This window comes from Bradyrhizobium sp. BR 1432, assembly GCF_051547705.1.
Taxonomy (GTDB): Bacteria; Pseudomonadota; Alphaproteobacteria; order Rhizobiales; family Xanthobacteraceae; genus Bradyrhizobium; species Bradyrhizobium zhanjiangense.
In genome coordinates, this window is record NZ_JBPUGF010000003.1 from 3,959,793 (window position 1) to 4,015,921 (window position 56,129).

At 64.2% G+C, this 56,129-nt stretch carries 49 protein-coding genes and 5 pseudogenes (2 of these 54 cut by a window edge); 25 read left to right on the forward strand and 29 right to left on the reverse strand.

The window, feature by feature from the left end:
- Positions 1-229, reverse strand: partial view of a CoA transferase subunit A gene (locus ACSKB8_RS19080; protein ID WP_438105669.1) — the start only. 479 nt of this gene lie to the left of the window's left edge; 229 of the gene's 708 nt are visible here — the first part of the coding sequence; it begins with the start codon at positions 227-229; its stop codon lies beyond the left edge, outside the window.
- Between the two features lie 272 nt (positions 230-501).
- Between ACSKB8_RS19080 and ACSKB8_RS19085 the strand changes: the two are divergent.
- Positions 502-2,393 (forward strand): annotated as a pseudogene (locus ACSKB8_RS19085) (AsmA family protein).
- Between the two features lie 94 nt (positions 2,394-2,487).
- Here the strand turns inward: ACSKB8_RS19085 and dctA are convergent.
- Positions 2,488-3,873, reverse strand: coding sequence for a C4-dicarboxylate transporter DctA (gene dctA, locus ACSKB8_RS19090; protein ID WP_438110584.1), 1,386 nt, complete (start codon positions 3,871-3,873; stop codon positions 2,488-2,490).
- 213 nt (positions 3,874-4,086) lie between these two features.
- Positions 4,087-5,154: pseudogene (locus tag ACSKB8_RS19095) on the reverse strand (PrpF domain-containing protein); the annotation flags it as partial.
- Between ACSKB8_RS19095 and ACSKB8_RS19100 the strand changes: the two are divergent.
- The 4 genes from ACSKB8_RS19100 to ACSKB8_RS19115 all read left to right on the forward strand — a co-directional run bounded on the left by ACSKB8_RS19100 (position 5,120) and on the right by ACSKB8_RS19115 (position 9,690).
- Positions 5,120-6,100, forward strand: coding sequence for a LysR substrate-binding domain-containing protein (locus ACSKB8_RS19100; RefSeq protein WP_438105670.1), 981 nt, complete (start codon positions 5,120-5,122; stop codon positions 6,098-6,100). The pseudogene ACSKB8_RS19095 and the gene ACSKB8_RS19100 sit on opposite strands and share 35 nt — an antisense overlap.
- 389 nt (positions 6,101-6,489) lie before the next feature.
- Positions 6,490-7,875 carry an ABC transporter substrate-binding protein gene (locus ACSKB8_RS19105; protein ID WP_438105671.1) on the forward strand — a complete coding sequence of 462 codons (1,386 nt, stop codon included), beginning with the start codon at positions 6,490-6,492 and terminating at the stop codon, positions 7,873-7,875.
- Positions 7,876-7,969: 94 nt separating this feature from the next.
- Positions 7,970-8,842, forward strand: coding sequence for a carbohydrate ABC transporter permease (locus tag ACSKB8_RS19110; protein WP_128946844.1), 873 nt, complete (start codon positions 7,970-7,972; stop codon positions 8,840-8,842).
- Positions 8,839-9,690 carry a carbohydrate ABC transporter permease gene (locus ACSKB8_RS19115; RefSeq protein WP_438105672.1) on the forward strand — a complete coding sequence of 284 codons (852 nt, stop codon included), beginning with the start codon at positions 8,839-8,841 and terminating at the stop codon, positions 9,688-9,690. Before ACSKB8_RS19110 ends, ACSKB8_RS19115 begins: the two co-directional genes overlap by 4 nt.
- A 104-nt stretch (positions 9,691-9,794) precedes the next feature.
- On the opposite strand, the gene ACSKB8_RS19120 is transcribed toward ACSKB8_RS19115, so the two are convergent.
- From ACSKB8_RS19120 to ACSKB8_RS19140, 5 genes are read right to left on the reverse strand one after another with little or no spacing between them, the layout of a single operon-like run.
- Positions 9,795-10,607 carry an ABC transporter permease subunit gene (locus ACSKB8_RS19120; protein WP_438105673.1) on the reverse strand — a complete coding sequence of 271 codons (813 nt, stop codon included), beginning with the start codon at positions 10,605-10,607 and terminating at the stop codon, positions 9,795-9,797.
- A gap of 4 nt (positions 10,608-10,611) precedes the next feature.
- On the reverse strand, positions 10,612-11,526 hold the full coding sequence (locus ACSKB8_RS19125; RefSeq protein ID WP_438105674.1) for an ABC transporter permease: 915 nt from the start codon (positions 11,524-11,526) through the stop codon (positions 10,612-10,614).
- Positions 11,523-12,692 carry an ABC transporter ATP-binding protein gene (locus ACSKB8_RS19130; protein WP_438105675.1) on the reverse strand — a complete coding sequence of 390 codons (1,170 nt, stop codon included), beginning with the start codon at positions 12,690-12,692 and terminating at the stop codon, positions 11,523-11,525. The genes ACSKB8_RS19125 and ACSKB8_RS19130 overlap by 4 nt, the downstream gene beginning before the upstream one ends.
- A 52-nt stretch (positions 12,693-12,744) precedes the next feature.
- Complete coding sequence (locus ACSKB8_RS19135; protein ID WP_438105676.1) at positions 12,745-14,223, reverse strand: glycerol-3-phosphate dehydrogenase; 1,479 nt, start codon at positions 14,221-14,223, stop codon at positions 12,745-12,747.
- Between the two features lie 36 nt (positions 14,224-14,259).
- Positions 14,260-16,947, reverse strand: coding sequence for a sensor domain-containing protein (locus tag ACSKB8_RS19140; protein WP_438105677.1), 2,688 nt, complete (start codon positions 16,945-16,947; stop codon positions 14,260-14,262).
- A gap of 202 nt (positions 16,948-17,149) precedes the next feature.
- On the opposite strand from ACSKB8_RS19140, the gene ACSKB8_RS19145 reads away from it, so the two are divergent.
- Positions 17,150-18,253, forward strand: coding sequence for an NAD(P)/FAD-dependent oxidoreductase (locus ACSKB8_RS19145; protein WP_438105678.1), 1,104 nt, complete (start codon positions 17,150-17,152; stop codon positions 18,251-18,253).
- A gap of 104 nt (positions 18,254-18,357) precedes the next feature.
- Here the strand turns inward: ACSKB8_RS19145 and ACSKB8_RS19150 are convergent, their stop codons facing one another.
- Complete coding sequence (locus tag ACSKB8_RS19150) at positions 18,358-18,537, reverse strand: YdcH family protein (protein ID WP_025034152.1); 180 nt, start codon at positions 18,535-18,537, stop codon at positions 18,358-18,360.
- Between the two features lie 327 nt (positions 18,538-18,864).
- On the opposite strand from ACSKB8_RS19150, the gene ACSKB8_RS19155 reads away from it, so the two are divergent.
- The 3 genes from ACSKB8_RS19155 to ACSKB8_RS19165 all read left to right on the forward strand — a co-directional run bounded on the left by ACSKB8_RS19155 (position 18,865) and on the right by ACSKB8_RS19165 (position 19,714).
- Complete coding sequence (locus tag ACSKB8_RS19155; RefSeq protein WP_091888239.1) at positions 18,865-19,071, forward strand: YdcH family protein; 207 nt, start codon at positions 18,865-18,867, stop codon at positions 19,069-19,071.
- 151 nt (positions 19,072-19,222) lie between these two features.
- On the forward strand, positions 19,223-19,441 hold the full coding sequence (locus ACSKB8_RS19160) for a hypothetical protein (RefSeq protein ID WP_370990272.1): 219 nt from the start codon (positions 19,223-19,225) through the stop codon (positions 19,439-19,441).
- Positions 19,442-19,462: 21 nt separating this feature from the next.
- Positions 19,463-19,714 (forward strand): hypothetical protein, encoded by a 252-nt coding sequence (locus ACSKB8_RS19165; RefSeq protein ID WP_091888235.1) that lies wholly within the window; start codon positions 19,463-19,465, stop codon positions 19,712-19,714.
- 2 nt (positions 19,715-19,716) lie between these two features.
- Here ACSKB8_RS19165 and ACSKB8_RS19170 read toward each other — a convergent pair whose 3' ends face one another.
- A complete protein-coding gene (locus ACSKB8_RS19170) occupies positions 19,717-20,427 on the reverse strand; it encodes a GGDEF domain-containing protein (RefSeq protein ID WP_438105679.1) in 711 nt (236 codons plus the stop codon).
- A gap of 141 nt (positions 20,428-20,568) precedes the next feature.
- Between ACSKB8_RS19170 and purE the strand changes: the two genes are divergently transcribed.
- Positions 20,569-21,057 (forward strand): 5-(carboxyamino)imidazole ribonucleotide mutase, encoded by a 489-nt coding sequence (purE, locus tag ACSKB8_RS19175; protein WP_091888231.1) that lies wholly within the window; start codon positions 20,569-20,571, stop codon positions 21,055-21,057.
- Positions 21,054-22,159, forward strand: a pseudogene (locus tag ACSKB8_RS19180) (5-(carboxyamino)imidazole ribonucleotide synthase). The gene purE and the pseudogene ACSKB8_RS19180 overlap by 4 nt, the downstream one beginning before the upstream one ends.
- A gap of 82 nt (positions 22,160-22,241) precedes the next feature.
- Here ACSKB8_RS19180 and aqpZ read toward each other — a convergent pair.
- Positions 22,242-22,964: an aquaporin Z gene (gene aqpZ, locus ACSKB8_RS19185; protein WP_438105680.1), complete on the reverse strand. Its 723-nt coding sequence runs from the start codon at positions 22,962-22,964 to the stop codon at positions 22,242-22,244.
- A gap of 261 nt (positions 22,965-23,225) precedes the next feature.
- On the opposite strand from aqpZ, the gene rpsU reads away from it, so the two are divergent.
- Together rpsU and ACSKB8_RS19195 are read left to right on the forward strand one after the other, a co-directional pair.
- Positions 23,226-23,522 (forward strand): 30S ribosomal protein S21, encoded by a 297-nt coding sequence (gene rpsU / locus ACSKB8_RS19190; RefSeq protein ID WP_008546194.1) that lies wholly within the window; start codon positions 23,226-23,228, stop codon positions 23,520-23,522.
- Positions 23,523-23,750: 228 nt separating this feature from the next.
- Positions 23,751-24,401, forward strand: coding sequence for a tetratricopeptide repeat protein (locus ACSKB8_RS19195; RefSeq protein WP_438105681.1), 651 nt, complete (start codon positions 23,751-23,753; stop codon positions 24,399-24,401).
- A gap of 21 nt (positions 24,402-24,422) precedes the next feature.
- Here ACSKB8_RS19195 and ACSKB8_RS19200 read toward each other — a convergent pair whose 3' ends face one another.
- The 12 genes and pseudogenes from ACSKB8_RS19200 to ACSKB8_RS19255 form a co-directional block, all read right to left on the reverse strand.
- Complete coding sequence (locus ACSKB8_RS19200; protein ID WP_438105682.1) at positions 24,423-25,367, reverse strand: hypothetical protein; 945 nt, start codon at positions 25,365-25,367, stop codon at positions 24,423-24,425.
- Between the two features lie 93 nt (positions 25,368-25,460).
- Positions 25,461-25,745, reverse strand: coding sequence for a cupin domain-containing protein (locus ACSKB8_RS19205; RefSeq protein ID WP_128936488.1), 285 nt, complete (start codon positions 25,743-25,745; stop codon positions 25,461-25,463).
- Between the two features lie 22 nt (positions 25,746-25,767).
- Entirely contained in the window at positions 25,768-26,865 is a 1,098-nt protein-coding gene (locus ACSKB8_RS19210; RefSeq protein ID WP_438105685.1) for a calcium:proton antiporter, read from the reverse strand.
- A 49-nt stretch (positions 26,866-26,914) separates the two neighbouring features.
- Entirely contained in the window at positions 26,915-28,393 is a 1,479-nt protein-coding gene (locus ACSKB8_RS19215; protein WP_438110586.1) for a sodium:proton antiporter, read from the reverse strand.
- Entirely contained in the window at positions 28,347-29,144 is a 798-nt protein-coding gene (locus tag ACSKB8_RS19220; RefSeq protein ID WP_438105686.1) for an alpha/beta hydrolase, read from the reverse strand. Before ACSKB8_RS19220 ends, ACSKB8_RS19215 begins: the two co-directional genes overlap by 47 nt.
- Positions 29,145-29,315: 171 nt before the next feature.
- Positions 29,316-30,713 carry an NAD(P)(+) transhydrogenase (Re/Si-specific) subunit beta gene (locus tag ACSKB8_RS19225; RefSeq protein WP_438105688.1) on the reverse strand — a complete coding sequence of 466 codons (1,398 nt, stop codon included), beginning with the start codon at positions 30,711-30,713 and terminating at the stop codon, positions 29,316-29,318.
- 39 nt (positions 30,714-30,752) lie between these two features.
- Positions 30,753-31,070: a proton-translocating transhydrogenase family protein gene (locus ACSKB8_RS19230; RefSeq protein WP_091888212.1), complete on the reverse strand. Its 318-nt coding sequence runs from the start codon at positions 31,068-31,070 to the stop codon at positions 30,753-30,755.
- A gap of 11 nt (positions 31,071-31,081) precedes the next feature.
- Positions 31,082-32,208, reverse strand: a pseudogene (locus ACSKB8_RS19235) (Re/Si-specific NAD(P)(+) transhydrogenase subunit alpha).
- A gap of 140 nt (positions 32,209-32,348) precedes the next feature.
- A complete protein-coding gene (locus ACSKB8_RS19240; RefSeq protein ID WP_008136857.1) occupies positions 32,349-32,501 on the reverse strand; it encodes an aa3-type cytochrome c oxidase subunit IV in 153 nt (50 codons plus the stop codon).
- Between the two features lie 96 nt (positions 32,502-32,597).
- Positions 32,598-32,984 (reverse strand): type II toxin-antitoxin system death-on-curing family toxin, encoded by a 387-nt coding sequence (locus tag ACSKB8_RS19245; RefSeq protein WP_438105691.1) that lies wholly within the window; start codon positions 32,982-32,984, stop codon positions 32,598-32,600.
- The gene (locus tag ACSKB8_RS19250) at positions 32,981-33,247 is read right to left on the reverse strand and encodes an AbrB/MazE/SpoVT family DNA-binding domain-containing protein (RefSeq protein WP_438105693.1); all 267 of its coding nucleotides are present in this window, start codon (positions 33,245-33,247) and stop codon (positions 32,981-32,983) included. The genes ACSKB8_RS19245 and ACSKB8_RS19250 overlap by 4 nt, the downstream gene beginning before the upstream one ends.
- Before the next feature lie 105 nt (positions 33,248-33,352).
- The gene (locus ACSKB8_RS19255) at positions 33,353-35,305 is read right to left on the reverse strand and encodes a M3 family oligoendopeptidase (RefSeq protein WP_438105695.1); all 1,953 of its coding nucleotides are present in this window, start codon (positions 35,303-35,305) and stop codon (positions 33,353-33,355) included.
- Between the two features lie 127 nt (positions 35,306-35,432).
- Here ACSKB8_RS19255 and ACSKB8_RS19260 point away from each other — a divergent pair, with 127 nt between their 5' ends.
- The 4 genes from ACSKB8_RS19260 to ACSKB8_RS19275 all read left to right on the forward strand — a co-directional run bounded on the left by ACSKB8_RS19260 (position 35,433) and on the right by ACSKB8_RS19275 (position 42,888).
- On the forward strand, positions 35,433-36,929 hold the full coding sequence (locus ACSKB8_RS19260) for a sigma-54-dependent transcriptional regulator (RefSeq protein WP_438105696.1): 1,497 nt from the start codon (positions 35,433-35,435) through the stop codon (positions 36,927-36,929).
- A gap of 347 nt (positions 36,930-37,276) precedes the next feature.
- A complete protein-coding gene (locus ACSKB8_RS19265; protein WP_438105698.1) occupies positions 37,277-39,460 on the forward strand; it encodes a L,D-transpeptidase family protein in 2,184 nt (727 codons plus the stop codon).
- 376 nt (positions 39,461-39,836) lie between these two features.
- A complete protein-coding gene (locus ACSKB8_RS19270; protein WP_438105699.1) occupies positions 39,837-41,189 on the forward strand; it encodes a DUF882 domain-containing protein in 1,353 nt (450 codons plus the stop codon).
- A gap of 742 nt (positions 41,190-41,931) precedes the next feature.
- Complete coding sequence (locus tag ACSKB8_RS19275) at positions 41,932-42,888, forward strand: hypothetical protein (RefSeq protein ID WP_438105701.1); 957 nt, start codon at positions 41,932-41,934, stop codon at positions 42,886-42,888.
- Between the two features lie 13 nt (positions 42,889-42,901).
- Here the strand turns inward: ACSKB8_RS19275 and ACSKB8_RS19280 are convergent, their stop codons facing one another.
- The 3 genes from ACSKB8_RS19280 to ACSKB8_RS19290 all read right to left on the reverse strand — a co-directional run bounded on the left by ACSKB8_RS19280 (position 42,902) and on the right by ACSKB8_RS19290 (position 44,839).
- Positions 42,902-43,480, reverse strand: a complete 579-nt coding sequence (locus ACSKB8_RS19280) for a MarR family winged helix-turn-helix transcriptional regulator (RefSeq protein WP_128936219.1) — start codon at positions 43,478-43,480, stop codon at positions 42,902-42,904.
- Between the two features lie 174 nt (positions 43,481-43,654).
- Positions 43,655-43,795, reverse strand: a complete 141-nt coding sequence (locus ACSKB8_RS19285; RefSeq protein WP_438105703.1) for a hypothetical protein — start codon at positions 43,793-43,795, stop codon at positions 43,655-43,657.
- Positions 43,796-43,993: 198 nt separating this feature from the next.
- Positions 43,994-44,839 carry an SDR family oxidoreductase gene (locus ACSKB8_RS19290; RefSeq protein ID WP_438105705.1) on the reverse strand — a complete coding sequence of 282 codons (846 nt, stop codon included), beginning with the start codon at positions 44,837-44,839 and terminating at the stop codon, positions 43,994-43,996.
- A 149-nt stretch (positions 44,840-44,988) separates the two neighbouring features.
- Here ACSKB8_RS19290 and ACSKB8_RS19295 point away from each other — a divergent pair, with 149 nt between their 5' ends.
- Positions 44,989-45,705 (forward strand): HAD family hydrolase, encoded by a 717-nt coding sequence (locus tag ACSKB8_RS19295; protein ID WP_438105706.1) that lies wholly within the window; start codon positions 44,989-44,991, stop codon positions 45,703-45,705.
- A 66-nt stretch (positions 45,706-45,771) separates the two neighbouring features.
- Here the strand turns inward: ACSKB8_RS19295 and ACSKB8_RS19300 are convergent, their stop codons facing one another.
- Complete coding sequence (locus tag ACSKB8_RS19300) at positions 45,772-46,179, reverse strand: nuclear transport factor 2 family protein (protein ID WP_128936216.1); 408 nt, start codon at positions 46,177-46,179, stop codon at positions 45,772-45,774.
- A gap of 85 nt (positions 46,180-46,264) precedes the next feature.
- A complete protein-coding gene (locus tag ACSKB8_RS19305) occupies positions 46,265-47,749 on the reverse strand; it encodes a mannitol dehydrogenase family protein (RefSeq protein ID WP_438105708.1) in 1,485 nt (494 codons plus the stop codon).
- A gap of 144 nt (positions 47,750-47,893) precedes the next feature.
- Between ACSKB8_RS19305 and ACSKB8_RS19310 the strand changes: the two genes are divergently transcribed.
- The 6 genes and pseudogenes from ACSKB8_RS19310 (at position 47,894) to uxuA (ending at position 54,107) form a co-directional block, all read left to right on the forward strand.
- On the forward strand, positions 47,894-48,706 hold the full coding sequence (locus ACSKB8_RS19310; protein WP_438105710.1) for a FadR/GntR family transcriptional regulator: 813 nt from the start codon (positions 47,894-47,896) through the stop codon (positions 48,704-48,706).
- 70 nt (positions 48,707-48,776) lie between these two features.
- Positions 48,777-49,753, forward strand: a pseudogene (locus ACSKB8_RS19315) (sialic acid TRAP transporter substrate-binding protein SiaP).
- A 114-nt stretch (positions 49,754-49,867) separates the two neighbouring features.
- Positions 49,868-50,446: a TRAP transporter small permease gene (locus tag ACSKB8_RS19320; RefSeq protein WP_438105712.1), complete on the forward strand. Its 579-nt coding sequence runs from the start codon at positions 49,868-49,870 to the stop codon at positions 50,444-50,446.
- 4 nt (positions 50,447-50,450) lie between these two features.
- The gene (locus ACSKB8_RS19325; protein WP_438105714.1) at positions 50,451-51,857 is read left to right on the forward strand and encodes a TRAP transporter large permease; all 1,407 of its coding nucleotides are present in this window, start codon (positions 50,451-50,453) and stop codon (positions 51,855-51,857) included.
- Positions 51,854-52,903, forward strand: a complete 1,050-nt coding sequence (locus ACSKB8_RS19330; protein WP_438105715.1) for an L-idonate 5-dehydrogenase — start codon at positions 51,854-51,856, stop codon at positions 52,901-52,903. The genes ACSKB8_RS19325 and ACSKB8_RS19330 overlap by 4 nt, the downstream gene beginning before the upstream one ends.
- A gap of 13 nt (positions 52,904-52,916) precedes the next feature.
- Positions 52,917-54,107, forward strand: a complete 1,191-nt coding sequence (uxuA, locus tag ACSKB8_RS19335; protein ID WP_438105717.1) for a mannonate dehydratase — start codon at positions 52,917-52,919, stop codon at positions 54,105-54,107.
- A 169-nt stretch (positions 54,108-54,276) separates the two neighbouring features.
- Here uxuA and ACSKB8_RS19340 read toward each other — a convergent pair whose 3' ends face one another.
- Positions 54,277-55,215, reverse strand: a complete 939-nt coding sequence (locus ACSKB8_RS19340; protein WP_438105718.1) for a LysR family transcriptional regulator — start codon at positions 55,213-55,215, stop codon at positions 54,277-54,279.
- A 213-nt stretch (positions 55,216-55,428) separates the two neighbouring features.
- Between ACSKB8_RS19340 and ACSKB8_RS19345 the strand changes: the two genes are divergently transcribed.
- On the forward strand, positions 55,429-56,129 hold the 5' portion of the coding sequence (locus tag ACSKB8_RS19345; protein ID WP_438105720.1) for an ABC transporter ATP-binding protein. It continues 379 nt past the right edge of the window; only the first 701 of its 1,080 coding nucleotides appear in the window; its start codon is at positions 55,429-55,431; the stop codon falls past the right edge of the window.

Sequence of the window (56,129 nt, forward strand, 5' to 3'; positions counted from 1 at the left end):
ACGAGATCATCTTCTTGATCTGCCGGGTTTCCAACAGGCGGCTGAGCCCGATGCCGTCGACGCCGGCATTGTTGGAGACCACCGTCAGGCCCTTGACGCCGGACTTCCGGATCGCGTCCGACAGCTCCTCGGCGATGCCGCAGAGGCCGAAGCCGCCCGACATGATCATCATGTTGTCTTTGAGAATGCCGTCGAGAGCCGACTTGGCGTCGGGATAGACCTTGTTCATGCAAATGACCTTCGACTGAACCTTCGGCTTGCGGGCGTCGCGCCTTATTGGCGGCGATTATTAGGCGAAATTCTCCGAGGCCGTCAATGATACGGGGTTCTCCGTTCCGCCCCCGGGTGGTAGAAGCTGCCCACGCCGTGGGCAGAATCGCCCGCGGCCTTGAAAGCGACAAGAAAACCCATCAAGTTGCGGGGGTTGGGCGTGGGCACGCAGGTTTCCCGACCCGCCCTTCTGGCTCCAACGACCAACCCGATCAGGACATGCCATTGACCATGGCCCAAGGAATGAAGCGCCTCGGGACGCCGATCGCGGCGCTGCTCGGCGTGGCGCTGATAGCCTTGATCGCGACCTCCTGGCTCATCAACCGTGACGCGCTGCGCAAGGCGGTGGAAGCGCAGATCCGCGACGTGACCGGGCTCGAGCTCAGTGTCGCAGGCAACATCGACATTTCGGTCCTGCCGGCGAGCTACATCTCCTTCCGCGACGTCGGTCTCAAGGGCGGCGGTGCCAACGATCCCGCGCTCCATGTCGACGTGCTCACCGCCAATTTGCGGCTGCTGCCGCTGCTGCTGCAACGATTCGAGATCGCCGACCTGGCGCTGCTGCGGCCGCGCATCCATGTCAGCCTGAAGCCGGACGGCGAGAGCAACTGGACACCCTTCATCCAGACCATTGCACGCACCATGAAGCCCGGCGCCGACAACCAGGTGTCGTTCTCCGAGATCAGGATCCAGGACGGCGTACTCAATTACGAGGACGCCGCCACGCACGCCACCGAGAAGCTCGAGGACATCGACCTGTCGCTGGCCTGGCCCTCGATCTCGCGCTCCTTTGCCGCGACCGGACAGTTCGACTGGCGCGGCGAGCGCGTCGACGGCTCGATCAGCTTTTCCGATTTCGTCGCCGCCCTCTCCGGCGAGCGGTCGGGGTTGAAGGCGCGGATCGCGAGCGCGCCGCTCAAGCTCGCCTTCGACGGCAGCGTCGCCAACCGCACCAGCCCGATGATGGAAGGCACCCTCACCATCGACAGCCCGTCCTTGCGCAACGCCCTGCGCTGGACCGGACAGCCGCAGCCGGGCAGCGGCGGCTTCGGCCGTTTCGCGCTGAAGGCGCGCGCCAACGTCGTGGGTGCCTCGATCGCGCTCACCAACGTCAATGTCGAGCTCGACGGCAATACCGCCGAGGGCGTCATGACCTACGCCAATAACGGCCGGCAGACGCTGCAGGCGACGCTCGCCGCCGACGCGCTCGACTTCACGCCTTATATCTCGACCTTCCGCCTGCTCGCGAGCGGAGCGCGCGACTGGAACAGACAGTTGTTCGATCTCAACGGATTATCGACCACCGACCTCGACATGCGCCTGTCGGCGGCAAAGCTGACGGTCGGCCCGTCGAAGCTCGGCCGCACCGCGATCGGCGCCAATTTGCGTAACGGCACGCTGGCGCTCTCGGTGGGCGAGGCCCAGATCTTTGGCGGCATCGCCAGAGGCTCGTTCGGCATCGCGCGCGCCGACAGCGTCGCCGACATCAAGGCGCAGTTCCAGTTCACCGATGTCGATCTGCAGGCCTGCGCCACCGAGCTGTTCGGCATCAGCAAGCTCTCGGGGCGCGGCAACATCAACGTCTCTCTCCTCGCCTCCGGCTCGAGTCCGTTCGGTCTCGTGCAGTCGCTCGACGGGACAGCTACCGTGACCGGGCATGACGGCGCGATCGCGGGCTTCAACGCCGAGCAACTGCTGAAGCGTCTGGAGCGGCGGCCGCTGTCCGGCGGCGGCAATTTCCGCAACGGCTCGACCCCTTATAACAATCTCACCATCGCGGTGAAATTCGCCGACGGGATCGCGACCGCCGAGGACATCCGCATCGAAGGGCCCGCGGCGAAGATCACGATGACCGGCACCGCCTCGGTGCCGACGCGCGAATACGACATGAAGGGCGTGGCGAGCCTCAACACGACGTCCGGCTTTCAATTGCCCTTCATGGTGCAGGGGCCCTGGGACGATCCCCTGATTTTCCCCGACCCCGAAAGCTTGATCCGCCAGTCGCCAGCGGCGTCGCCCTTCCTCGATCTCCTGAAGCAGCGCATCACCGGGGGCGGAAGCGCCCCGCGCAGGATGGATCGCCGACGGCGGAGAATGCGAAGGACAGCGCCAAATCCAACTAGAGTGATCAACGTCGCTCTCTTAGGGGTCGGCAGCCTGCGGGCCACGGGCTCGATTTGCCAAGCTGAATACTGCGACCGATTTGCAAACGCTGCGTCAAGCGGCCGATTGCGTCGTCGAGATCCAGCTCTTGTCCTCCCGCACCAGCGCTGCCTCCCCGATCTTCGTCCCGGCCGCGGCCGTGACAGTGCCGCTCTGCCCCAGTTCACGGGCCAGCACCTCGCGGTCACAGGCGTCCTCCCACAGCGAAACGGTGATGGACGCGACACAGTTGCTGATCATGCTGGTCAGCGCCCGCGCCTCCGACATGAAGCGGTCGATGCCGACAAGCAGCGCCACGCCGGTCACGGGCAAATCCGGCATCACGGAGAGGGTCGCGACAAGCGCGACGAAGCCGCTGCCGGTGACGCCGGCCGCCCCCTTGGACGTCAGCAGCATCAGTCCGAGCATCGCCGCGATCTGACCCCATGACAGGTGAATGTCACAGGCCTGCGCAATGAAGATGGAGGCCAAGGTGAGATAAATGGCGCTGCCGTCCAGATTGAAAGAGTAGCCCATCGGCAACACGAGCCCTGACACGCCTTTCCGGCATCCGAGCTGCTCCAGCTTGCGCAGCGCGCCAGGCAGTGCCGGCTCCGACGACGACGTGCCGAGCACGATCAGCAGTTCTTCCCTGAAGTAGCGGATGGTCTTCCATAGGCTGAAGCCGTTCAGCCGCGCCAGCGTACCAAGCACGACGACCACGAAGACGGAGCAGGCGATATAGAATGTCAGGATCAGCAGTCCGAGCGAACCAATCGAGCGGATGCCGTAGCGGCCTACTGTGAACGCCATGGCGCCAAAGGCGCCGAGCGGCGCGAGCTTCATGATGAAGCCGAAGGATACAAACAGCACGTGTGAGAACGAGGCGACTGCCTTTGTCACCACGACACCCCCATCGCCGGCGCGGCTTAAGCCAAAGGCGATCAGGACGGAGATCAGTAGCACCGGCAGCACTTCGCCATCGGCAAACGCTCCAAAGAACGAATGCGGGATGATGTGCAGCATGAAGTCCGCAAATCCGGTCGCACCTGCCTGCTTGGTGAATTTCGCAGCCACCGACGGGTCCAGCGTATTGACGGAAACATGCATGCCCGCGCCCGGCTGGATCAGCGACACGGCGATCAGCCCGGCCAGCAGCGCGAGCACGGTCAGCAGGTAGAACAGCGCCATGGATTTCACCAGCGTGCGGCCGACCTCGCGGGAATCGCTGATGCTGTTGATGCCGCTGACGATGGTGCAAAACACGATCGGCGCGATCATCATCTTGACCAGCTTGACGAAGCCGTCTCCGAAGGGCTTCAGCGCCGCACCAAATTCAGGCCAGAAATGGCCCGTGAGGACGCCCAGCAGGAGACCGATCAGCACCTGGACGTAGAGAATCCGGTAGAATGGCTTCCGCGCCTCGGTGTTCGGCTGTCCAACCAGCGCTTGCTTGTGCATTCTCGTTTCTCCCATGGCTCTGATTTTCTTGATGGCTGCGGAGGCGGCGGGCTTCAGGCCGCCAAGACCGAATGAGGCACGTGCGACCGGCGGGCGAAGACGTGGCCCTCGAAGATCCGCCGGGCAGTCCGCTGCACCCGGGCTGACCGGACCGGGCTCCAGCCGAACCACGAGCTGGCCGGAGGGATGGGCGAGCGTGATCGGCACCGGCAGCGCCAGCGGTCCCACCATGTCTGCGGCGATCGTTCCGGGCGTGAGGCACGCTGTCGCGATCGCGACAGCACCGGTCACGGCCAACGCGCCATGGCAGTCATGCGGCATGAAGTATCGGGTGTTCAACGTCGCCTCGCCCGCAGACGCAATCAGAACCGGCTTCGGGATCACCATTGTCGCGGAATTTGGAAAACCCATCAGGCGGCCGGCCTCGATGCGCAAGTTCTCGAGACGCGCGCGGAAGCCGCTGTCGGCAAAGTCCGAAGGCGTCTCACGGCCGGTCCATCCCAGATCCGACGCGCGGACCAGCATGACCGGCATCGCCGCGTCGATGCAGGTCAAATCGATTCCTTCGATGCGGTCGATCGGACGTCCCGTCGGCAGCAGGCGACCGGTGCGTGCGCCGGCCGCGTTGGGGAAAGACAGTTCGATGGGCGCGGCCGTTCCCGGTACGCCGTCGATCCGCGCCTCGCCCTCGTAAGTCACCCGCCCTCCGGGGGTGGCAACGGTCGCATCAATCAGCTTGCCGGTGTTGACATTGTGGATGCGGACATGGGTGCGATCTGCGGTCGCGGCGACCAGGCCGGCCTCGATTGCGAACGGTCCCACCGCCGCCAGCATGTTTCCGCAGTTCGGCGAGGTATCGACGATCCCTTCACGAACACGTACCTGGGCAAACAGGTAGTCAACGTCGGCGCCGGGCACCGTTGCCGGTCCGATGATCGCGACCTTGTTGATAACGGCATTGCCGCCGCCGATTCCATCGATTCCAAGATCGTGCCCACCTCCCATCACAGACAACAGGACCGCGTCGCGCGACCTGGGGTCGGCGGGAAGATCGCGGGCCAGGAAAAATGGTCCGCGCGAGGTGCCCCCGCGCATGACCACACAGGGAATGGCAATCTGATCGTTCATGGAGTTCTTCCGTTCGGCGACATCTTCGCCCGAACCGAAGCATCCTCCCTCTGAACTCTTTTGTGAAATGCAAATATCTGATGTATTATTTCGTTTACAGAAATAATGGAGTCCTGCCATGAACGCAGAACTGCTCGACCTCAGGGCGTTCATCACCGTCGCGGAGACGGGAAGCTTTGTCCGGACCGCCAAGGCGCTGAACCTGTCTCAACCAGCGCTCAGCCGACGTATTCAGAAGCTGGAAGAAAGCCTCGGCGCGCCGTTGCTCGAGCGGTCGACGCGCCACGTTAATCTCACCATGACCGGCCGTGACTTCCTGCCGAAGGTGCGCCGCCTCATCGACGAGTTCGAGACCTCGGTGCTCGCCATCCAGGATATCGGCGCGCGAAGTTCAGGCTTGGTCTCGGTGGCTGCGGTGCCGACAGCGGTGTTCTATTTCCTGCCGCGAGCGATCGGCCGATTTGCCGAAGCGTATCCGCGCATTCGCATCCGGATTCTGGACATCGGTGCCAATGAGGGATTGGAAGCTGTCGCGCGCGGCGAAGCCGACTTCGGCATCAATTTCATTGGTGCTTCGCATGCCGAAATTGAATTTGAGAAACTGGTTGAGGATCCTTTCGTCCTGGCCTGCCGTCATGACCATCCGTTGGCATCGCGCAAACAGGTCAGTTGGTCGGAGATCGTGCCGCACCGGGTCATCACCGTCGGTCGCAACAGCGGCAATCGCGCGTTGATCGACAATGCGCTGGCGCGACACGGCCTGCAGCTGAACTGGTCCTATGAAGTCGCGCATCTCTCTGGTTCGCTTGGCCTCGTCGAAGCGGGACTCGGAATCGCCGTGCTACCGAAGCTCGCGACGCCAGCCGCCGGCCATCCGATCATTCACACCCTTCGGTTGATCGAGCCGGAAGTGTCGCGGACGATCGGAATCGTGCGCAGGCGCGGGGCGACACTATCCCCTCATGCCAGCCAATTTCTCAAGATGCTGCTCGAGGCATGGCGCTCTCCTTTCCGGACAAGCGGGCAAGGCAAGCCGCGGTCCCGATCCGCCGAGGCAAGTTCAAATACAGCTTCGACGGGTCTGAAGCGGAAACGCTGATAGCTCGCCAGCAGAGCGGGGCAAGACCGTTCCCTGTCGAACCGGAGTTCCTCGGATCAATCCGCCCGTTTCACAGAGGCATTTTTGGCCCTGCAGCCAGAGCACCGCTGCCTTGCGAGCGGGTTGCGTTGCGTTCAGTCCTCATACTGCTTAAAATGCCTCTCGCTGGCGGCGAGCAGCCGCGCATTGTCAGGCCAAGCCAGAACGCACAAGGCGAATTGATTGCCGCGAATTGATGCGGCGATTGGATCGATGCACGCATTAAGCATCTCCGCGAGGCTCCATCCCCACGACATTGGTCTGACAAGATGGCGCTAGATCAGACTTCCGCCATGCGCTAGTGTTTTATACGACCGGTTAAAAACACCGGCCGTTTGAGGGAGAAAAACGTGAGATCCAAGGTTATTGGCGCAGTATCATTGGCGGTCGCTGCGGTTGGGCTGTTTGCGGCCACTGCACCCGCCTTTGCGCAGCAGAAGACGATTACGGTCTGGTGGGGCAAGGGCTTCTATCGCTCCGAAGACGATGCGTTGATCGACACGATCAAGAAGTTCGAAGCCAAGACCGGCATCAAGGTCGAATTGTCGCAGTACGCGATCCAGGACATGATTCCGAAGACGGTCGCCGCACTCGATGCCGGCACGGTGCCCGATGTCGCCTACTCCGACTCTTATGACGTGCAAGCGCAGGGCAAGTGGGCTTACGAGGGCAAGCTCGAGGACCTCACGGATGTCATGGAGCCGATCAAGGGCCGGTTCGTGCAGAACACGCTGGACGCGTCGATCCTCTACAACGACGTGACCAAGAAGAAGGCTTATTACGGCTTCCCGCTGAAGCAGCAGAGCATGCACGTCCAGATCTGGAACGACATGCTGGAGAAGGCCGGCTTCAAGCAGAGCGACATTCCGACCGATTGGACGGGCTACTGGACGTTCTGGTGCGACAAGGTGCAGCCGGCGATCCGCAAGGCGACCGGCCAGCGCATCTATGCCGTCGGCCAGCCGATGGGCGTGGAATCCACCGACGCCTTCCAGTCGTTCTACACCTTCATGGACGCCTACCACGTCAAGCTGGTTGACGACGACGGCAAGCTGCTGGTCGATGATCCCAAGGTCCGCGAGAACCTGATCAAGGCGATGAAGGACTACACCGACACCTACATCAAGGGTTGCACGCCGCCCTCCTCGACGACCTGGAAGGATCCTGACAACAACGTCGCCTTCCACAACAAGACCATCGTGATGACTCACAATTTCACGATCTCGATCGCGGCGAAATGGTTCGAGGACTCGCAGAACCAGGCCCTTACCCAGGAGCAGCGCGACGCCGGCAAGAAGGCCTATGAACAGGACATCATCACGGCGTCCTTCCCCAAGGCGCCCGATGGTTCGACCATCCGCTACCGCTCCGACGTCAAGACCGGGCTGGTCTTCACCGCGGCCAAGAACAAGGCCGAGGCGAAGCAGTTCATCAGCTTCCTGCTCCAGGAAGAGAACGTCCGTCCCTATATCGAGGGCGCACTCGGCCGCTGGTTCCCGGTGACGAAGGAAAGCCAGGAAAGCCCGTTCTGGCAGGCTGACAAGCACCGCAAGGCGGTCTACACGCAGTTCAAGGGCGGCACCGCCGCGTTCGACTTCACCAAGAACTGGAAGTTCACGATCCTCAACAACGAGAACGTGTGGGCGAAGGCGATGAACCGGGTGGTGAGCGAGAAGGTTCCGGTCGACAAGGCCGTCAACGAACTGATCGCCCGCATCAAGCAGGTCGCGGGTTAAGTCATCCGCCCCTCTCCCCGCGTTGCGGGGAAAGGTATAAGAACAACACCGGCCGCGTTTCGCGGCCGGCTTCTCTTTGAAGAGACCGAAAAGAATGGCGATCACGCTCTCTGGCGATCAGGCAATCCCCGGCCCGCCCCTGTCGTCGCGGCTGACCCCGGCGCAGGTCTGGGGCATCGTACTGCTCGCGCCCTATCTGCTCGTTTTCCTCGCCTTCGTCGTCTATCCCGTCGGCTACGGGCTGTGGCTGGCGCGCGCCCCGGCGAACTATGTCGCGCTCTACAACGACCCGATCTTCGCGCGCGCCGCCGTCAACACGCTGATCTTCCTGGTCATCGGCATCAACATCAAGATGCTGATCGCGCTGTTCCTGTCCGGCTTCTTCGCCCAGCAGCGCACCTGGATCAAATGGCTCTCGGTGATCTTCATCCTGCCCTGGGCCGTGCCGTCGATCCCGACCATCCTGTCGGTACGCTTCATGCTCAATCCCGAATGGGGCATGATCAACCACTTCATCTTCACCCTCACCGGCGACGACGGCCCGAACTGGCTGAACGATCCCACCGTGGCGCTGACCATGGCGATCGCCGTGCACATCTGGAAGTCGCTACCGTTCTGGACGCTGATCCTGATCACCGGCCGCCTCGCGATCTCCCACGATCTGTTCGAGGCCGCCGAGGTCGACGGCGCGAGCTGGTGGCAGAAATTCCGCTACATCACCTGGCCGTCGATGCAGACGCTCTACGTCACCTGCACGCTGCTCTCGATGATCTGGACGCTCGGCGACTTCAACAGCGTCTATCTGCTCACCGGCGGTGGCCCGGCCGACCTAACGCACGTGCTGTCGACGCTCGGCATCCGCTATCTCCGGCTCGACCAGCTCTCGCTGGCCATGGCGTCCATCGTCTGCGCGATGCCGTTCGTCCTGCCGCTCGTGTACTTCATGATGAAACGGTTGTCGCGATGAAGCTCCCCTCCTTGCGCGAAGTCGCGATCGAAGCGCGGCTGCTGCTGATCGGTATCCCCGTCTTCCTTTGGACGATGATCCCGATCTATCACATGTTCCTGTTCGCGATCTCCCCCAAGGAGGACGCGTTCTCGGGCAAGCTGTGGCCGGATCATCCAACGCTGCATAACTTCGAGATCGTGTTCAAGCAGCAGCATTATTTCCTGCGCGACTTCTACGTTCAGTTCTGGAATTCGACGCTGATCGCGGCGTCCGTCGGCGTGCTGACCCTGTTCATTGCGACCGCGGCGGCGTTCTCGATCTCGCGGCTGAAGGTGCCGGGCGGACGCATGGTGTTGAACCTCGCGCTCTTCACCTATTTCATCCCCGCGGCGTTCCTCGCCGTGCCGATGTATCGCACCATGGGCAATTACGGCCTGCTCAACAATCACTGGTCACTGATCCTGGCCATGGTGACGATCGCGAGCCCCTACGCGATCTGGGTGCTCAAGCAGGCCTCCGACAAACTGCCGGTCGAGCTGGACGAGGCCGCCGTCATGGACGGCGCGACGACGCTCCAGATCTTCCGCCTGGTCTATCTGCCGTTGATGATGCCGTCGCTGGTCGCGATCGGTACCTATGCGGTGCTGCTGGCCTGGAACGAATATCTCTACGCGTTCCTGCTGCTCTCGAACGACCGCGAGATCACCCTCCCCGTCGCGCTCGGCAACTTCCTCGCCGCCGACAACTCGCCGTGGGAGCTGTTGATGACGACCGGCTTCATCTACGCGCTGCCGCCGGCCGCGGTCTACTACGCCTTCCGCCGCTACATGGTAGGCGGGCTCACGGCAGGTGCGGTGAAGTCGTAACAGCCCTTCGTGTCATTGCGAGGAGCGTAGCGACGAAGCAATCCAGAGTGTTTCCGCGGGGGGCATTTCTGGATTGCTTCGCTTTGCTCGCAATGACGATCGGCTCACAGCGGCGCCGCGCTCTCGCCCTGCGAACTCGACAGCTTCGAGGCGAGCGAGGCGATGACGATCACCACCGCGATCAGGGCGATCACCAGCGTGCAGATCGCGTTGATCTCCGGCTTCACCCCCAACCGCACCTCCGAGTAGATCCGGATCGGCAAGGTCGCGGAGCCGGGGCCGGTGGTGAAGCTCGCGATCACGAGATCGTCCAGCGACAGCGTGAATGCCAGCATCCAGCCGGCGACGATTGCCGGCGCAATCAGCGGCAGCGTGACGGCCACGAAGGCGCGGACAGGATCGCAGCCGAGGTCCATCGCCGCCTCCTCCAGCGAACGATCGAGCGAGCCGAGACGGGACTGCACGACCACGGCGACGAAGCACATCGTCAGCGTTGTGTGGGCGATCGTCACCGTCCAGAAGCCGCGCTCGGCATTGAGCGCGACGAACAGCAGCAGCCACGACAATCCGGTGATCACCTCCGGCATCACCAGCGGCGCATCGAGCATGCCGGAGAACAGCGTCCGGCCGCGAAACCGCTCGCCGCGCGACAGCGCGACCGCTGCGAGCGTGCCGAGCAGCGTGGCAATGGTCGCGGACGAGACCGCAACCCGCAAACTCATCCAGGCAGCCTCGATCATGGCGCGGTCGTTGAAGAACTCGTGATACCAGCGCAGCGACCAGCCGCCCCATACCGTCACCAGGCGCGAGGCATTGAAGGAATAGATGACGAGGATGAGGATCGGCAGGTAAAGGAACGCCAGCCCCAGCGCGAGCGAGGCGATGTTGAAGCGGGAGAGACGGGAGAGCTTGCGCATCGTCTCAGCGCCCCTGTTCCAGCTGCCGCTTCTGAAGCCGCTCGTACAGCAGCAGCGGCACCAGCAGCACCACCAGCAGCACGATGGCCGCCGCGGACGCGACCGGCCAGTCCTTGTTGGTGAAGAATTCGAGCCAGAGGGTCTGGCCGATCATCAGCGCGTTGGAGCCCGCGAGAAGGTCCGGAATGACGAACTCGCCGACGATGGGAATGAAGCACAAGAGCACGCCGGCGCCGACGCCGGGCAGCGACAGCGGGAAGGTGACGAGCCAGAACACCTGCCAGGGCGGCGCGCCGAGATCGCCGGCCGCCTCCTCCAGCGCCGGCTCCATCTTGGCGAGCGTGGCGTAGAGCGGCAGGATCATGAACGGCAGATAGGAATAGACGATGCCGATATACATTGCGCTGTCGGTGGAGAGCCACACGACGGGCTGGCTGACCAGATGCAGTGCCAGCAGGATCTGGTTGAGCAAGCCGTCGTGCTGGAGGATGTTGATCCAGGCATAGATGCGGATCAGGAACGAGGTCCAGAACGGCACGATCACCAGCACCATCGCCACCGCCTGCCAGCGCTTCGGCAGCCGCGCCATGCCATAGGCGATGGGATAGCCGATCAGGAGCAGGAGCACGGTCGCCGTGACGGCGACGGTGAGACTGCGCACATAAGCGAATACATAGATGTCGTCGGAGATCAGCAGCCTGAAATTATCGATCGACAACGCAGCAAGCGCCGTCTTCAGCGCTTCCCATCCCGCCGCCAGGTCGAACACGGGCTCGTAGGGTGGCTGCGCAATCGCCGTCTGCGACAGGCTGATCTTCAGCACGAAGGCGAACGGCACCAGGAAGAACAGCACCATCCAGACGTAAGGCGCGATGGCAGCAAAACGCGCCGGCCGCGCGAAGATGCGGCGTCCGCTCATGACGGCAACACCACGCAGTCGTCGGGCGTGAACCAGGCGACAACGTTCTGGTTCACGCTGTAGGCGTCGACGTCGAGACGCGCGCTGTTGACGACTGAAGCTTGCACCATTCCGCCGTCGTCGAGCTTCACCTTATAGGTGGTGATGCCGCCGAGATAGCAGATGTCGGCGATCACACCGTCCAGACTGTTGATCGCCGTTTCACGACCGGCCTCAAACACCGGGCCGCGGCGCGAGAGCTTGACCTTCTCGGGTCGGATCGCGACCGACAATTTCGCCTCGCTCACCCGCTCGCGCGGCTCGGCCGCAACCGAAGTCCCGGCCTCGCGCGTGGCGATGACCAGGCGATGACCGTCGCGCAATTTGAACTCGCCCTCGAACAAATTGACGTCGCCGACGAATTCCGCGATCCAGCGCGAGCGCGGCGCCTCGTAAAGTTCGCGCGGGCTCGCGACCTGCGCCAGCTTGCCGGCATTCATCACGCCGATCCGGCTCGCCATCGTCATCGCCTCCTCCTGGTCGTGGGTGACGATGATGAAGGTCATGCCGAGCCGGCGCTGCAGCTCCATCAGTTCGGCTTGCGTGCTCTCGCGCAGCTTCTTGTCGAGAGCTGCGAGCGGCTCATCGAGCAGCAGGAGCTGCGGTCGGCGGGCCAGCGCGCGGGCCAGCGCCACGCGCTGGCGCTGGCCGCCGGAGAGCTGGTCGGGCTTGCGCTTCTCAAGTCCCTCGAGCTTCACCAGTGCGACCATCTCCGCCACACGCGAGGCGACGTCGGCGCGCGCCATGCCGGCACGCTTCAGGCCGAAGGCGATGTTGTCGCGCACCGACAGGTGCGGAAACAGCGCGTAGCTCTGGAACATCATGTTGATCGGACGCTCGTGCGGCAAGGCCTGCGCGATATCCTTACCCCCGAGCAGGATGCGCCCCTCGTCCGGCGCCTCGAAACCGGCGAGCATGCGCAAAAGCGTGGTCTTGCCGCAGCCGCTCGGACCAAGCAGCGCGAAAAACTCGCCGGCCTTGATGTCGAGCGACACGCCGTCCACGGCACGGAACGTCCCGAACGTCTTGGCGACGCCCTCGATGCGCAGCAACGGCTGCCCGGCCGCCGGATGTTGATCTCCGCTGGCCGCATTGGCCGCGTCTGTTCTGGGCAACTCGTCCGTCATGTTCCCTGCCAGCCCCGATTCCGCCGCACGCTAGCGGCCGATCGTCCCTAGCTCAACCGGTTCGGGATGAATCGTTCACATCCGACATGAACGCGGCCAGCGCGTCGCGATCAGCCGCGGGCATGGTCAGGCCGAGCTTGGAGCGGCGCCACAGGACGTCGTCGTGAAAGCGAGCCCATTCGCAGGCCATCAGATAGCGCACTTCGGCGCCGGTCAGTTCGGGACCGAAGGCGGGGCCGAGCTCTTCACGGGTCTTCGCCTCGCCGAGCACCGCCGGCAGGCGCGAGCCATAGGCCGCGACCAGGCGCTGGGCCTGCGGCTCCGAAAGAAAGCGCCAGCGGTCTCGCGCGAGGTCGACCTCGGTGTCGAAACGATCCCAGGCAAAGTCCCCGCCCGGTAGCGCCGCGCCGGCGGTCCAGCGCGGCGACATCGGATAGAACGGCGTCAGCTTCGTTATCGCTCGCTCCGCGCGCAGGCGCGACGTCGTGACATCGCCGCCGAACATGGTGATCAGCGGCGCCTTGCGCCGGCGCGCGTGGAACAGGGTCGTGCCATCGCGTTGCCGCACGGACGCCAGCGTCAGATCGACACCGGAGACCGTCCGGACCACGTCGCTCGGGGTCACGCGCTCGCGGAAATAGCGGCTGGCCGCCTCGCAGAGATAGCTGATGTCGGCTCCCGGCATCGCCACGATCGCGGGATCGCCGGTGAAGTCGTGCGTCACCGTGCCGATCAGGGTGAAGTCGCGCTCGAAGGGCTGGGCAAAGATCAGTCGTCCATCGTTGTTCTGGAAAACGTAGACGTTATCGGAATAGAACAGCCGCGGCACGATGATCTGGCTCATCTGCGTGGCGGCCATGGCGGGCTGCGGCTGCCGCAGCACCGTCTCCGCGACCATCGGCGTCCAGGCGCCGGTGGCGTTGGCCAGAGCCCGTGCCGTGATCGTACGGCGGTGGCCACGATCGACCACCGCAAGCCGCCAGGTGTCGGTTCGATCGGCGCGGACACAGCGCGCCCCGGTCCGGATCGCCGCGCCACGTTCGGCGGCATCGAGCGCCGTGAGCACCACCAGGCGGGAATCATCGACGACGCAGTCCGAATATTCGAACGCCGTGCCGAACGGACGCTTCAGCGCGTTGCCGACCGGATGATGCGTGATGTCGAGGGTCGTCGCGACAGGCAGCCCATTCCGGCTGGAGAGGCTGTCATAAAGCAACAGGCCGGCACGCAGCAGCCATGGCGGGCGTTCCTCGGAATGGGCGGGGATGACGAAGTGCATCGGCCGGACCAGATGCGGCGCGATCCTGAGCCAGGTCCGGCGCTCCGCCAGCGCCCGCCGCACCCGCCAGAAGCCGCGCCGTTCCAGAACCGACAGATCGCCATGAACGAGCCGCGGCGTCGCCGACGACGCGCCGGCGCCGAGATCGCCCTGCTCGAACAGAATGACCCGCAGGCCACGGCCAGCCGCATCGCGCGCGAGGCTGACACCGTTCAAGCCGCCGCCGATGATCGCAAGGTCGTAATCCGCCATGAGGCCGTTGAGAAGGAGCGAAGCGCCCCATCATCATTAGCCGGTCTTGAGCGCAAGCTCCATGACCTCAGCGCGGCCGACGAGGCCTGCATATTTCCCGATCGGCAGAGGCTTGCCGAGCAGATAGCCCTGCACGCCATCGCAGCCCTCCTTGGCAAGGAAGGCGAGCTGATCGAGGGTCTCGACGCCCTCGGCGATGATCGACATTTCGAGGCCGTGACCGAGATCGATCACAGCGCGCACGATCGCCGCCGATTGCGGGTTGCGGCCGAGATTGATGATGAAGGCGCGGTCGATCTTGATCTTGTCGAACGGGAACGCCTGGAGATAGCTCAGCGAGGAATAGCCGCTGCCGAAATCGTCCATGGAGATCCGCACGCCGAGCGCCTTCAGCCGGCGCAGCAGCGCAAGGCCGCGGTCGAAGTCCTCGATCAGCACGCCCTCGGTGATCTCGAGCTCGAGCCGACCTGGTGCAAGGCCGGTCTCGATCAGGATCGAATGGACGAGGCCAACCACGTCACCGTGCATGAACTGCGCCGGCGACAGATTGACCGCGACCTGGAGCGGTTTTGGCCAGGACGCGGCCTCGCGGCAGGCCTCGCGCAGAATCCACTCGCCCATCTCGACGATCAGGCCACTCTCTTCCGCGATCGGGATGAATTCGGCCGGCGAAACCTGGCCACGCACCGGATGCTGCCAGCGCGCCAATGCTTCGAAGCCGATGATCTCGCTCTCGGCGACGCTGTGGCCGGCGGCGCCCTGCGGCTGGAAGGCGAGCGAGAGCTCGCCATTCTTGATCGCCATCGAGAGGTCCTGGTGCAGCACGCGGCGGTCGCGGATCTGCTGGTCCATCTCCGGCTGGTAGAGGCTGATCGTGCCGCGCGACTTCTGCTTGGCGCGGAACAGCGCCGCGCCGGCATTGGCAAGCAGCGAGGCGCCATCGGCGCCATTGTGGGGGAAGATCGACATGCCGGTGGTGGCGCCAGCACGGACCGGTCGGCCGTCGATCTGGAATTCCCGGGCGACGGCCTCACCGAGCTGCTGCGCCAGCGCCAGACCCGCCTCCGGCTGCTTGCCATCGATGATGAGGCCGAACTCGTCGCCGGACAGGCGCGCCACCACGCCGCCGCGCGCCGAATCCTGGAGCCGCTGGGCCACCTCGATCAGGAGCTTGTCACCGAGCGCATGGCCGAAGACATCGTTGACCTCCTTGAGGCCGTCGAGGTCGACGCAGAGGACGGCGAACTCCTCGCCGGTGCCTTCGCAGGCCTCGATCATCTGGGTCAGCGCCTGGAGGAAGGCGGCGCGGTTCGGCAGGTCGGTGAGGCCGTCGTGATAGGCCATATGCGCCATGCGCGACTCGGTCTGCCGGCGATCGGTGACGTCCTCGTGGGTCTTGATCAGATATTGCGGGTCGCCGGCATCGCTCAGCACGGTGGCGCGGCGGGTCAGGAACAGCCGCAGGCCGTCCTTGGTGGAAATCGGATGCTCCTCGGTGATCATCCCGCGCTTCTTGATCGCGGCCTCGTCGCGCGCGATGATCAGCTTGGCTTCCTTGGGATTGAAGATATCGGCGGCGGTCAGGCCCGTGGCCTCCTCGCGCCTGCGGTTGAGAATCGTCTCGGCGCTGCGGTTGGCGAGCAGATAGCGGCCATCCTTGACCTGCTCGACGATCAGCGCCACCGGGATGTTGTCGACCACGAGCTCGAGGAACTTCTTGGCGCTCTCCAGCTCCTGCGACAGTGAGCGGCGGTCGGTGATGTCCTCGAAGACCAGCAGCAAGAATCCGGGCCGATTGCTTTCATTGCGGACCGCGATCCGGATCGAGGCGACCATGCGCCGCTCCCCGCCACGCTCGACCTCGAATTCGTTGCGGAATTGGCCGTCCGGCGAATTGAGCGCGGCCTGGTCGGCCGCCTCGATGCTGGCCGCCGAGGCGGGCGCAAACAGCTCGCGCGCATTCTTGCCGACGACGTGATCCCGCGAGAAGCCCCAGAAGCGCTCATAGGCGGTGTTCGCAAAGATGTAGCAGCCGTCCTCGATGTTCTTCGCGGCAACACAGGCCGGCACGTTGTCCAGCACCGTTTCCAGGAACTGCTTGGTGGCGGCGAGCTGTTGCGACAGCCTGCGCTGTTCGCTGACGTCGAGATGCGTCGCCACCGAGCCGCCGTTCGGCAGCACGTGAAATTTCACCAGGATGGCCCGTCCATCCGGCAATTCGGTGATCAATCCGTTGCTGCTTGTCGCCTTCTCGTAGAACTCGTCGTCGGAGGCGCCGCCGAGCACCCCGCGCTTGCGTCGCAGCGCGAGGAGTTCGTAGCCGTTCATGTTGGCCCGGACATCCGACCGCGTCAGGCCATAGATATCGAGATAGCGGTCGTTGCAGAAGATGACGCGCCGCTGCGCATCCGTCATCACCACGCCCTGGTTGAGATTGTTCATGGCGGAGGAGACGAAGGCATTGCGCCGCAGCTGCAAACGCCTGGTCCGGCGCAGCGAGGAATGGATCCACAGCGCGATCGCGGCGAGAAACGAGCAGACGACGAGGCCCGCGATCAGGACTTCCCAGATCACGCTGGCATCGAGCTTGGCGAGATCACCTGGAGCGGTGAAGCTGTCCGACAGCGCAACGGCGCGTGCGGGCGCGACCGCGCCGGCCAGGCACAGGACGGCCTGCACAGCGATCGGAAGCGTGCTGCCCACGTGCCAGTTCTTCTCAGACATCAGCCACCCGCTATTTCAACGTCGGATTGTCTGGCTTCACGGGTTTGGATCGGGTAAACGCCTGTATGTGCAACGGAAAAATTTGACGCGAAATACGGCAATTGCCCTGACATGATAAATGCTTCCTTAACGGAAAACGGCCGCGCGCCCTCGATTCCAGAGCCGCTGCCACCGGCGCTTCCAGCGGACGTCCTGCACGACCATGGATAAAGTCGATTGCGTCGTCATCGGAGCCGGCGTGGTCGGGCTCGCGGTGGCTCGACGGCTCGCGCAGGCCGGACGCGAGGTCATCGTGCTCGAGGAAGCCGAGGCCATCGGCACCATCACCTCCTCACGCAACAGCGAGGTGATCCATGCCGGCATCTACTACCGCGCCGGCAGCTGGATGGCGCGCATGTGCGTCGGCGGCAAGCACGCGCTCTACCGCTACTGCGCCGAGCGCGGCATCCCGCACAAAAATTGCGGCAAGCTGATCGTCGCGACCAGCGCGAAAGAGACGGAGAAGCTGCAATCGATCAAGGCACATGCCGAGGCCAACGGCGTGCTCGACATGCAGCTGCTTTCGGGCGAGGCCGCACGCGCGCTGGAGCCGGCGCTCGCCTGTGACGCCGCGCTGCTGTCGCCGTCGACCGGCATCATCGACAGCCACGCCTACATGCTCTCGCTGCGCGGCGACGCCGAGGAGGCCGGCGCGGCCTTCGCGTTCCACACGCCACTGGTCCGTGCCAAGGCAGCCGCCGGCGGTATCGAGATCGAGGCTGGCGGCGAGGCGCCGATGACGCTGCAATGCGACCTGCTCATCAATGCTGCGGGGCTCTCGGCAACGACGGTGGCGCGCAACATCGACGGCATGCCGCTGGACCGGATTCCGCCGGCCTATCTTGCCAAGGGAAATTACTTCAGCTGCAATGCAAGGGCGCCGTTCTCGCACCTGATCTACCCGGTGCCCGAGCCCGGCGGGTTAGGGGTGCACCTGACGCTGGACATGGCAGGGCAGGCCCGCTTCGGCCCTGACGTCGAGTGGATCGAGACGATCAATTACGAGGTCGATCCGTCACGCGCGGAGCGCTTCTATCCCGCGATCCGCAAATACTGGCCGACGCTGCCCGACGGGGCGTTGATGCCGAGCTATTCAGGCATTCGCCCGAAGATCGTGCCGCCGGCGGTGGCCACGCAGGATTTTCTGATGCAGGGCCCGCGCGATCACGGCGTCGCAGGCTTGATCAACCTGTTCGGCATCGAATCGCCGGGACTGACGTCGTCGCTTGCGATCGCCGATCACGTCTCCGAACTCGCAGACATCTAGGCGCCGCGCAAATTTTGCACGACGCACATTGCAGCAGGGTGAGCGCAAACGCACTCATCCCCGCTTGAAAGGGTATGATCAACTCTACGCTGTTACGGGGGTCACTAGTGGAGCGTGTCGCCTTGCTTCAGACGCTCGATCTGGTCCTTGACCATCAACTTCCGGCGCTTCAACTCAACAATTTGCAGGTCGTCTGTTGAAAGGTGCACGAGAGCTTCGTGCAATTCGTTTTCGAGAAGTTTGTGCTTCCGTTCCAATTCAACAAGATGTGCCTGAATTGTCATTCGAAACCTCCTCGGTAGGGTTGAACCTCAGGATTCGATCCGGACGAGAGACTGTACATCACCGATTCGTTCTGTCGATGGGTATCCGTCGTCGCGGCGTCATTTTTGAAAATTCATATGTAACGAAGCGTGAGTAAGGAACCACGCGAGAAAAATCCATGATATCAATGCGTCTGCGCGGCGGCGCAGCGACTCGCAGAATATGTTGCGGGAGATCGGCGGGCAATGACCGCAGATCGCTTGCGGTCACGCCGCGCAAGGACGATAATTTCCACAGGGCATCCACAGCCCAGATCTCACGCCTATCGGTTTTCGGCCACCGCAGACATGACCAATGAAAACGAGCGTGAGCTCGAAGTCGAGCTCACCCGGTTGCAGCAGGAACACCGAGATCTCGATGCGGCGATCGATGCACTGCATCAATCGCCCGCCCCCGACCTGTTGCGGTTACAGCGGTTGAAGAAGCGTAAGCTCTTGTTGCGCGATCGCATCGCGTTCATCGAAGACCAGATCACGCCCGACATCATCGCCTGAGCCCTGAGCCGGTCGTTCGCGGCGGCTCGCCGTATCCGAATCCGCTTGACTCAAAAAGAACAAAATAGGAACATTCAGGACGACCCGGCTCCAGACAGGCCAGGGAAAACGCCAAGGGAAAACGCCAAGGAAAGGCAGAAGGACAACGCAGATGTCGGCAACCGCCCTTCTCGACAACAGCCATTATGAACAAGCTTGCGATCAGGCGATCGCGATGTGCGACGGCAATCTGCGCAGCACCATCAAGGCGCTGATCATGGCCAATGAATATCTGGAAGCCGAGCTGGCGGAATTGCAGGCGGCGATTTCCGCCGGCTGCATTCCGGAGACCTCGCTCAGCAAGATGCGGAGCAAGAGCAGCGCCGCCTGAGTTCAACATCGGAGCAACGCCATGTCGGATGTGACCTACTACGTTGCAATGCCCTTCCTGATCGATGCTGACGGATCGCCCGTCGCGGGCGCCGCAGAGGAGTGCCAGAGTTCGGCGGCCGCGTTGCGGCGGGCCGAAATCTTGTCGCGCGGTGCCGGTCACATCGGCGCGATCGCGTTCAGCCGCAGCGGCGATCCCATGACCGGCGAATTCGGCGACGCCACACTGCTGCGCAAGTTCGGCAATGTGCCGCAAGATCTCACCACGCTGTAGGATCAGCTGCTGACGGGCCTGATCTGCCGCTCGTGGCGCCGGTGCGCCTTGCGCACATACATGGCGGCATCGGCTTCCTCGAGGGCGCGGCCCGCGTCGGACTGCGGCCCCAGCAGCGCCACGCCAGCCGAAGCGCCCGCAACCACGTGCCGGCCCTGAAACGTGAAAGACAATTCGTCGATCGCCTGCTCGAGGATGGCGGCCTTCGCCTTGGCGTCGGTCTCGCTGAGATTCCACAGCAACAGCGCGAACTCGTCGCCGCCAAGACGACCGACCACATCCGAGGCGCGGACCCGCCGCGTCAGCGTCGCGGCAATCGCCTTCAGCACCTCGTCGCCGGCGGCGTGTCCGAAGGAATCGTTGATCGGCTTCAGCCGATCGACGTCGAGCACGATCAGCGCGCCGCTGGCGCGGTAGCGCTTCATGTAGGCAATGGCACGGTCGAGCTCGCGCTCGAAACCGCGCCGGTTCGGAATCTCGAGCAGGAAATCGGTGTCAGCGGCCGCCTCGAGCTCCGCGACCCGCCGCTCCGCCGCCTTGAGCTTGCTCCGCAAGCCGCGGATGGTCGCCTTGATGGTTTCCGTGGCGCCATCGGCCGGCGTCCGGCGCCGCGCCGGCCTGGCCGGACGCTTGGCAGCGGCTTTGGAGCGGCTGGCGCTGGTCTTTCGGCCCGTTTTGGCCTTCGCAGCACTCGCCCTTTTTGGTTTCTTCATGGGCATCCTGCTCAATGAAGGCTTGCGGGGATTCACCAAGACAGGATAGTGCATTCCCTTCTCCTTGCCACCGCCTTGCGAGCCGCCGGCCGGAACCTTTAATCTGGCCTATCTTTCTGTTTTCCGGGCACATTTGACGTCATGACCGCGCCGATCGCCATCATCATGGGAAGCCAGTCGGACTGGGACACGATGCGGCATGCCGCCGATACGCTTGCCGCGCTCGGTGTCGCCGCCGACACCCGCATCGTTTCGGCGCACCGCACCCCCGATCGGCTGTTCGCTTTCGCCAAGGGCGCCAAGGCGGCGGGTTACAAGGTCATCATCGCCGGCGCCGGCGGCGCCGCGCACCTGCCGGGCATGGCGGCGTCGCTGACGGAACTGCCGGTGTTCGGTGTGCCCATCGAATCGAAGACGCTCAAGGGCCTCGATTCGCTGTATTCGATCGTTCAGATGCCCGCCGGCATCCCGGTCGGCACCCTCGCGATCGGCAAGGCCGGCGCGATCAATGCGGCGCTGCTGGCGGCTTCCGTGCTGGCGCTGTCCGACCCCGCCCTGTCCGGTCGCCTGGCCGCCTGGCGCAAGGCGCAGACCGAGGCGGTTGCCGAGCGTCCGGAGGACAAGGCGTGACCGACGCCAGGCAGGTGAAGCTGAAGCCCGGTGACACCATCGGAATTCTCGGCGGCGGACAACTGGGCCGGATGCTGGCCATGGCTGCGGCGCGGCTCGGGCTGCGCTGCCAGATGTTCTCGCCCGATCCGGATTCGCCGGCCTTCGACGTGGTCCTGAATGCGACCTGCGCCGAATATGCCGATGTCGAGGCGCTCGAGCTGTTCGCCAACGACGTCGACGTCATCACCTACGAATTCGAGAACGTGCCGGCGGCCGCCGCGATGGTGCTGGATGCGCGCCGCCCGGTGCTGCCCAACCGGAAGATCCTCGAGACCACCCAGGACCGGCTGGCCGAGAAGGATTTCGTGACGCGGCTCAGCATCGGCACGGCCGCCTATGCCGACGTCACCTCCGTCTCGTCGCTGCGCGAGGCGATCGCGCGAATCGGTCTTCCGGCCGTACTGAAGACCCGCCGCTTCGGTTATGACGGCAAGGGCCAGGCCATCATCCGCGAGGGCGACGACATCGCCAAGGTGTGGACCAGTCTCGCCACCAAATCGGCGATCCTGGAGGCCTTCGTGCCGTTCGAGCGCGAGATCTCCGTGATCGCCGCGCGCTCGGCCGCGGGTCAGGTCGAGTGTTTCGACGTCACCGAGAACGAGCACCGCGACCACATTCTGAAGATATCGCGCGCGCCCGCGCCGATCCCGGATTTCTCGCCGAGGAAGCGCGCAGCGTCGCCGGCAAGATCGCGACCGCGCTCGACTATGTCGGCGTGCTCGCCGTCGAGATGTTCGTGCTCGCCAATGGCACCGGACCGAAGGTGCTGGTCAACGAGATCGCTCCGCGCGTGCACAATTCCGGACACTGGACGCTGGACGGCGCATCCATTTCGCAGTTCGAGCAGCACATCCGCGCCATCGCCGGCTGGCCGCTCGGCAAGCCCGTGCGCCACGGCGAAGTCGTCACCATGACCAATCTGATCGGCGACGAGATCAAGGACTACGACAAGTGGCTGACCGTTCCCGGCGCCACGGTGCACATCTACGGCAAGGGCACGCCGCGCCCCGGCCGCAAGATGGGACACATCACCGAAGTCAGGCCGATGAAAGGCACGTGAAGGGACCGCAGCAATCGCTGCGATCCCCCTAATGATCTTTCCGGAAAACCGCTGCACACTTTTCCGGATCATGCTCTAGCGATTACGCGGTCTTCACGCCTGCGACGATGCCTGTGGGCTCCTCGCTGAGCCAGCGGTAGATCACCCCGCCCAGCGCGCCGCCGATCAATGGCGCGACCCAGAACAGCCAGAGCTGCGACAGCGCCCAGCCGCCGACGAACAGCGCGGGACCCGTGCTGCGCGCCGGGTTCACCGAGGTGTTGGTGACGGGGATGCTGACGAGATGGATCATCACCAGCGAGAGCCCGATCGCGAGCGGCGCGAAGCCCGCGGGCGCACGGCCATGGGTGGCGCCCATGATGATGAACAGGAACATCATGGTCATCACCACCTCGGTGAGGAAGCACACGATCATGCTGTACTGGCCGGGCGAATGCGCGTCATAGCCGTTGGACGCGAAGCCCTTGGTGACGTCGAATCCGGGCGCCCCGCTCGCGATGACATAGAGCAGCCACGCGGCAACGATCGCGCCCGCCACTTGGGCGATCACATAAGGCAGGATCTGGCCGGCCGGAAAGCGCCCGCCGGCGGCAAGGCCGATCGTGACGGCCGGATTGAGATGGCAACCCGAGATGTGGCCGATCGCATAGGCCATGGTGACGACGCTGAGCCCGAACGCCAGGGACACACCGACGAGACCGATGCCGACCTGGGGAAAGCCGGCGGCAATGACCGCGCTGCCGCAGCCTGCGAATGTGAGCCAGAAGGTGCCGATGGCTTCCGCGGCGTATTTTTTCATATCCATGTGTCAGTCCCCTGATTTCAAGTTTCCGGAGCAAAGCTCCGGAAACGGCCCCATCATTGGCACCGAATCGCCAAATCGGGGCCGCACAGAGGTATTTTCGCCGCATTTAATGGCCGAACTTGGCCCAAAATCCCCCTTGGCCGGTGGACATCTGCAGTTTTGTCTGATACATCCGCGCGCTCAAGGTTAAGGGCTTGCGCGTTTCGCCATCCCCTTTGACTTATCAGAATTCAAATCCGATCCACCTGAAGAGGATGCCGCGTGCAGGTTCTCGTTCGCGATAACAATGTCGATCAAGCCCTCAAGGCGCTGAAGAAGAAGATGCAGCGCGAGGGAATTTTCCGCGAGATGAAGCTCCGCGGCCATTACGAGAAGCCCTCAGAGAAGAAGGCCCGCGAAAAGGCCGAAGCCGTGCGCCGCGCGCGCAAGCTGGCCCGCAAGAAGCTGCAGCGCGAAGGCCTGCTGCCGATGAAGCCGAAGCCGGTGTTCGGCGCAGGTCCCGGCGGTGATCGCGGTGGTCGTGGCGGCCCCGGTGCGGGTCCGCGCGGACCGCGCTGATCTACCGGATCTTGCAAGACTTCAGTTTTCGATGACGCGGGCCCCTGGCCCGCGTTATTGTTTTGTGAGCGGCGCCTTCGCTGGGACGGGGGCACTACCGATGCGGCGCTAAAGCGCGATGAGATTGGATTGAAAGCCATCGCGCTTTGGTTTGATGTTTGAGCATGATTCTTTCGGAAAACCGCTGCACACTTTTCCGGATCATGCTCTAGCGCGAGCGAACCGTAGATGGCCTCCCCTTTCCCCGAGCGCAGCTTGGCGCGGCTGCGCCAGATCTGGCAGCGGCCGTTCGTGCTGGCTTTGATGGGGATTGCGCTGTGCAGCTGCTCCTTCGATCTGGGATCGCTGATGCCGGAGAAGGAGAAGCCTCAGGAGGCGCCGAAGGCGACTGCGGCCGCCGAAAGCGCGGTCAGCGCCGTCAATGTCAGCGAAGCCCAGGTCCACACGGCAAAGGCCCAATCCCTGGCGAAGTCAGGCGAGACCGCAGCTGCGCTCGACGAGTTCAATCGTGCGGTCGGGCTCGATCCCTACAATGCGCAGGCGCTCTATGGCCGTGCCTTGATCTATCAGGGCAATAACCAGCACGATTTCGCTATCGCCGATTTCAGTGCTGCGAGCGGGCTCAACCCGCAGAAGGCCGAGCCGCTGCTCGGCCGCGCCACCAGCTATCTCGCGCTCGGCAAGGTCAAGGAGGCCGCAGCCGATCTGGACGAGGCCTCCGAGGCCGATCCGCACAACGCCCAGGTCTGGACCACCCGCGGACAGGCCTATGAGCGGCTGGGCGACAGGGCCAAGGCAGCGGCGTCCTACACCAAGGCGGTCTCGCTTCGCCCACGCGACGATGCCGCCCGCAGCGGCCTCGCCCGCGTCGGCGGCTGACAGCGCGGCTCAGATGCCGTCCTAATCGGGGGTGGCGGGCTTCGGCAGAACGGCGTGGAACATCGACTTCATGCCGGACAGCATTTCATCGGCGACATTGGTCTTCGGCCGCTGCATGGTCGTGGTCGCGCCGGCGTCGGCACGCAGATCGAGCGGGGGTGCGATCACCGGCACGGGAATATCAGCCGGCGGCGTCACCCGATTCGGGTCGTCATTGCCGACCGAGGCCGTATAGGGCGGGTTGACCGGCGACGAGCCGCCATTGCCATAGGCCTCGGATGACGGCGTCGACACCGTGATCGGCGGCGGCAGCGGACGCACCGTGGACGGCTCCGCAGTGATCACACGCGGGGCCTCCGGGATGCGGGCGGCTTCTCTCAACCCTGGCTCCGCCGGCCTTTCAGCGGACTTGGTTTCCGAAGACTTGGTCTCGGCCGATTTGGCCTCAGCGGCTTTGCCCTCAGGCGATTTGCGCAGACGCTCGATCGCGGCGCGCACGAGGTCGTTGGCGTCGGGGCTCGCGGCTGGGGAAGCCGCAGCCGGCGCCGAATTGGCCTCCACCACCGGGGCGGTGGCGGGAGCCGCGGCAGCCGGAGCGGTGGCCGCAGGGGCGGACTTGGCGACCGCCTTCTCGCGTGCGGGGGTGCGGCCACGCGGGCTGGTCTCGGCAGGAGCCACGTCTGCGGCCTTGGTCTCGGCAGGCTTCTCGGCCGCCGCCTTGTCCGTCACGTTCTTCTCGGAAACGCTCTTCTCGGAGACCCCCTTGGCCTTGACGCCGGGTGCGGGAAGGTTGGCGGTGTCCGCCGGCTTGCGCTCACTGCCAGTCTGGGCAGGCGCCACCACGGTCGCAGGAGCATCAGGCGCGGGCTTGGCATTGATGTAGTGATTAACGATGTAGGCCCCGATGATCGTCGCGAGCACCGAGGGGAAAATATCCATCGAGATTTTAGCGAGGTATTTCAGCATTTCTCGGCCACTCCCCGCGCGATCTGATGCGGGAACTTTGGGGCATTGTGAGGGATCAACTGCGACGGATCGATGGCAAACGGTAACGCCAACTTACGGTTTCAGCTCGATTTCAAGGAACACGATCTCGGTTGAGGTTTCGTTAAGTACGTCATGCTGGACGCCGGCTTTGCGGAAATAGGATTTGCCGGCCGCAAGCTGCGCCTTGGACCTCTCGCCGCCGGGCGCCACGATGGTCATTTCCCCGGCCACCACGGGAACAATCACATAGTCCATGCCGTGGGTGTGGTGCCCGGTGGCGCTCCCCGGCGCAAGCCGCCACTCGGTCACACGAACCTGCTCGTTGTCGACCTGAACCTCGGACCTGGCGGCAAGCATCGGGAACTCTCCTTATCGCGCCTCAGGGCACGAAGACCATGAACACGTAGACGGCAAATACCACCATATGGACCAGTCCGAACAGGACGTTGGTCCTGCCCGTGCCGAAGGTCAGCATGCTCAGGAAGAAGGTCAGGAGCAAAAGCACGCTGCCCTGGGCGTTGAGGCCGAGCTCGAGCTCCTTGTCGAGCGCGTAGGTGGCAACGCCGACGGCCGGGATGGTCAGCCCGATGGTTGCCAGCGACGACCCGAGCGCAAGGTTGATGCTCTTCTGGAGGTCGTTCCTGCGGGCCGCCGAAACGGCCGCGACGCCTTCCGGCATCAGGATCAGGAGGGCGACCAGAAGTCCGGTAAAGGCCGGCGGCGCACCGATCTTGGCCGCGACGGCGTCGACCACCAGCGAAAACTTCTTGGCGAGCAGCACGACCGCCAGTAGCGCAATCAGCAGCAGCACGACGCTGAGCACCAACATCCGGCCCGATAGAAGCGCTCCACCGCTGCCGCCGTCCGCGCGCTCGTGAACGAAGTAATCCTTGTGCAAGACGGTCTGGGTGTAGAGAAACACCCCGTACAGCGCGAGCGTGACCACGTCGACGAAGCCGAGCTGAACCGCCGAATAGACCGGCCCGGGCGTGGTGGTGGTGTAGTTCGGCAGAATCAGCGTGATGGTTGCCAGCGCGAACAGCACGCTGAGATAGACGTTGGCGCCGGAGAGCTGAAAGCCCTGCTCGCGATAGCGCAGGCCGCCGATGAAGATGCAGAGCCCGACGAGGCCGTTGCAGACGATCATGACCACGGCGAACACGGTGTCGCGCGCAAGTTCCGGCGCGGGCTTGTCGCCCAGCATGATCGTGGTGATCAGCGCCACCTCGATGATGGTCACCGACAGCGTCAGCACCAGCGTGCCATAGGGTTCGCCAACCCGCTCCGCGATCACCTCGGCATGATGAACCGCAGCGAATACCGTGCCGAACAGGATGACCAAAAGGACAATGGCGAAGACGAGCCCGCCCAGCGACAGCGTGAACACGTAGTCCGTCGCGCTGACGGCCGCGAACAACAGCACCGCCAGCGCCGGGAAGATCCAGGCCGACCGGGGCATCGGACTATGCGCGCTCATCCACCGCTTCCATTTGCTCGAATGAGCAGTAGCAAATCAGGCGCGAGATTCAATGCCAGTGCAGGATCGGCGCGACCGGCAGCAGTGTCAGCAGCAGGAACAGCGGGATCAGCACGGCGCCGGCGCGCAAGAGATAGCCGAAGAAGCTCGGCATCTCGACGCCGTTCTCGCTGGCGATGCTGCTCACCATGAAGTTCGGCGCGTTGCCGATATAGGTGAGCGCGCCCATGTAGACCGCGCCCATGGAGATCGAGGCGAGCGTGCCCGAGAGCTCATGCATCAGCGCTTGCGGGTCGCCGCCGGCGAGCTCGAAGAACAACAGATAGGTCGGCGCATTGTCGAGGAACGCGGACATCAGGCCGGTGAACCAGAAATAGGCGACCTCGCGCGGCACACCGTCCGGCGCCGTCACAGCCGACAACAGCCAGGCGAAGGCGCCGTGATGGCCGGCATTGAGCATGGCAATGACCGGGATGATCGCGACAAAGATCCCCGCGAACAGTTTCGCGACCTCGCGGATCGGCTCCCAGGTGAAGCCGTTGGCCAGCCTGTGCTCGTCCGGCGTCAGCCACACCGACAGCGCCGCAATGGCCAGCAGCACCGAATTGCGGACGACGTCCTCCAGGTCCAGCTTGGTGCCGAGAATGTCGAACGCCACGCCGGGCTTCCACATCGCCGACGCCAGCAGGCTCACGACGATGGCCGCAATCAGCACCAAATCGACGAGGCCGCGGATGCGCGGCGGCTCCCCGCGGCCGGCTTCGCCGAGCGGCGGCTCGCTACGAAAGCGCCAGACATCAATGACGACGAAGATCGCGAGCAGCAGTCCGGCGACGATTGCGGTCTGCAACCAGATGGTCCGCGTGGTCCAGAAGAAGTCGATGCCGTGCAGGAAACCGACGAAGAGCGGGGGATCGCCAAGTGGACTTAGCGTGCCGCCGACATTGGCGACCAGGATGATGAAGAAGATGATGACATGGGCGTTGTGACGCCGCAGCCGATTGGCGCGAATCAGGGGACGGATCAGGATCATCGCGGCACCCGTGGTGCCGACAATGCTCGCACCCAATGTGCCGAGCGCGAGGATGCCGACATTGGTCGCTGGCGTCGCCTTGATGTCGCCGGTGATGAGAATGCCGCCGGCCACGACATAGAGCGAGAAAAGGAGCACGATGAAGCCGAGATATTCGGCGAGCATGGCGTGGACGAGCGCCGCCAGTGTTGCCATGCTGCCGGCAAACACGACAAGCGCGGCGAGTGCCAGCAGCGACCAGGCCGCGGCGATCTTGCCGTAGTGATGATGCCAGAATTTTGGAAACAGCAGCGGCCCCAATGCGATCGACAGCAACAGGCCGGCAAAGGGCAGCGCATAGGGCCAGCGCATCGCAGCACCATCGAGCCCGGTCGCGGCCCATGCGTGTTGCGGCGACAGCATGAGGATCGCGGCGAAGGCCAGGCTCCAGGGCCACGTGACGAGCCGTTTAGGATTCAATGAAGCGCCTTGCCGTTTCGATCGCACCGAAAGCATCGAGATTGTCATGTCCGCCGCCCGCGAAGCGAACGAACTGCTTCGGTTCATGTGCGAGCGCGAACAGACGCTCTCCGAACACGATCGAAATGGCAAGGTCATTGGTGCCATGCATCACCAGGAGCGGCACCGTGACGCGCGTGATGCGCTGGTCGGAATGGAACGGATCGCGCATCAGCAGGCGCACCGGAACGAACCAGAATGACGACGCTGCGACGTCGACCGTCGACGTATAGGGGGCTTCCAGGATGAGTTTTCCAACATGATGCTCCGAGGCGAGCGCAACCGCCGCGCCCGTCCCGAGCGAAAAGCCCCAGGCGATGATTCGTTCCGCCGCGTAGCGCGCGATCGTGAAAGCGTAGGCGGCTGCGGCATCGCGCAGCAGGCCTTCTTCGCTCGGCGCACCGCTCGAGCCGGCGTAGCCGCGATAGGACAGCGCGACGAGGCCGGTGCCGTCAGCCGTCATCGCCCTGAAGCGGCTGACGCGGCCGGCGAGAAAATCGCCATTGCCTGGAAAATACAGGATCACGGGACGGCCGGGCTTCGCCGGCACGTGCCAGACGATGACCTTCTCACCGTCCGACGTGGTCAGGATGTGCTCTTCCGCCTCGGGAAGGCCCGCGGCATCGGGGGCGGTGCGACCGACGGGCGGGATCGGAAACAGCATCTCGCGCTGCCGGACAAACAGCACGAGGAGACCGGCGCAATAGACGGTCACGAGCAGGATGGCGATCCACTTGACGATGGTCATGATGCGCGGCCGGCCTTTCGGCTCAGGGCTTGCGACGGCTCCGCAGCAATTTCATGACATCGGGCCGGAGGCTGGCCGGAACATCGCGGCAGCCGCACGCCGCCTTGTGGGCGGCATGCGATGGGACCAGTGCCATTCCTTGTTGATGGCCACGGTCCGTTTACTTCCGCGCTACATCGCCTTGACGATGTTCTCGGTGACCTTCTTGGCGTCGCCGAGCAGCATCATGGTGTTGTCGCGATAGAACAGCGGATTGTCGATGCCGGCATAGCCGGAGGCGAGCGAGCGCTTGATGAACATCACGGTGCCGGCCTTCCAGACCTGGAGCACGGGCATGCCGTAGATCGGCGAGGTCTTGTCCTCTTCCGCCGCCGGATTGGTGACGTCGTTGGCGCCGATCACGAAGGCGATGTCGGCCTGCGCGAACTCGGAGTTGATGTCCTCCAGCTCGAACACCTCGTCATAGGGCACGTTGGCTTCGGCGAGCAGCACGTTCATGTGGCCGGGCATGCGGCCGGCGACCGGGTGAATGGCGTATTTCACCTCGACGCCTTCCTTCTTCAGCATGTCCGCCATCTCGCGCAGCGCATGCTGGGCCTGCGCCACCGCCATGCCGTAGCCGGGCACGATGATGACCTTTGAGGCGTTCTTCATGATGAAGGCGGCATCGTCGGCCGAGCCGAGCTTGGCGGGCTTCTGCTCGCCTGTAGCCCCGCCGGCGGCGGCGGTCTCGCCGCCGAAGCCGCCGAGGATGACCGAGATGAAGGACCGGTTCATCGCATGGCACATGATGTAGGACAGGATCGCGCCCGAGGAGCCGACCAGCGCGCCGGTGATGATCAGCGCGGAATTGCCGAGCGTGAAGCCGATGCCGGCGGCGGCCCAGCCGGAGTAGGAGTTCAGCATCGAGATTACGACCGGCATGTCGGCGCCGCCGATCGGGATGATCATGAGCACGCCGAGCGCCAGCGCCAGGATGGTGATCATCCAGAAGTCGAACGCGCCGCCGGTGAGGACCAGGCGGACGATGAAGAACACCAGCGCCACGGCGAGTGCGATATTGATGATGTGGCGGGCGGGCAGGATGATCGGCGCGCCGCTCATCCGTGCCGACAGCTTCAGGAACGCGATCACCGAGCCGGTGAAGGTCAGCGCGCCGATGGCGACGCCGAGCGACATCTCGACCAGGCTCTGGGTGTGGATGTTACCGGGCGTGCCGATGTCGAAGGCTTCGGGCGCGTAGAACGCGCCGGCGGCGACCAGCACGGCAGCCATGCCGACCAGCGAGTGGAAGGCGGCGACTAGTTCCGGCATCGAGGTCATCGGCACGCGGCGGGCGATCACCGCGCCGACACCGCCGCCGATGGCGACCGCGAGGATGACGAGCACCCACGCCACGCCGTCCGCCGGCGGATGGCTTGCGAGCGTGGTGGCGACCGCGATCGCCATGCCGATCATGCCGAACAGATTGCCCTGGCGCGACGATGCCGGGCTCGACAGCCCGCGCAGCGACAGGATGAACAGCACCCCCGCCACGAGATACAAGAATGCAGAGAGATTGGCGCTCATCTCAGGTCCCCATTAATCCCTTCAGCCCGAGGTGGCCGCTTACTTCGACTTCTTCTTGTACATCGCCAGCATGCGCTGGGTGACAAGGAAGCCGCCAAAAATGTTCACGCAGGCGAAGATGAGCGCGACGAAGCCGAAGCCGCGCGCCCAGCCCGAGCCGCTCGAAACCATGCCGACGCCGACCGCGAGCAGCGCGCCGACCACGATCACCGAGGAGATCGCGTTGGTCACGCTCATCAGCGGCGTGTGCAGCGCCGGCGTCACCGACCACACCACGAAATAGCCGACGAAGACGGCGAGAACGAAGATCGACAGCCGAAAGATGAAGGGGTCGACGACCTGTGCAACATGCTCCATGGCGGCTCTCCTTAAACCTTCGGCTGGAAGTTCGGGTGGATCACGGCGCCGTCTTTCGTGAGCGCAGTGGCCTTGACGAGTTCGTCGTCCCAGTTGACGGCGAGCTTCTGCTCTTCTTGTCGACCATGGTCTCGATGAAGGAGAACAGATTGCGGGCATAGAGGCTGGAGGCCGAGGCCGCGACGCGCCCGGCGACGTTGGTGTAGCCGACGATCTTGATGCCATCGAAGTCGACGACCTCGCCGGCCCTGGCGCCCTCGACATTGCCGCCGCGCTCGACGGCGAGATCGACCAGCACCGAGCCCGGCTTCATCGACTTGACCATGTCAGCGCTGACGAGCTTCGGCGCCGGCCGGCCCGGAATCAGCGCGGTGGTGATCACGATGTCCTGCTTCTTGATGTGCTCGGCGGTGAGCGCGGCCTGCTTGGCCTGATATTCCTTGGACATCTCCTTGGCGTAGCCGCCGGCCGTCTGGGCGTTCTTGAACTCCTCGTCCTCGACGGCAAGGAATTTCGCACCGAGCGACTCGACCTGCTCCTTGGTGGCAGGCCGCACGTCGGTCGCGGTCACGACGGCGCCGAGACGACGCGCGGTCGCGATCGCCTGGAGGCCGGCGACGCCGACGCCCATCACGAACACCTTGGCCGCGGGCACGGTGCCAGCCGCCGTCATCATCATCGGGAAGGCGCGGCCGAAGGCCTCGGCACCCTCGATCACGGCACGATAGCCGGCAAGATTGGCTTGCGAGGACAGCACGTCCATCACCTGCGCGCGCGTGATACGCGGCATCAATTCCATCGCGAAGGCGGAGACGCCGGCATCGGCCATCGTCTTCAGCGAGGCTTCGTTGCCGTAGGGATCCATGATGGCGATGACGAGCGCGCCGCGCTTGTATTGTGAAAGCTCCGACGCCTCGGGACGCTTCACCTTGATGATGATATCGGCGTCCTTGAGCGCGTCAGCGCTGACAGTGGCGCCCACGGCGGTGAATTCGGAATCCGGCAGGCCTGACTTGATGCCGGCGCCCGGCTCGACGGCGATCTCGGCACCGAGCGCCTTAAACTTCTTCACCGTATCAGGCGAAGCGGCGACCCGCGGCTCGAGTGGATCGATTTCCTTGGCAACGGCGATCTTCATAGGTCCTCCGGCGGCGCGGGACAGCGCACGCGCAAACTAAGCGTAACTCCCGCTGCGTTCGATACCGGTTCTGGGACCGGTTTGTATGCAAGTATTCTGGGCAGCTGCTGCCGCTGGCGTGTGCAGCTACCGAAGACGGATCAGGTCAGGAAAATCGCCATCAGGATCACGATGAGCGCGACCGAGGCCGTGCCGTACTTCACCAGCTTGATGAAGCCCTCATAGGTCTGCTCGTGCGCAACGTAGTCGTTGCCGTCGGCGGTGGTGTACGCCACTTCGCTATGGTCAGCCATGGATGTCCCCAGTCGAAAGTCGAATTCTGGGGCTGGGATACCGCAAACTTTCGGGCAGGGCAACGGCACGCGGGCGCGGTTTTTCCGCAAATCAGGTCATTTGGAATTCCAATTGTCGCGGATCCAGCGCGTGAGGCCCTGCTCGCCGACTTCGCCCGCAGCGAGCGAGAGGATAATCGCGGCCGCTTCCGCCTCGGGCACGATGAAGTCGATGCTGTTCACGCCGAGAAATGTGTACAGCGCAAGGAGTGACACGCGCTTGTTGCCGTCAACGAACGGACGGTTGCGTGCAATGCCGAAAGCGTAAGCGGCCGCCAACTCAGCGAGATCGGCGTTCTCAGAAGACCATTTGTTCCTCGGCTGATCGAGCGCAGGGTCCAGCATACCCTCATCTCGCAAGCCACTTGCGCCGCCATGGATCACGAGCTGCTCGTCGTGGATCGCAATGATCATTCGACGCGTCAGCCAGAACGGCTCGCTCATTTGGCCAGCTCGGCGAGGGCGTTGTGATAACGCTTGATGCCTCGCCGCGCGACTTCCATCGCTTTTTCAAAATCAGGATCATGAGGCGTCAGCAAGATCCCACCGTCCGGTTGCTCGACCGGGAACAGTTTGTCGCCCTCTCTGAGATTCAGACGAGCAGCAAGCTCCTTCGGCAGGATAACGCCGATCGAATTTCCGATCTTGCGCACCTGAAGCACGGTGGAGGCGCTCTTCAAATCCTTCGGATCCGCGTTCTCGCCCATAGCCGCACCTCATTGCTCGTTATACGTTTGTATAACATCTTTGCGACCTACCGTTCAACAAATGTTTTACGCTTTCCTTGCCTACAAATGAGGCAGGCTCGCGCCTCAGCCCATCGCCTCCAGCTCGTTGATCATCCCGGCGATGACGCTGAGCCCGCCGTCCCAGAACTTCGGGTCCTTCGCGTCGAGCCCGAATGGCCGCAGCAGCTCGGAATAGTGCTTGGTGCCGCCCGCGGCGAGCATGTCGAGATAGCGCTCGGCAAAGCCCTCGGCCGCATGCTCGTAGACCGCATAAAGCGAGTTCACGAGACAATCGCCGAACGCATAGGCGTAGACATAGAACGGCGAGTGGATGAAGTGCGGGATATACATCCAGTAGTTCTCGTAGCCCGCCTTGATCTCGATCGCGGGCCCCAGGCTCTCGCCCTGCACCGACAGCCAGATCTCGCCGAGCCGCGTCGCGGTGAGCTCGCCGTTCTTGCGCTCGGTATGGACCGCGCGTTCGAACGAATAGAACGCGATCTGCCGCACCACGGTATTGATCATGTCCTCGACTTTGCCGGCGAGCAGCGCCTGGCGCTGTTTTGCATTCTTGGTCTGGGCAAGGAGCCGCTTGAACGTGAGCATTTCGCCGAACACGCTCGCGGTCTCCGCCAGCGTCAGCGGCGTCGGCGCCATCAGCGCGCCGTTCTTCGCCGCCAGCACCTGATGCACGCCATGGCCGAGCTCATGCGCCAGCGTCATCACGTCGCGCGGCTTGCCCTGGTAGTTCATCAGCACGTAAGGGTGCGCCGACGGCGTGGTCGGATGCGAGAACGCGCCCGGCACCTTGCCCGGCCGCACCGGTGCGTCGATCCAGCGGTCGGTGAAGAAGCGCTCCGCGATGTCGGCCATCTTAGGCGAGAAGCCGCGATAGGCCGTCAGCACCATGTTCCGCGCATCGGGCCAGCCAATGACGTCGGTCGCGGCAAAGGGCAGCGGCGCGTTGCGGTCCCAATAAGCGAGCCGCTTCTTGCCGAACCACTTCGCCTTCAGCGCGTAGTAGCGATGCGACAGCTTTGGATAGGCAGCGTGCACGGAAGCGACCAGCGCATCCACCACCTCGCGCTCGACGCGGTTGTTGAGGTGGCGGGAATCCGCGACGTCCTGAAAACCGCGCCAGCGGTCGGAGATGTCCTTGTCCTTCGCGAGCGTGTTGGTGATTAGCGCAAAGGTGCGCTCATTGGCCTTGAAGGTTTTGGCCAGCGCCTCCGCTGCGCTCTTGCGCTTGGCGCCGTCGCGGTCCTGCAACAGATTGAGCGTCGGCTCGATCGCGAGCTCTTTTGCGCCGACCTTAAAGCGCAGGCTCGAGATGGTCTGGTCGAACAGCCTGTTGAAGGCGGAATAGCCGGTCTGCGCCTTCTCCAGGAAGAGCTGCTCGAGCTTGTCGTCGAGTTGGTAGGGCTTCTCCTTGCGCAAATCCTCGATCCAGGGACGATAGTGCGCGAGCTCGGCGGCCTGCATCGCGCGGTTCAAAATATCGTCATCGATCCGATTGAGCTCGAGCGCGAAGAACAGAAGATGCGTCGACGCCGCCGTCAGGCGCTCGGACACGTCGCCGTAAAACTTTGAAAACGCAGGGTCCACGCTGTCGCCGGCATGGACCAGGCCGGCATAGGAGCCGAGGCGGCCGGCGAGGTCGTCGATTGCCTCATAGCGTCGCACGGCTTCCGCGAGCCATTTTCCGCCATCTTCGTTTGCTGTCCCTGTCGCGAGCTTGCCCTTGTAGTCGGTCTCGAACGCGACGCAATCGGCATCCATCTTTTCGAGATCGCGCGCCACTTCCGGCGCATCGATCCCGGAATAGAGATCGGTCAGGTTCCACTCCGGAAGCTTGCCGGTCTTGCTCGCAGGCTTTGCGGGTGAAGATTTGGCGAGTGAAGGCTTGGCGGACGAAGGCCTGGAGGACTTTGCTTTGGCGGCGGATTTCCTGGTGCTCGGCTTGCGGGGAGCGGGCTTGCTGGAAGCGGCCTTCTTGAGAGCAGACTTTTTGAGAGCGGGCTTGGAGCGCGAATTCATTGTGTGGGAAACCTGTGTTCAACAGTCGCGACGGCGGGCGTGGGCATCAAGGTTTAAGAGTGCGTTAATCGGCTTCGGCCAGAGTGCCCCGATTCGAGACAGATAGTTGTAGCGTGCAGGGAACACCATGGCTGCCAGTATTTTGATCGCCGACGACGACGCTGTAGCCCGCCGGCTGGTCGAAAACATGGTGCAGAAATGCGGCTATGAGACGATCGTCGTGGAGTCCGGCGACGCTGCGATCGCCGCGCTCACCGCTCCCGACGCTCCGGCCATCGACGGCGCCATCCTCGATCTCGTGATGCCCGGCCTCGACGGCATGGGCGTGCTGGCGAAAATCCGCGAAGCCGGCCTCAGCATCCCCGTCATCGTGCAGACCGCGCATGGCGGCATCGACAACGTGATCTCGGCGATGCGTGCCGGCGCGGCCGATTTCGTCGTCAAGCCGGTCGGCCTGGAGCGGCTTCAGGTTTCGCTGCGCAACGCGCTCAACGCCTCCGCGCTCAAGGGCGAATTGCAGCGCATCCGTCACAGCCGCGAGGGCCGGCTGACCTTCTCCGACATCATCACCCGCTCCGAGGCGATGGCGGGCGTGATGCGCGCCGCGCAGAAGGCGGCGAACTCCTCGATTCCCGTGCTGATCGAGGGCGAGTCCGGCGTCGGCAAGGAGATGTTCGCGCGCGCCATCCATGGCAGCGGCGAGCGCAAGGCAAAACCTTTTGTCGCCGTGAATTGCGGCGCGATTCCCGACAACCTCGTCGAGTCCATCCTGTTCGGCCACGAGAAGGGCGCCTTCACCGGCGCCACCGAGCGGCACATGGGCAAGTTCGTCGAGGCCCATGGCGGCACGCTGTTCCTGGACGAGGTCAGCGAGTTGCCGCTGACCGCGCAGGTCGAGCTGTTGCGCGCGCTTCAGGAAGGCGCGGTCGAGGCGGTCGGCGGCCGCAAGCCCGTCAAGGTCGACGTGCGCATCATCTCCGCGACCAACCGCAAGCTCCTGGAGCGGGTGAAACAGGGACACTTCCGGGAAGATCTGTTCTATCGCCTGCACGTGCTGCCGCTGACGATCCCGTCGCTGCGCGCCCGGCGCGAGGACATTCCGCATCTGCTGCGGCATTTCCTGGCGCGCTTTGCCGCCGAGGAGAACCGCCCCATCACCCGCATCAGCGGCGAGGCGGTGGCGCACCTCGCCCAGCTCGACTGGCCCGGCAACATCCGTCAGCTCGAAAACGCGGTCTACCGCGCGGTGGTGATGAGCGACGGCGACCAGCTTGGCCTCGGCGATTTCCCCCTGCTCGCCTCGCAGCCGCATCCCGCAGCCGACATTCCGACTGCGCCATTGCTGCTCGAGCCGATCGCGGCGCCTTCCTTGGTATCGGGTAACGAAATACCAATCGCTCCCCTCCCGTCAGCGGGAGCTCTCTCCATGCTGACCGCGAGCGGCGATGTCCGCCCGCTGGAGGACATGGAGAACGAAATCATCCGCTTCGCGATCTCGCATTATCGCGGGCAGATGTCCGAAGTCGCCCGCCGCCTCAAAATCGGTCGGTCCACGCTCTACCGCAAACTCGACGAAGCAGGCGTGCCTGGCCATGGCGGGAAAAGCGACGAGGAGACGCACTGAGCCGTATCTGAACAGCGGCTTGGCCGATGTTGCGACGAGGCCGCAAGCCCTTCGCATTTCGGCGAAATTTGGCCGCGACGTGAACCGTGACCTGGAAGTGACAGACACAGGGAAAAGCGCGTGGGGCAAGCGCATAATCCGTTGCCAAAGAGGCTGCCTTGACGTCAGTTTGTCGTGAGTTGTCCCGGGTAGCGCTGGCCGCAAAAGCGGGGCCTGTATATCGTCTGCGTATGAATCGTTGCGTGCAGGCGTGCGACATTCGAGAGGCCGGCGCGGTTTAGCCGAAGATTTAGAGACGATAACGAAGCTGTTCCACGAGGGACAGTTCACCCGAGGGGTGTGACACAATGCGTGACTGTTTGAACCACCGTGCAGGCTTTGACCGTGTCTTGATGACGGTCGCGGCGACCTTCCTCACGGTGTCGGCCAGCTCAGCCCTGGCGCAGGATCAGACGCGCAGCAGCGCCGCCGAGCTCGCGATCGAAGCCGCGATCCCGCGCCCCGAGCCGGCCGACGTCCCGCCTCCGACCGCTTCCGACATCAAGCTCGACACCACCGCCACCATCCCGGACTCTGCGAAAGAGCCCGTGAAGGCCGAAGTCGCACCGGCGCCCGACAAGGTCGAGACCAAGCCTTCCGACGTTGCCACCTCGCCCGCCACCGAGGCGCCGAAGAACGAGACGGCCAAGACCGAACCCGCGAAGACCGAACCCGCGAACACAGAACCCGCCAAGGCCGACACTGCGACGGCGCCTGCGGCACCTGCTGCGACTCCGGCCGCCGAGCCGGTGAAGGCCGCGAGCAACGTTCCCGCTGCCGACCAGCCGGTCGCCGACAAGCTCAGGGACATCATCGGCGCCAAGACCTCGCGCAATTTCGACCGCAAGAACGAGCGCGCCGCGATCGAGAAGTTTTACGGTGCGCGCGATTTCGCGCCGGTCTGGACACAAGGCGGCAGCCTGACCGCTGCGGCCAAGGGCGTCATCGCGCGGCTGAAGGATGCAGCCTCCGACGGCCTCAACCCCGCCGACTATCCGGTGCCGGATTTCGCCACCGCCACCACGCCCGATGCGCTCGCCGATGCCGAATTGAAGCTCACCGCCAGCATGTTCGACTATGCGCGGCAGGCCCAGAGTGGCCGCATGCACTGGTCGCAGGTCAGCGGCGACATCCTCTATCCCGAACATCCGGTCGACCCGAACGAGGTGCTCGCCAAGGTCACGACCGCGACGGACGCCTCCGCGGCGCTCGACAGCTACAATCCGCCGCACAAGCTCTACAAGGAGCTGAAGGCCAAGCTCGCGGAACTGCGCGGCCAGGGCAACGGCCCCGCGATCGAGATCGCCGACGGTCCGGCGCTGAAATACACCCCGGCCGGCAAGAAGCAGGCCGAGATCGTCGTGGAAGATCCGCGCGTGCCGCAGCTGCGCGCCAAGCTCGGCATCACCGAGAACGCGAACGACACCCGCTATGATGCGGTGGTCGCCGACGCCGTGCGCAAATTCCAGAGCGGTGCCGAGATGAAGGCGACCGGCATCCTCGACGACAAGACCGTCAAGGCGCTCAACACCCCCAAGCGCGACAAGCAGATCGACGTGGTGCTGGTGAACATGGAGCGCTGGCGCTGGCTGCCGCGCGACCTCGGCGCGCCCGCGCTGGGCGATGCCTATGTCATCCTCAACATTCCCGACTACACGCTGAAGGTGATGCAGCGCGGCCAGCAGGTCTGGACCACACGCGTCGTCACCGGCAAGCCTGGCACGCATGCCACCCCGCTGCTCAGCGAGACGATGAAGTACATCACGGTCAATCCGACCTGGAACGTGCCGCCGTCGATCGTCTACAACGAATATCTGCCGGCGCTTCAGCAGGACCCGACCGTGCTTCAGCGCATGGGCCTCAAGCTCGAGCAGAACCGCGACGGCTCGGTGCACATCTCGCAGCCGCCGGGTGAAGCCAATGCGCTCGGCCGCATCCGCTTCAATTTCCCGAACAAGTTCCTGGTCTATCAGCACGACACGCCGGACAAGCATCTGTTCGCCAAGGAAGATCGCGCCTTCAGCCATGGCTGCATGCGCGTGCAGAACCCGGATCAGTACGCGTCCGTGCTGCTCAACATCACCATGCCGAGCGACAAGTACACGCCGGAGCGCGTGCGCAGCATGTACGGCAAGAGCGAGATCGACCTGAAATTCCCGACCCCGATCCCGGTCAACATCACCTATCAGACCGCCTTCGTGGATGACGCCGGCAAGCTGCAATTCCGCAAGGACGTCTATGGCCGCGACGCAACCATGATCAACATCCTGAAGAACAATCGCGGCAAGGACCTCGAGGCTATCGTGGCGCATTCCCAGCCGAGCTATTCGCGCCCGGCGACGACGCTCCCCTCAGGCGTCGCGGTGGCCAACAATGGCGGCGGCTTCGGCTCATCCGGCCCGAACTTCTTCGAGCGGCTGTTCGGAGCGCCGGCCCCGACCCAGCCGCCAGCGCCAGTCGGCCGTCGTCCGCAGCGGGTGTTTACCCGCTGAGCCCGGCTGGGCGCCTGGTTCACAAGAATTCCGCAATGAAATCAGCGGCCCCGCCCTCTGGATGGGGGGCGCTTGACGTTAACCGTTCTCCAGCCGGGCCCCAGAGAGCGGGCGTTTTTTTGCCACAGTCAACCGTTTAGGATCGTATTCTGACTTGGTTTGGGGGCGGGAAGGTCAACCTCGAATTAACCTTCTCGCTTTAAGAAAGCGTTCACCCTCTTTCGCGCTGCTAACGGGGTTGGCGGGAGAGTCCATTTTGAACGCTCGTCGACTGGGTGGGCTCATACGTGCTGACTGGTCTCGCACGCCAATTCGCTGTGCTGTCGTTGTCCCATGCGGGAGTGAAGGCCGGATCCGGATCGGCCTCGCTTCCGTATTGCTGCTTGCCGCCGCAGGTTCGGTTCATGACGCCGCCGCGCTGAACGAAACCAAGACGCTCTCCTTCCATCACACCCATTCCGGCGAAGACCTCACCGTCACCTTCAAGCGCGACGGCCGCTATGACGAAGCCGCGCTGAAGCAGCTCAACCACTTCCTGCGCGACTGGCGCACCCAGGACGAGACCGTCATGGACCGTCGCCTGTTCGACATCCTCTGGGAAGTCTATCGCGACGTCGACGGCAAGCAGCCGATCCAGATCATCTCCTCCTACCGCTCCCCCGCCACCAACGCCATGCTCCGCCGCCGCTCCTCCGGTGTGGCGCGCTTCAGCCAGCACATGCTGGGCCATGCGATGGACTTCTATATCCCGGGCGTGCCGTTGGAGCAGATCCGCTTCGCCGGTCTGCGGCTCCAGCGCGGCGGCGTCGGCTTCTATCCGACTTCCGGCTCGCCCTTCGTGCATCTGGACACCGGTAGCATCCGGCACTGGCCGCGCATGACGCATGACCAGCTCGCCCGTGTCTTCCCGGATGGAAAAACGGTGCATCTGCCGACCGATGGCGTTCCGCTGAAGGGCTACGAGCTCGCCAGGGCCGAGATCGAGCGACGCGGCAGCGGCGACGATTCCGGCAGCAAGACGAATTTCTTCGCCGCCTTGTTCAAGGGCAAGTCGTCAGCTCCGGCCGCCAGCAGCAGCGACGAGGATGACGAGGGCGCACCGGCCGCGGCCGCGAAACCGTCCGCGCCGACCGTGGTCGCCGCCGCTGCCAAACCCGCCGAGCCGGTGCCGACGCCGCGCGCCAAGCCGCAAATGGCCGCAACGCTCCAGCTCGCCTCGGCCGATGCGCAGATCGTTGCGCCGCCCAAGCCGAAGCCCGCGCCCGTGGCTGACAAGCCAGCGGCCGGCAAGCCCGAGACCCCGGCCGACATCATCAATGCCCGCGGCTTCTGGGATGATATCCCGGCTGCGCCGCAGCAGGCGACGCCGGCGCAGGTCGCCGCGTTGAAGGCCCGCCAGGCGCTCGCCGCCGCCACCGATCCGCAAGCCACCGCGAGCGTCTCCAGCGCGGCTTATCAGGCGCTGGCCTTTGCGCCGGCATCCGCCTCGCCGGTCGATCGCGCCAACGTCGTCGCCGCCTTCACTCGCAGATTGCAGCCAGTCCCAGAATTCTCCGGAGGAGAACCCGATCGACGATACACCTTCGCGAACGAGCCCTCCGACGTAGCTGTTCGCGACGCTCTCGCGATCATCAACGATAATATACATCAGTCTTTCGCCCCTGTTTCGCACTTGTTGCGCGCCCGGTTGGTTATTGTGATGCCCCGGCTCGGCAACGATGCTGTTTGACGACATTCCTTCCCGCGTATCGTTGTTATGGTTCCGATATTCGCGGGCAGCCCTACGCATTCAGTGCCTGCGTCTCGCAGGCCTGCTACTTCGACTCGATACTGAACGCTTACTGCGTGAGGCTCGGCGGGTGTCTGACGGATCACCTCGCGGAGCGGATTGAGAAACGACCTAGAACAGTTGCGCCAAGTTGCTCATCGCGTCCGAACACTACTGAACTGTGTCGATCTCCTCGCCAACTGACGAGAATCACTTGATTAGGACCGTAACGATTGCCCATTTCCGATCAAGCGTGCGCCACAAAGCGATTGCTACGTGTGCTTGATGCTGTTGGTTCGTTTCGAGTTGTTTCTTGGTATATTCAAACGTATCAGTTGATTTGGATGTTGAACTAGTTTTGCGCCGTGGCATTCCTAAAGTTCCGCATCCCCGTATAATTACAGCCGTTTTGGGTGATGCTGCTCGTCATGCAAATTGAGGGGTTTTCAACCCGGGATTGACCCCCATCACCCCGTTTCCACATGCGACAATTCGACTCATGTACAGCGGCGAGACTCCAGCTTGGCGAAATCTTGGCGAGGGTGTGTCTTTCGAGTCGCACTCTTGCCACGTGCATGACGTGTTCGACTCATCTGACGTCGCATCGCGCGCCATGAAAAGTTTTTCGGTGCGCACGGTTCAGGCAAGCTTCGACACATAACGTTGCCGTTCGACAGATCGAACCGAACGGAGCATTTCCAAAATGTTGTCCGATGGACAAGCTCGTCCCAACGCGAGCGCTGATGTTTCCGCGGCGGCGAAGCCGGCGCCAGAGGCGCGCGATACAAAGGACAATGCGGCACGAACAACCAAGCCCGCAGCGAACGCAAAGCGTGTCTCGGCTGCGGCGAGCGATGAAGCTTTGGCGAAAGAAGCGCTCGAGGGGCTGAAGCGTATTCGCGCCAAGGCGCGCCTCGACAAGATGGCGATACCGAAACCGGCCCCGACCGTGATCAAGCCGGCCGTGATCGTGGCCAAGCCGCCGCCGCCGCGCCCGACATGGGTCGCGCCGCTCGCGACACTGGCGGTCGCCGCCATTCTGGTGGTCTGCGCCTGCACCGGCGTGATCGCCTATCTCACCACCACGCAGCCCGTCCAGAGCAACGTTGCGGCCAACACGGAGATCAGGAATCTGCGCGAGACGGTCGCGCAACTGCGCAAGCAGGTGTCGGGCGTGTCCGAAAATCTCGACGGCCTGCGTACCGCGGTCGATCAATCCAGCAAGGCGACCAATGACCGCTTCGGCAGGTTTGCCGAGAACCTCGACCGCATCGAGCGGGTGAGCTCGTCCTCCACAGTGAAGCTCGACAAGCTCGCCCAAGGACAGGCGCAGGTACAGGCCCAGGCTCCGGCGCCGGCAACTGTGGCATCGCAGCCGCCGTCATCGCAGGCAATGCCGATGATGGCTTCGGTCGCTGCGCCCGAGGTCACGGGCTCGCTTGCTCCGTCGGCGCCGCGCAAGGTGATCAAGGGCTGGTCGGTCCGCCAGGCCTATGAGGGAATTGCGATCCTGCAAAGCCCGAACGGCGTCATCGAGGCCGTGCTGGGACAGCAGGTACCCGGGCTCGGCCGTATCGAGGACATCAGGAACGAGAACGGGCGTCTGGTGGTGGAGTCCAGCGGAGGTGTCGTCTATTCGTCGCGCAAGGCAACGCCCTGATCGATGGAGTCTTCTATTGGCGGTGATGCTCGAAGCTGGTGCATAGCAGATCGACTTCCGCCTCCGCGATCGGTGCGCGAAACAGGCGACAGCTGAACTCCACCGTCGTCTTGCTGTCCGTGGCAGTGCGATCTTCCCGGAGGAAGATGCATCGCCTGCAAATGTCGGTGTGGTGCCGCTGCTCGGCTGCGTCCGACTGATCCAGCACGTGCCGCAACGTGTCGCGAAAGCGGATCTTGACGTCGTCGTCGAGGACGGCAATCGCCTCGACGAGAACGGTGACCGGGTCGCGCACCAGGAACTTCTTGCCCTGCTGCGTCACGCTCAGCATCACCGAGCGCTTGTCCTTGGCCGAGCGCTTCCGCTCGAGATAGCCGAGCCGCTCCAGCTCGCCGATGATGAATGAGGCGGTGCCGCGCGTGGTGCCGACGTAACTCGCCAGCGCCGAAGGCGTCCGGGAGAACGGGTTGGCGCGAGAGAGGAAGCGCAGCGCCATCCACTCGCGGTCGCGCAATCCGTGCTTGGTGCCTTCGAACCACAGGATTCGCGCGACCTGCTCCAACAGTTCAATCGATTCGCGAGCCAAATTCATTTCAATTCCAGGTCGGATAAAGCTTTATTCAATTGAGCCCTGAGTAAGCGCAATCTGGGTGGACGAGAATGAAGCACTCGGGCGATCCTTCGTCCTGGCCGGACGGCAGTTCGCGCCAGGGAAGACCCTTCTCCGGTTTCCGGAGATGGAACTTCCGGCCGTGGAACTAGGGCGTCACAAAGAAACTTCGAGTAAATCGCTCGGCTCAACTCCTCTGAAAATTTCATTCAAATCACGACGGCTCGCGCTTGGATTGACGACGATGTGCGATGACTGAGCAACATGATGTGTCGCTCCGGCCATGATGACGCCCATTTGTTGCAACGGAGCGCATCGATTTGCGCGAGGGCGCGGATCGTTGGCGGCTTCTCCCGGATGGACCGCGGCGGAAGAACCGCAGTTTTCGGTTAATGGATATCGCGCCGCAACGCGGCCAAGCAGTTAAATCCGGCACACGATCAGATCCGGAAAAGCCTGGCGAGCCGATACCGGGATTCCCGTCGCTCAGGAGCCCTATCGTCCTTCGCCTGCGCGCCATAGCGCATCGAGGCCGTGCCGATAGGTCGGGCAGGCGAGCGTGACGCCGAGCTCGCGCTTCAACTTCGCGTTGGAGACCCGGGCGCTGCTGGCATAGAAGCTGCGGGCCATCGCCGACATCTCGGCGGTCGCGAACGCTTCTTCGGGCGGCGGTGCAACGCCCATCAGCTGCGCGGCGTAGGCGATCACGTCCTGCGGCGGCGCAGGCTCGTCGTCGCACACGTTCCAGGTGCCGCCTCGGTGATGAATCGCGGCCATGATCGCGGTCGCGATGTCGTCGACGTGGATGCGGTTGAAGACCTGTCCCGGCTTGATGATGCGCCGGGCCGTTCCCGCCCGTAGCGTCACGAGCGCGTTGCGGCCGGGGCCGTAGATGCCGGCAAGTCGCAGGACCGCGGCATCGCCGCCTGACGCATCCGTCCAGGCTTGCTCCGCTGCGATCCGCATTTGCGTGCGCTCGAGCGCAGCCTGCGGCGGCGTGCTCTCGTCGACCCACCCGCCTGCGTGATCGCCATATACGCCGATTGTGGAGAGATAGACGACCTTGCGGCGGCCCGCTGCCAGCACATTGCCGAACGCCCCAAGCGCGGGATCGCCGGCACCGCCGGGCGGGATCGAGACGAGAAGGACGTCGGCGTCGCTGATGCGTTCAGCCGTGGTGCGATCCGGATCACGCCCGGAAAAGGGATGCACCTCGACGCCGGCGAGATCATGCCGCTGGGTGGGATCGCGTACGGTGCCGGCGACGTGCGAGAAGGCGCCGCCGAACCTGCGGACGAAGTGCCTGGCGCTATAGCCGAAGCCAAGAATGAAGAGCCGCATGCGTCTGCCGTGCTGGTCGGAGTTCCCGTCGCGCCGCCGCGCGCCTCTCCGCTCATAAGAGATTTTTGGGGCCGGCAAAAGATATTGCGATTTGTCTCACCTGCGGCCTCGGGCGATGGTCACCCGGGCGTCAGGGGAGATCATCGATCATGCAGGCAGAAGCACCCGCCGCAGTAGCATGCGATGCCGCCGAGCTGATCCGGCGCGCCGCCGCGCTGATCTTCGATGTCGACGGCACGCTTGCCGAAACCGAGGAGCTGCATCGGCAGGCCTTCAATCACGCCTTCTCGCGCCACGGGCTCGGCTGGGAGTGGGACCGCGCCGTCTACAAGGACCTGCTGCGGGTGACTGGGGGCAAGGAACGCATGCGCGCCTACCATGCAAGGCTGCGGATCGCCCAGCCATTGGCGGACGCGGATATCGCGCAGCTTCACCGCATCAAGACCGCCCATTATGCCGAGCTGGTCGAGACCGGCTGCTGCCCCTTACGGCCCGGCGTGGCGGAGCTGCTCGCCGCGGCGAGGGAGCGCGGCCAGCGGCTCGCGATCGCGACCACCACTTCGCACGGCAATATCGACGCGCTGCTCTCGCAGGCGCTGGGGACGGGCTGGGCCGGGGATTTCGACGCGATCGTTGCCGGCGACGATGTGCGGCATAAGAAGCCGGCGCCGGACGTCTATCTCGAGGTCCTGGCGCGGCTGAAGCTGATTGCGCACGACTGCGTTGCGATCGAAGACTCCGCCAATGGCCTGATCGCAGCCTCACGTGCCGGCATACCGGTTCTGGTCACGCGCAGCATGTTCTTCCGGGACGATGATTTCAGCCATGCGCGGGTGGTGCTGGACGATTTGTCGGGGCTTGGATGAGGCGCCAAACAAAAAGTCGCAAAACAACCCCATGCACAGTAGATCACGCCGGCGTGATCGCCATCTTCAGTGGACCCGGTGGCTCGGGCTATCCTCCTCAGCCTGCTCGACAATCTGCGCGATCGGGCTCGACTGGTGATGCACCAGGCGCCAGCCGTCGCCGACGCGGCGGAAATGGTTCGATGCGGCCAAGGCGGTGCCGTCGACAATCTCGATGCAGAGCACGCGCGCGCTGTCGCCGTCGATGATCGCCTGCGGCTCGGCGCAGGCGATCTGCGGCCGCTCCGGGTTCTGCAGGATGTCGCGCCAACTTCCGATCACGGTGGCCCGCCCGATGATGGCTGGCCAGCCGGGGTGGATGCAGGAAATGGCGTCATCATCCGCCCACATCCGCTCCATTTCGTCGAAATTGCCGGTCGAAAAGGCGGCGTAGAAGGCCGCGTTCGCGGCGATGACCTTGCTGTCCTTTGCCATGGCTCTCGGGTGGGCCAAGGACAGTCAAAAATCAAGCGCGACTTCCGTCAATTTTGACCGCAGTGCAGCATGGCCCGCTTCGTGATCACGCCGGGACGTGCGTCGCCACCGCCCGCCGCGCGCCATCCCTGTAGAGACGGCCGAGCGCTGCGGTGACCGCCTCGCGCAGGCGTGGCTCGGCGCCAAGAGGTCCGAACACCTTCGCGACGGCGAGCAATGCGGGCGCGAGCCGTTCGGCGACAGGACCTGCCTCGCGCGCCAATGCGGCGAATTCGCCGGCGAGCGGGTCGCGCACGTCGATGGCGCGGCCCTGCTCGTCGAGGCCGGTGACGTAGCGTATCCAGCCGGCGACCGCGAGCGCATGGGTTGCGATCGGCAAATCCTTGCGCAGGCGATCCTGCATCGCGCCGAGCAGGCGCTGCGGCAGCTTTTGCGAACCATCCATCGCGATCTGCCAGGTGCGGTGGTGAAGTGCAGGATTGGCGAAGCGCTTGAGCAGCGAGGCGCGATAGGCGGCAAGGTCGGTACCTGAAGGCATTGTCAGCGTCACCGCGGCCTCTTCCATCACCTGCGCGGCGAGGTGCGCGAAATGCGGGTCCTGCATGGTGTCGGCGATGGTCTCGTAGCCTGAGAGATAGCCGAGATAGGCCAGCGCCGAATGGCTGGCATTGAGCAGCCGCAGCTTCATCAGCTCGAACGGCTTGACGTCGCTGACGAGCTCGACGCCCGCGGCGGCGAGATCGGGCCGGCCCGCCGTGAAGCGGTCCTCGACCACCCATTGCGTGAACGGCTCGGTCATCACAGGCCAGGCGTCGTGAAAGCCCAGCGCGGATGACACCGCTTCCCGGTCGGCATCCGTGGTTTCCGGCACGATGCGGTCGACCATGGTCGAGGGGAAAGCGACCGCATCCGCGATCCACTTGCCGAGCTCCTTCGAGCGCAGCGCGGCGAACTGCGTCACGATCCGCTGCACGGTGTGGCCGTTGGCGGCGAGGTTGTCGCAGCACATCACGGTGAAGGGCGGAAGGCCCTGTGCGCGGCGGCGCGCCAGCGCAGCCACGATGAAGCCGGGCGCCGAGCGCGGCGCGTCGAAATTATTGAGATCGTGCACGATGTCGGGATGCCGCTCGTCGAGATCGCCGGTCTGCGGCGTGTGGCAATAGCCCTTCTCGGTGACGGTCAGGGAGACGATGCGAATGGCGGGATCGCCCATCCGCCCGACCAGCCGCGAAGGATTTTCGCGCGCGACGACACTGTCGAGCAGCGCGCCGATGACGCGGTGCTCGGTGCCTTCGGCCGAACGGATCGCAACGGTGTAGAGGTGGTCCTGTGGGGCGAGGGCATCGCGCGTATCCGGGCTGCGCAGGCTCGCGCCGACGATGCCCCAAGACGCGCTGCCTGCCGCAAGGCAATCGTCGATGACGACGGCCTGATGGGCGCGATGAAATGCGCCGAGACCAAGATGCACGATTCCGGGCGTGACGCGCGAGCGGTCATAGGCCGGGCGGCGGATGCGAGGTGACAGCCGGTCGAGATTGGCGCGGCCAAGGCGCGTCGAATTAAGGCGCATGGACGTCTCCCCTTTGCTTTGCCGCTGCTTGACATGGCGCCCGTCCTCGGTCAATGCTCCGGTCAATTGGTAAGACCAATTTTCCAAAATTGGCCGGTCGCGGGTGCTTGAGGTGCGTCGCGCGATCCTTTCGGGAGGACCAGCGTGCCGCTGGAAGCTGTGGAGGCGAGACGGCTCTATCGCCAGGTCGCCGATCAATTGCGAAGCCTGATCGACAGCGGCGAGTACGCGGTCGGCAGCCGCTTGCCGACCGAACGCGAGCTCGCCGAGCAGCTCAAGGTGTCGCGGCCGACGGTGCGCGAAGCCCTGATCGCGCTCGAGGTCGAAGGCCGCCTCCGCATCCGCGTCGGGTCCGGCATCTACGTGATCGAGCCCGCCGCCGTTGCGGCACCGGCACCCGCTTCCGTCATCGAAGGCCCGTTCGAGCTGCTGCGCGCCCGCGAATTCCTGGAAAGCGCCATCGCCGAACAGGCCGCGCGCGTGGCGACCAAGGACGATATCGCCCGCATCGATGCGTCCCTTGTCGCGATGGAGAATGTCGAGCATCCCGGCGAAGCCTCGATGGTCCACGACCGCGCGTTTCACGTCGCAATCGCCGGCAGCCTTGGCAACGCCGTCCTGGTGCGCGTGGTCGGCGAGCTGTTCGACCAACGCCTCAATCCCTATTTCGCGCAGCTTGCGCATTATTTCGAGAGCCCGGGCACGTGGCGCACGGCGCTCGACGAGCATCGCGCCGTGCGCGACGCGATCGTGGCGCATGATCCGGACGCCGCGCGCGATGCCATGCGCGTTCATCTGGCGCGCTCCCAGGAACGCTTTGCACAGAATTTTGGCGCCGAGAACGCGGCAGGATCGTCGTCCGGACGCGGCAGCACGGTGCGACCTGCGGCAAAACCGTCGAAACCGAAACATGCGCCGAAGACGCGGACTGCGAGCAGCCACGCGCGGCGGCGATGAGATTGGGCGGCCCGCATCCCTGTCGGCGCGGGCGAACAAGAAGCAGACTTGAACGATGGAGGAAAAGTCGATGTTGAAGAAGATGACGATTGCCGCGGCACTCTCCGCCGCTGCGCTGCTGGCTGCGACCAATGCAGGCATGGCGCAGACCAAGCTCGAAATGGGCCCATGTCTATGAGACCTCGGAGCCGTTCCACACCGCCTCGGTCTGGGCCGCGCAGGAGATCGGCAAGCGCACCAACGGGCGCTATCAGATCGAGGTCTATCCGGCCTCCCAGCTCGGCAAGGAGGCCGACATCAACCAGGGCCTGTCACTCGGCTCGGTCGACATCATCATCTCCGGCTCGAGCTTCGCGGCCAAGAGCTTCCCCGATCGGCGTGACCTACTATCCCTACACCTTCCGCGACGCCGATCATCTGCTCGCCTATACCAAGAGCGACATCTTCAAGGAGCTCGCCAAGGGCTATGAGGACAAGAGCGGCCACCACATCGTCGCGGTGACCTATTACGGCGTGCGCCAGACCTCGTCGAACAAGCCGATCAAGACCTGCGCCGACATGAAGGGCCTGAAGATCCGCGTGCCCGACGTGCCGGCCTATCTGGCAATGCCGCGCGCCTGCGGCGCCAACACCGCACCGATCGCGTTCGCCGAAGTCTATCTCGCGCTCCAGAACGGCACCGTCGAGGCGCAGGAGAATCCGCTGACGACGATCGAGGCCAAGAAGTTCTACGAGGTGCAGAAGCACATCGTGCTGACTGGCCATATCGTCGATCACCTCAACACGGTGGTGGCCGGCGCGCTGTGGAAGAAGCTCTCCGACGAGGACAAGAAGATCTTCACCGACGTGGCGCAGGAAGCCGCCGCCAAGGCCACCGGAGAGATCAAGCAGAACGAGGCCAAGCTGGTCGCCTTCTTCAAGGAGAAGGGCTTGAGCGTGACCGAGGTCGACAAGAACGAGTTCCGCGACACCGTGCTGAAGAACGTCGCGTTCGAGACCTTTGGTTATCGCAAGGCCGACTGGGAACGCATCCAGGCGGTGAAGTGACACGACTGTCGTTCCGGGGCGGCGCGTAAGCGCGGAATCCGGAATCTCGAGATTCCGGGTTCGGCTCTTCGAGCCGCCCCGGAATGACGATTGAGACGTTTGAGGAGTAACCCCATGTCGACCGCCGAAATACACCGGCAGATCACCGCGGACGAGATCGCCCACACCTTCGAGGAGGAGGCGACGCTGAAGGTCGATCTCGGCATCTACGCGTTCGAGGATTGGGTGGCGCTGGCGATCTTCTGGGTGATGGCGCTCGCCGTCTTCCTCCAGTTCTTCACCCGCTATGTGCTCAACGACAGCTACGCCTGGACCGAGGAGATCGCGACCTATTGCCTGATCGGCGTGGTCTTCATCGGCGCCGCGATGTGCGTGCGGCTGTCGCGGCACATCCAGGTCGATCTCGTCTATCGCTATCTGCCGCGGCCCGTGGGCCGTGCGCTGTCGACGGTGATCGACCTGATCCGGATCGCCTTCTTCGGCTACGCCACCAAGCTGGTCTGGGTCTACATCCAGATCATCGGCGACGAGCAGATGACCACGATCAACTTCCCCAAGAACTACGTCTATTACGCCGTTCTGCTTGGTTTCGTGCTGATGTTCCTTCGCGCGGTGCAGGCGGCGCTGCAACACTGGCGGCAGGGTTATTCGGTCCTCGAACGTCCCGGTGCCTACGACGGATCGGAGATATAACATCATGCTGCTGTTGCTCGGAGCCTTTCTCATCCTGATGCTGCTCGGCGTTCCCGTGGCGATTGCCATGGCCGCGTCGTCGCTGCTCTACATCCTGGTCAGCGGCGTGACGCCCGATGTCACGCTGGCGCAGCGCATGATCGCCGGCGTCGAGAGCTTTCCGCTGCTTGCCGTGCCGTTCTTCATCCTGGCCGGCAACCTCATGAACATTGCCGGCGTCACCGGGCGCATTTACAAATTCGCCGTCGCGCTGGTCGGGTGGATGCGCGGCGGCCTCGGTCACGTCAACATCATCGGCTCGGTGATCTTCTCCGGCATGTCCGGCACCGCGATCGCGGACGCCGCCGGTCTCGGCACCATCGAGATCAAGGCGATGAAGGACCACGGCTACTCTACCGAGTTCTCGGTCGGCGTCACCGCAGCCTCGGCGACGCTCGGGCCGATCATCCCGCCGTCGCTGCCCTTCGTGATCTACGGCATGATGGCGAACGTCTCGATCGGCGCGCTGTTTCTCGGCGGCGTCATTCCCGGCATCGTCCTGACCCTGTTCATGATGGCCACCGTCACCTATTTCGCGCACAAGAACAAATGGGGCAGCGATACGCCGTTCTCCTGGCCGCAGCTCGGCTCGGCCGGGCTCGAGATCGTCATCGTGCTCTCGTTCCCCCTCGCGATCTGGCTGATGGTGCTGGCCGGTCTTTCGGTCAACTTGGCCGTGGTCATCGGTCTCGGCACGCTGCTCGTGATCGACTGGTATTTCGACTTCTCGGCGGTGATGGCGCTGATGGCGCCGGTGATCCTGATCGGCGGCATGACGCTCGGCTGGTTCACGCCGACCGAAGCCGCGGTCGCCGCCGTGATCTGGTCGCTGTTCCTCGGCCTCGTCCGCTACCGCACCATGACGCTGCAAACGGTGGCGAAGGCGACGTTCGACACCATCGAGACCACGGCCTCGGTGCTGTTTATCGTCACGGCAGCCTCGATCTTCGCCTGGCTGCTGACGGTGTCACAGGCCGCGCAGACGTTGTCGGACTGGATGCTCAGCGTCACCCACAACAAATGGGTGTTCCTGGCACTCGCCAACGTCCTGATCCTGTTCGTCGGCTGCTTCATCGACACCACGGCGGCGATCACCATTTTGGTGCCGATCCTGCTGCCGATCGTGCTCAAGCTCGGCATCGATCCCATTCACTTCGGCCTGATCATGACGCTGAACCTGATGATCGGCCTGCTGCACCCGCCGCTCGGCATGGTGCTGTTCGTGCTTGCCCGCGTGGCAAAACTCTCGGTCGAGCGCACGACGGTGGCGATCCTGCCCTGGCTGGTGCCCCTGATGCTCGCGCTGATCGCGATCACCTACATTCCCGACCTGACTCTCTGGCTGCCAAAATACATGGGACTCTCCAAATGACCTCCACTGCTCTCGCCGCAACCCTGTTCGGACCAGAAGACCTGCGCATGATCGAGCATCCGCTCGACAAGCTCGCAGACGGCATGGTGCGCATCCGCTTCGGCGCGGGTGGCATCTGCGGTTCGGACATGCATTATTTCCGTCACGCCCGCACCGGTGATTTCGTGGTGAAGTCACCGCTGGTGCTGGGCCACGAGATTTCCGGTGAGGTCGTGGAGATCTCCGGATCCGCAGCGAACCTGAAGACCGGTGACCGCGTCGCGGTCAACCCGTCGCGCTGGTGCGGCCATTGCGTCGCCTGCCGCGAAGGCCGGCCGAACCTCTGCGAGAACATCTACTTCATGGGCTCGGCCTCGAAGACGCCGCACATGCAGGGCGGCTTCGCCAATTACTTCGACGCGATCCCGGCGCAGTGCGTGAAGATCCCGGATCACGTGTCCTATCAGGCTGCGGCGCTGGCCGAACCGCTCGCGGTCTGCCTGCACGCGGTCGCGCGCGCCGGCAACATCGAGGGCAAGCGCGGCATCATCTTCGGCGCCGGCCCGATCGGGCTTCTGACCATGCTCGCCGCACATCGCGCCGGCATGACTGATGTCACGGTGGCCGACATCGCGCCGGCGCCGCTGGCTTTCGCAAGCCGGCTCGGCGCCTCGCATGTCGAGAACGTCTCGGGCGGGGAGGAGGGTCTGAAGGCGCAGGCCGCTTCGCGTCCCTATGACGTCGCGTTCGAGGTCTCCGGCACGGCCGCGGGGCTTGCGAGCGCGATCGGGATCGTGCGGCGCGGCGGCGTCGTGGTGCAGATCGGCAATCTGCCGGGCGGGCAGATCCCGACGCCATCGAACGCGGTGATGGCGAAGGAGATCGACCTGCGCGGCTCCTTCCGCTTTGGCTTCGAGTTCATGACGGCGGTGGAACTGATCGCGGCCGGCAGTGTCGATGTGCTGTCGCTGGTCACCGCCGAACGGCCGCTGTCGACCGCGCCCGACGCGCTCAGGCTGGCACTCGACCGCTCGCAGAGCGTCAAGGTCGTGCTGACCGCGAATTGATCGGAGGCGACTGATGATGCTGGAAGGATGGCGCTGGTACGGGCCAGATGATCCGGTCTCGCTCGACGATGTCAGGCAGGCCGGCGCGACGGAGATTGTCTCCGCGCTGCATCAGGTACCGATCGGGGAAGTCTGGACGCGCAAGGCGGTCGAGGAGCGCAAGAATTTCATCGAGAACGGCCAGCCCGGCCGTTCGCAACTAACGTGGTCGGTGGTGGAATCGATTCCGATCCCCGACGACGTCAAGCGGCTCGGGGGCAAGGCGACGAAGTCGATCGAGGCGTGGATCGCGAGTCTTGAAGCGGTGGCCGCCGCCGGCATCAAGATCATCTGCTACAATTTCATGCCTGTCGTCGACTGGTGCCGCACCGATCTGGAATGGGAGCTGCCGAACGGCGCCCGCGCCATGCGCTTCGATCAGGACCGCTTTGCCGCGTTCGAGCTGCACATCCTCAAACGGTCGGCGGCCGTGCAGGAGTATTCGCCGGAGCAGCAGGCGCGCGCGAAACGGCTGTTTGACAAGATGAGCCAGGCCGATATCGACTATCTCGTGATGGTCATTGCCAGCGCTCTGCCGGGCTCGACCACCGAGCCGATGACCATCCCGCAATTCCGCGACCGGCTGGAAACCTATCGCGACATCACGCCAAAGATCCTGCGGCAGCATCTCGCCGAATTCCTGGGCCGTGTCGCGCCGGTCGCCGAGCAATTAGGGGTGTCGCTGACGCTGCATCCGGATGATCCGCCGCGCCCTCTGTTCGGCCTGCCGCGCGTTGCCTCGACGGCCGAGGACTACCAGGCGCTGTTCGACGCCGTGCCGTCCAAGGCCAACGGCATCTGCCTGTGCACGGGCTCGCTCGGCGTGCGCGCCGAGAATGATCTGCCTGAAATGGCAGAGCGCTTTGGCCCTCGCATCGCCTTTGCCCATCTGCGCGCGACCAAGCGCGAGGCCGATGGCCTGTCGTTCTACGAGTTCGATCATCTCGACGGCGACGTCGACATGGTCGCAGTGCTCAAGGCGCTGCTGAAGGAGAATGCGCGGCGTTCACGAGACAAGAGGATCGTGTTCCGTCCCGACCACGGCCACCGCATGCTCGACGATCTCGCCGCCACCAAGCGCACCAATCCCGGCTACACCGCAATCGGCCGCCTCCGCGGCCTCGCCGAGCTCCGCGGCGCCATCCGCGCGATCGAGCATCGGTGAGGTGTGATGCGGGAACTCTTCGCCTCTCCCCGCCTGCGGGGAGAGGCCGGATTGCATCGAAGATGCGATCCGGGTGAGGGGACTCTCCGCGAATCCAACTCTTACCGTCCTTGCGGAGACTCCCCTCACCCCGACCCTCTCCCCGCAAGCGGGGAGAGGGAGAAGAACCTCAATAGCACGCCGCCATCGCGCCGAGTTTCGGATAGAGCCGGTCAATCGCGGCGATCTCGCTTTTCATCTGGGCGATGATCCAGTCGCGGATCTCGACGGCGATGGGGCGCATCGGCCGGTTGCGCGGCGGCAGGAATTCGCAGAGGCGGCGCGTGCTGGTCAGGGTGTCGGAGGCCGGCACTAACGCGCCGGTGAGAAGCCAGTGCGAGGCCACCGTCAGCCAGCCGAGCGCGATGCCCTGGCCGAGCAGCGCGGCCTGCACCACCACGGCATAGTCGGTGAAGCTCAGCGCCTTGGCCGCGCCGCGGCGCCCGGTGAGGAGCGATGCATAATCGGCGGCCCAGTCGCCCGGCGTCTCGGCAAGACGGATGATGGTGTTGCCTTCAGTGGGGTCGGTCTCGCCAAGATAGCCGGGGCTGCACATCGGCAGCATGACTTCCTTCATGATCAGCGTGCCGCCGGACGACGGCTCGTCGCGATCGCGAAAGCGCATGCCGAGATCGACATTGTCCACCGGCCCGCGCAGCGCGCCGGAGATCAGCTGGAAGCGCAGATCGACTTGCGGAAACTGTTTCTGGAGCTTGTCGATGCGCGGCATCAGCCAATGCGTGGTGAAGGCGGAGGAGACCGACAGCGTCACGGTCTCGGTGCCCTTGCGCCGCCGTTCGATTTCCACGAGGCCGCTCTCGATGCTGCGAAAGCCTTCGAGCACGCGGCGATACAACAGCTCGCCCTCCTCGGTGAGCACCGCGCGTCCGGCCGTGCGATCGAACAGGCGAACGCCGAGATGCTCCTCGAGCTGGCCGAGCATCCGGCTCACCGCCGGCTGCGTGACGTTCAATTCTGCGGCCGCCGCGGTGAAGCTGCCATTGCGCGCCGCCGCGTCGAAGACGAACAGGGCGTTGCTGGACGGCAGCATGCGGCGCAGCTCGGGCATAACGTCATGTTATGAGCCGCGTGAGAATTTGGCAATTGCCGAGTTTTGCCAAGTCTGGTGTCATTGGCATGACAGCCCAAAAGACAGGGCCTGCGGAGGAAGATTTGGTGCGGTGCACGCTTCGTCCGTGAGTGCTCAAATCCCCTGTCTATAAAGCAGGCTTATGGCGCGCAGTGAGGCACGCCATCACACGGACGTGGCGAGGGTCGATCGTTGGACAAGCGAGCGGAAAGCGTCGAGATCAGGTCCGCGAGCAAGACGTACGGCGCGGTTCGCGCCCTCGATGACGTGTCCCTCAATGTCGGCGCCGGCGAGTTCGTCTCGCTGCTCGGTCCCTCCGGTTCCGGCAAGACCACGCTGCTCGGCATTTTGGGCGGCTTCATCCTGCCATCGAGCGGAACAATTCTCTTCGGCGGCCGCGACGTCACCTGGATGCCGCCGCACAAGCGCGATCTCGGCGTCGTGTTCCAGAACTACGCGCTGTTCCCCCATATGAGCGTCGGCGAGAACGTCGCCTTTCCCTTGCGCGCCCGCCGCCTCCCGAAAGCGAGCTGGCCTGACAAGGTGCGCGCAGCGCTCGCGATGGTCGGCCTCGCCGGCTATGAGGCGCGCGGCATCGCGCAGCTCTCCGGCGGCCAGCGCCAGCGCGTGGCGCTGGCCCGCGCCATGATCTTCGAGCCGCGCCTGATCCTGATGGACGAGCCGCTCTCCGCGCTCGACAAGCAGCTGCGCGAATCCATGCAGATCGAGCTGCGCGCGCTGCACAAGCGCATCCAGGCCACCATCATCTACGTCACCCATGATCAGCGTGAGGCGCTGACCATGAGCGATCGGGTCGCCGTGATGAAGGACGGCAGGCTGATCCAGATCGACGTGCCCGAACGGTTGCACGATCATCCCGCAAATTCCTTTGT

Excerpts from the sequence above, each read along its gene's own strand:
- dctA (WP_438110584.1), bottom strand. The coding sequence starts at position 3,873 with ATGCACAAGCAAGCGCTGGTTGGACAGCCGAACACCGAGGCGCGGAAG.
- ACSKB8_RS19100 (WP_438105670.1), top strand. The coding sequence starts at position 5,120 with ATGAACGCAGAACTGCTCGACCTCAGGGCGTTCATCACCGTCGCGGAG.
- ACSKB8_RS19110 (WP_128946844.1), top strand. The coding sequence starts at position 7,970 with ATGGCGATCACGCTCTCTGGCGATCAGGCAATCCCCGGCCCGCCCCTG.
- ACSKB8_RS19115 (WP_438105672.1), top strand. The coding sequence starts at position 8,839 with ATGAAGCTCCCCTCCTTGCGCGAAGTCGCGATCGAAGCGCGGCTGCTG.
- ACSKB8_RS19120 (WP_438105673.1), bottom strand. The coding sequence starts at position 10,607 with ATGCGCAAGCTCTCCCGTCTCTCCCGCTTCAACATCGCCTCGCTCGCG.
- ACSKB8_RS19125 (WP_438105674.1), bottom strand. The coding sequence starts at position 11,526 with ATGAGCGGACGCCGCATCTTCGCGCGGCCGGCGCGTTTTGCTGCCATC.
- ACSKB8_RS19130 (WP_438105675.1), bottom strand. The coding sequence starts at position 12,692 with ATGACGGACGAGTTGCCCAGAACAGACGCGGCCAATGCGGCCAGCGGA.
- ACSKB8_RS19135 (WP_438105676.1), bottom strand. The coding sequence starts at position 14,223 with ATGGCGGATTACGACCTTGCGATCATCGGCGGCGGCTTGAACGGTGTC.
- ACSKB8_RS19140 (WP_438105677.1), bottom strand. The coding sequence starts at position 16,947 with ATGTCTGAGAAGAACTGGCACGTGGGCAGCACGCTTCCGATCGCTGTG.
- ACSKB8_RS19145 (WP_438105678.1), top strand. The coding sequence starts at position 17,150 with ATGGATAAAGTCGATTGCGTCGTCATCGGAGCCGGCGTGGTCGGGCTC.
- ACSKB8_RS19150 (WP_025034152.1), bottom strand. The coding sequence starts at position 18,537 with ATGACAATTCAGGCACATCTTGTTGAATTGGAACGGAAGCACAAACTT.
- ACSKB8_RS19155 (WP_091888239.1), top strand. The coding sequence starts at position 18,865 with ATGACCAATGAAAACGAGCGTGAGCTCGAAGTCGAGCTCACCCGGTTG.
- ACSKB8_RS19160 (WP_370990272.1), top strand. The coding sequence starts at position 19,223 with ATGTCGGCAACCGCCCTTCTCGACAACAGCCATTATGAACAAGCTTGC.
- ACSKB8_RS19165 (WP_091888235.1), top strand. The coding sequence starts at position 19,463 with ATGTCGGATGTGACCTACTACGTTGCAATGCCCTTCCTGATCGATGCT.
- ACSKB8_RS19170 (WP_438105679.1), bottom strand. The coding sequence starts at position 20,427 with ATGAAGAAACCAAAAAGGGCGAGTGCTGCGAAGGCCAAAACGGGCCGA.
- purE (WP_091888231.1), top strand. The coding sequence starts at position 20,569 with ATGACCGCGCCGATCGCCATCATCATGGGAAGCCAGTCGGACTGGGAC.
- aqpZ (WP_438105680.1), bottom strand. The coding sequence starts at position 22,964 with ATGGATATGAAAAAATACGCCGCGGAAGCCATCGGCACCTTCTGGCTC.
- ACSKB8_RS19195 (WP_438105681.1), top strand. The coding sequence starts at position 23,751 with ATGGCCTCCCCTTTCCCCGAGCGCAGCTTGGCGCGGCTGCGCCAGATC.
- ACSKB8_RS19200 (WP_438105682.1), bottom strand. The coding sequence starts at position 25,367 with ATGCTGAAATACCTCGCTAAAATCTCGATGGATATTTTCCCCTCGGTG.
- ACSKB8_RS19205 (WP_128936488.1), bottom strand. The coding sequence starts at position 25,745 with ATGCTTGCCGCCAGGTCCGAGGTTCAGGTCGACAACGAGCAGGTTCGT.
- ACSKB8_RS19210 (WP_438105685.1), bottom strand. The coding sequence starts at position 26,865 with ATGAGCGCGCATAGTCCGATGCCCCGGTCGGCCTGGATCTTCCCGGCG.
- ACSKB8_RS19215 (WP_438110586.1), bottom strand. The coding sequence starts at position 28,393 with ATGCTTTCGGTGCGATCGAAACGGCAAGGCGCTTCATTGAATCCTAAA.
- ACSKB8_RS19220 (WP_438105686.1), bottom strand. The coding sequence starts at position 29,144 with ATGACCATCGTCAAGTGGATCGCCATCCTGCTCGTGACCGTCTATTGC.
- ACSKB8_RS19225 (WP_438105688.1), bottom strand. The coding sequence starts at position 30,713 with ATGAGCGCCAATCTCTCTGCATTCTTGTATCTCGTGGCGGGGGTGCTG.
- ACSKB8_RS19230 (WP_091888212.1), bottom strand. The coding sequence starts at position 31,070 with ATGGAGCATGTTGCACAGGTCGTCGACCCCTTCATCTTTCGGCTGTCG.
- ACSKB8_RS19240 (WP_008136857.1), bottom strand. The coding sequence starts at position 32,501 with ATGGCTGACCATAGCGAAGTGGCGTACACCACCGCCGACGGCAACGAC.
- ACSKB8_RS19245 (WP_438105691.1), bottom strand. The coding sequence starts at position 32,984 with ATGAGCGAGCCGTTCTGGCTGACGCGTCGAATGATCATTGCGATCCAC.
- ACSKB8_RS19250 (WP_438105693.1), bottom strand. The coding sequence starts at position 33,247 with ATGGGCGAGAACGCGGATCCGAAGGATTTGAAGAGCGCCTCCACCGTG.
- ACSKB8_RS19255 (WP_438105695.1), bottom strand. The coding sequence starts at position 35,305 with ATGAATTCGCGCTCCAAGCCCGCTCTCAAAAAGTCTGCTCTCAAGAAG.
- ACSKB8_RS19260 (WP_438105696.1), top strand. The coding sequence starts at position 35,433 with ATGGCTGCCAGTATTTTGATCGCCGACGACGACGCTGTAGCCCGCCGG.
- ACSKB8_RS19265 (WP_438105698.1), top strand. The coding sequence starts at position 37,277 with ATGCGTGACTGTTTGAACCACCGTGCAGGCTTTGACCGTGTCTTGATG.
- ACSKB8_RS19275 (WP_438105701.1), top strand. The coding sequence starts at position 41,932 with ATGTTGTCCGATGGACAAGCTCGTCCCAACGCGAGCGCTGATGTTTCC.
- ACSKB8_RS19280 (WP_128936219.1), bottom strand. The coding sequence starts at position 43,480 with ATGAATTTGGCTCGCGAATCGATTGAACTGTTGGAGCAGGTCGCGCGA.
- ACSKB8_RS19285 (WP_438105703.1), bottom strand. The coding sequence starts at position 43,795 with ATGGGCGTCATCATGGCCGGAGCGACACATCATGTTGCTCAGTCATCG.
- ACSKB8_RS19290 (WP_438105705.1), bottom strand. The coding sequence starts at position 44,839 with ATGCGGCTCTTCATTCTTGGCTTCGGCTATAGCGCCAGGCACTTCGTC.
- ACSKB8_RS19295 (WP_438105706.1), top strand. The coding sequence starts at position 44,989 with ATGCAGGCAGAAGCACCCGCCGCAGTAGCATGCGATGCCGCCGAGCTG.
- ACSKB8_RS19300 (WP_128936216.1), bottom strand. The coding sequence starts at position 46,179 with ATGGCAAAGGACAGCAAGGTCATCGCCGCGAACGCGGCCTTCTACGCC.
- ACSKB8_RS19305 (WP_438105708.1), bottom strand. The coding sequence starts at position 47,749 with ATGCGCCTTAATTCGACGCGCCTTGGCCGCGCCAATCTCGACCGGCTG.
- ACSKB8_RS19320 (WP_438105712.1), top strand. The coding sequence starts at position 49,868 with ATGTCGACCGCCGAAATACACCGGCAGATCACCGCGGACGAGATCGCC.
- ACSKB8_RS19325 (WP_438105714.1), top strand. The coding sequence starts at position 50,451 with ATGCTGCTGTTGCTCGGAGCCTTTCTCATCCTGATGCTGCTCGGCGTT.
- ACSKB8_RS19330 (WP_438105715.1), top strand. The coding sequence starts at position 51,854 with ATGACCTCCACTGCTCTCGCCGCAACCCTGTTCGGACCAGAAGACCTG.
- uxuA (WP_438105717.1), top strand. The coding sequence starts at position 52,917 with ATGATGCTGGAAGGATGGCGCTGGTACGGGCCAGATGATCCGGTCTCG.
- ACSKB8_RS19340 (WP_438105718.1), bottom strand. The coding sequence starts at position 55,215 with ATGCCCGAGCTGCGCCGCATGCTGCCGTCCAGCAACGCCCTGTTCGTC.